Consider the following 47,225-nt stretch of genomic DNA (forward strand, 5'->3'; position numbering starts at 1 on the left):
TGGGCTAGATCGGAGAACCGTAAGTCCCACTCCGGTCACCGTCACACCCGCTGCGTCGGACACAGCGGGAGCCCAATGACCCATCCTTTTTCGTGGTCCGCACCGCCTTCGCCGTAGCTGTAGGCGGTTCTCCCCCCAAAGTCGTTTCCCGTCGCTGTCGGTTGGAGCGGCGAGCCGCGGACCGGGAGGCCAGGCGAACCGGACGCGCGATACATGCGAGCGACGCAGATCGATGCGTCGCGCGTCGGCGTCCGGAAGGCATTTCCCGGCGGACACGGCAACACGCGATTGTCAGGGCTGAGCAATGTCTGCAGAGCCGAGTGGAGAGAGTCTCCGATCCCGCTATCGTCAGGCTCACGCGCGTACCACCCGCGATTTTCGCCGCACATGTCGGGGCGGCCGACGGCGCGCGCAGAAATCCAGCCCCACTTCGGCGGAAACCGGGTCGACAGAGAGGGGTGTCAGTGAGGGGAAGCCGACCGGGACCTAAGGAATCTCCGAAGCGCGAACGGTCAGACTTGTTGCCGGGATCGCACGGAAACGGATGCGCTGCCGATCGGGTGGGGGGCCCCGGTCCCTTGAAACCGGAGCCAAACAGGCCTTTGGCGCGGACCTACCGTCCGAAGATGCCCTTCAGGAATTGGGCGGTGCGGTTGCGCTTCTTCTTGCGCTCGAGTTCGTTGGCGTCCTTGACCCATGCCACCTGCACGACGCGGCGCTCGCCCTCGAAGGGCTCGTGGCCGTGCCAGGAATTGTCGGCGCGCAGGAAGGCGAACATCGTGCCCATGGTGGGCGGCACCTCGACCGCGAAGGGTTCGTAGTTCTTGCCGTCGTAGAGCACCCGCAGGCGGCCGGCGGCCGGAGCGTCCCAGGCATCGTTCATGTAGATCAGCATCGTCATCACTTTCGACGGGCCGTCGGTGTGGATCGAGCCGTATTTCAGCTGGCTGCGCTTCATGATGGTGGTGAGGCGCGGGCAAGAGACTAGGTCGATGCCGAACTTCTCGCCCATGATGCGGGAGAACGCATCACTCTCAAGCTCGTCGATCAGCGCCTTGAAGCGACCCTTGAGGGCGACTTCGTCGACCGTGAGATAGCCGGGCTTGGCGATCGCGGGGAAATCCTGGCGGATCTCGTCGACGGCCTCGGGCTTGAGCACGTCATTGCCGAGAAAGAAACTGTAGGGCTCGCGCGAGACAGGGGCGGCCCGCACGGCATCAAGGTTGAGGATCGACAATCCCGTCATGGCTTCGACGTTCGTCCGTTCGGGCGCACCAGGCCCGGTTTGAGCGGGTGCACGCTGGGTTGGAGCGCCGCTGCGAGGGCGCAATCCCGGTGGATAGAGCGCCCGATTGCGGCAAGCGGACGGCAAGCCCTTTCCGCGCAACACGGAAACTGCCATGCTTGACCGTATCGAAACTGAAAAGTGGCGCCGAGTATCGTGACGAGACGCCTCGCACTCGCCTTCTGCGTCGCCCTGGCGACGCCGGCCAGTGCCCAGAGCCCCCTCTCGACGACCCAGCGCATGATCTGTGCCGATGCAATGGCTCTGGTGAAGACCCGAGGTTCCGTCGCGATCAGTTCCGGCGGAGCGCCCGAGCGCTTCGTACGGGACCGTAGCCAATGCAATCTCACCGAAATCGCCGAACTCCGCTTCGTGCCCACCCGGGACAACCCAGAATGCCCAATCGGCTATCGCTGCCGCGAGCCGGAATTCGGCGACTGGGACTGGTGAGACGGACCGGCGGTACGAGGATAGTCCGCCGCAGCGGTGCGCCACGATCTCGCCACGACCCGCCTGCAATGCCGATGCATGGGCGGTCCCCCCGGGGCACGGCGCCGGACGATGACTAGAACTGAGGGGAGACGCGCGTGGCCGTATTGAGGACAGGCCTCGGCCTGCAAGCCGCCGTCACGGCGCTCTTCGCCCTCGCGCTCCTGATTTCACCCGGCGTATCCGCACCGCTCTACGTCAGTCTCAGCGGCCTTGCCATGGCAGGCATCCTGCTCGCATCGGGGCGCCTCTCGTCATACCTAAAGGTCTTCGTCTCGGTCTACGGCGTCGGCTACCTGTTCCTGGCCGGAGCCAAGCAACTGGCCGTCATGGGTTTCCTGCCCCCGACGCTCGCCGCCCTCCTGCCGCCGAGCTTCGCCGCAACCGGGGCCGTGGTGTTCGCCGGTATCGTCTTGGCGATCTCGTACCTCGAGCCGATCCGGGCGATCACGCTGATCGCGGATCCCTATTTCGCCACCACCGACAAGCCGACACGGGAGATCGGACCCTTCCGCCTGTTCGGCAGCACGGAGGGGAAGGTTGGCCAGCGCCTCGTCGCCCTGTCGATCTTCATTACCTTCGCACAAGTCGCCCTGCAGCTGCGGCTGAACTTCTGGTTCCGCGACCTGTTCAACGCCCTCCAGGAATACAACGCCGACGCCTTCTGGTACCAGTTGGTCTGGGTGTTCACGCCGCTCGCCACCATCTGGGTCGTGGTCGGCATGTTCGACACCTTCGTGGATGCTACGCTTCACATCCGCTGGCGCACCTGGCTGACCCGCAGCTTCTACGGCCGCTGGCTGGATGCCGGGACGCATTACCGTGTCCCCTTCACCGGGGAGAGTGCGGACAACCCGGATCAACGCATCCAAAGCGACATCAATCTCTTCATCTCCCAGACCACCACGCTGTCCATCCGGCTCCTGTCTCAGGCGGCGACCCTGGTGTCCTTCATGGTCATCCTGTGGGGCCTGTCGCGCGACTTCGTGCTGCCCTTCACCGATACGGTAGTGCCGGGCTTCCTCGTCTGGCTGGTGGTCGGTTACGCGGTGGTCGGAACCTGGCTGACGCACGTCATCGGACGCCCCCTCATCGGCCTCGACTTCCGCCAGGAGAAGGTGGAGGCGGATTTCCGCTTTTCCCTGGCCCGGACCCGCATCTACGGCGAGCAGATCGCCCTCCTGCGCGGCGAGCGTGCCGAAACGGTGCGCCTGGGTAGCCTGTTCCACGCGATCGTCGACAACTACCTCGACATCATCGTCCGGCGGATCAAGCTCGGCAGCTTCACGCTGTCCTACAGCCAGATCAGCGTGGTGTTTCCCTACATCCTCGCCGCGCCATCCTACTTCCTGAAGAAGATCACCCTAGGTCAGTTCCAACAGACCGGCGATGCCTTCAGCAGCGTGCAGTCCTCGCTGTCGTTCTTCATCAATTCCTACGTCACCATCGCAGCCTACCGCGCCAACACCAACCGCCTCTCCTCGTTCCGGCAGGCGATGACCAAGGCGGAGGCGATCGGAGGGACCGGCGAAGGCCTGTTCCAAGGCAACGACACCAAGGGCGACGTCACGGCTTCGAAGCTCAGCCTCGGTCTGCCGGACGGACGGGAGATCGTGGCCGCAGACGCTTTGACCATCACAAAGGGCGGCGCCACGCTGCTCACGGGTCCCTCAGGTTCCGGCAAGTCGACCCTGTTCCGTGCCATCGCGGGCATCTGGCCCTTCGCCAAGGGCCGGATCGACCTGCCCAAGGGACAGTCGGCCCTGGTCCTGCCGCAACGACCCTACATCCCTCTGGGGACCCTGCGCGGCGCCGTCGTCTACCCGAACACCACGGACATGTTCCCGGACGAGGCGATCCGCGACGCCCTGGTGGCTGCCCAGTTGCCGGCGCTCGTCGACCGTCTCGACGAGGTCGATGCCTGGGATCAGCGCCTCTCCGGCGGCGAGCAGCAGCGGCTCGCGGTGGCCCGCGCTGTCCTTGCCAAGCCCGACTGGCTGTTTCTCGACGAATCCACCGCCGCCCTGGACGAGCCGAGCGAGGCTGCGATCTACCGGATGCTGCGGGAGCGCCTGCCCGGCACCACCATCGTCTCAATCGGCCATCGGTCGACCCTGCACGCCCTGCACGAACGCCGCCTCGACATGCAGCCTGCCAATGATGGCCGGTTCGTGCCCCGCGACGTGCCGTCGCCCGTCGCCGCCGAGTAAGGTTCAGCGCAGGAACGTCACCGCGATGGGTGCCAGGATCGCGGTGAGGAACGCGTTGAACCCAAGGGCGATGCCCGCGAAGGCGCCCGCCACCTCGTTCACCTGGAAGGCGCGTGCGGTGCCCACGCCGTGGGCGGCGAGACCGGCCGCGAAGCCGCGGGCCCGCATGTCCCGGATGCGTAGGACGTTCATCAGCGGTGTGACGAGGATGCCGCCGGTCATGCCGGTGAGCATGACGATGACGGCGGCGAGCGTCGGGTCTCCGCCCAGTGTCTGAGCGATGCCCATCGCGACGCCGGTTGTCACGGATTTCGGCGCCAGTGAAACGATGACGTCACGGGGAATACCGAAAGCTTGGCCCAACAGCAGGGCCGAGCTCAGCGCGACCACCGAACCAACAACGAGGGCTGCCAGCATCGGCGCGAGAGAGCGCAGCACCGTGGCACGATACTCATAGAGGGGAATCGCCAGTGCCACGGTGGCCGGCCCCAGCAGAAAATGCACGAACTGGGCGCCCTCGAAATAGGTGGCGTAGGGCGTCTTCGTGAGCTCCAAGACGGCAGCGGTGAGCGCGATGGCGATGAGGACTGGGTTCGCGAGCGGATGGCGGCGGGTCGCCAGAGCAATCCGGTCGGCCACCACGTAAGCGAGCAGCGTCACGGTCAGCCATAGAAGCGGCGTCCGCGAGAGATAGACCCAAACGGCGAAGTCGCCGGTCACGGCCGCGCCTTCGGCTTGGCGAGCCAGCGCGAGACTGCGACGAACGTCAAGGCCGTGGCGGCCAGAGTGGTGACTGTCGAGACCACGACCACCACCGCCAACGCGATGCCGTGGACCGCCAGAACGTCGAGGCGGCCGACGATACCGGCTCCGGCCGGCACGAACATCAGCGACAGATTGGCGAGAAGCCCCTTGCCGGTACTTTCCAGGCGGCCGTCCACCAGGGGGGGCGCCAACATTCGGGGGGCCAGGTGGGTGGCTCGATCCCGCATGACCAGGAACAGCAGCAGCAACGCCATGCCGATCAGGGGTCCGGGCACAGGCAGGTGGCTCGACCGCGCCAGCGCCTCGCCGATGAGCTGTGCCAGGAGGATCAGAGTGAGGCTGAGAATCATCGTGGCAGCGCGCTCAACTGAGCGAGACCTGCCCTTCCGCGGCACTGCGCCGGGCCTCACCGATGGCAGCCTCATCGAGGCCGAGAAGGCCGCCGAGACGCCAAACCAGGGCCTCCTCAAACTCGTGAACGCTGCCGTCCGCTCCGGCCACAGACCAGGCCATGGCAAGTAGGCGGGCCCGCCGATCCGGCCCGACCTCGTGCCCGATCATCTCGACGAGTTGTGCCATGTCGCGGGTCTGGGCGTCGAACGCGGCGGCTCGCGCAATCAGCGCCTCAGCCTCCGCCCTGGTCTCTGTGAACCGGCCCTCGACCAGACGGCCGAGGCGCTCGGTCTCTTCGGGGGCGAGAATACCGTCGGCCCGCGCCACATGCACGAGGAGCGCGATCGCTGCCAAGCGCTCATCGGCCTCCTCAGCCGCCGTGGCATGGCTTCCGAGACCGAAGGATTCGGCGGCATAGGCACGGAGTCGGGCAATCAGGGACATGGAGATCCTTGGAACGCCGCGAATCCTTTGAGGTCGACCACCGGGCCGTCAAGCAACCGGCGGCGTCGCCAGCACGATGCCCTGGCACCGTGGCCGTGCTGCATCGCTTTTCCCCGCGCATTCCACCGCCCGCAACGCCGGTCGAAGCTTGCCATTCCACGCCACGACCGATATGACCCTCCCCCGAACGGTCCCGTTGGACATCAGCGTCCGATCCGGAACCGCGCCGCAATAGCTCAGCTGGTAGAGCACCTCATTCGTAATGAGGGGGTCGGGGGTTCGAATCCCTCTTGCGGCACCACTTCCTCCTTTCGCAGCACCACAATCATGCCGGTCGGTCGATCGGCATCGCGAAGTCTCGGCTCTCAGCATGCCTCGAAAAGCGCATCGGCAAGGGAAGGCTCCTCCCGGTCACGACGCGATCGACCCGAAACCGAACCACCGCGCCGAGCGATCCTCGTCCGGAGGTCGACGGGATCGTCTGCGCGGCAGCGGGGCTGTGCTGCGGTCTGGAGGTCCGGTTGGCCCGTCTTCGCAGCACCGGAGCGTTCGCGAACGGCCGCAATTAGACCGATACCCGTGCTGACGTAGCCAATACGGCCGAGTGATCCCAGAACCTCGCGGTCGGACAGACGTCCAGCCAGTCCACCAACCGATCCAACCGCCTTGGACAAGGCACTTCGCGGGATCCCCGACGGTCAGGCATTCTGCGAAGCGGGCGTCCTCACAGGAAGCCGCCAATTCGGGCGGATGAAGTGACACGTATAGCCGTCGGGGCGGCGCTCGAGGTAATCCTGGTGCTCAGGCTCGGCCTCCCAGAAAGGCCCGACGGGAGCCAGTTCGGTGACGACCTTTCCGGGCCAGAGACCCGATGCATCGACATCGGCGATGGTCTCCGCGGCGACCCGGCGTTGAGCGTCATCGGTGTAATAGATCGCCGAGCGATAGCTCAGGCCACGATCGTTTCCCTGCCGATTCGGGGTTGTCGGATCGTGGATCTGAAAGAAAAATTCCAGAACCCGGCGAAAGCTCGTCCGCTCGGGATCGAAGATGATCTCGATCGCCTCTGCATGTGTACCGTGGTTCGGGTAGGTCGCATTCGGAACATCGCCCCCCGTATAGCCGACACGGGTCGACACGACGCCCTCCTGCCGCCGGATCAGGTCCTGCATCCCCCAGAAGCATCCTCCTGCGAGGACTGCGCGTTCATGGCTCATGGTTGCCTCTCTCCCGGATCGACGCCTAACGTCGCTGGCGAATAGATAGGGTGCCGCAGCGCCTTTTGCCGCCGTTCGATGATGTCGCGGGACACCGTCACGATGAGTTTGTGGCCTGCCGCCGCGTCGCGCGGTGCGGCGGGTAGGTGCAGTCAGGGTGTTTCGATATCCCCTACACCGATGTTCGGGGTGACCGAGACGTCCCCCCAGAGGTACGGCCGGACTGCCAGACCGGGAAGCTGTCCTGCTCGGCATTCTCCTCCGGTGCAAAGGGGGTTGGCGGCCATACCCGCTGGAGACGCAAGTGATGTCGCGGCCGGGGGTTTGAAGTCCACAGGGTACCGCGTCGGCAGCGACGCCCGCCAGATGCCTTATCGCACCGCATAAGCGTAGGCGAAGCAACGGCTTCGGCGAGCATAACAAGTGCAGCCAAAAGGAAGCAACACGCGGATCCGTAGTGCCGTCCAACCGGGTTTGCATCGTCTCCATCAAGTGGCGGCTAGCTGCAGCTTGTCGCGCGATGCCGAACCGGCATCTCACAACCGGCAAAACCGTGCCGTTCGGCACGTCGCCAGCGTTTGATCATTGGCATGTCGGATGCAAGAACGGCGTGGAAGCCCGGATCGGTTCGCGACCACAGGAAGAAACCATGCAGCGGACGAGTTCCCGCTCGGTCGGCTGATGGTCTAATCTGCCTGCAGAACCGTCGCAACGAGAGGCGACCGGGGACTGCATGACGTGCCCTTCGTAAGTATCACGCGCCTAAGAATCCGCTCGGTACGGTTCCTGCCGGGCTTTGCCGTCCACGCACTCCGCACGCAGAGACAGGCGCGGAAGGCGGCCGGGTTCCGGGCGGGATCAATCCTGGCCGACCATGCCTGGACCTTCTGGACCATGACGGTGTGGGACGACGAGGCTGCCATGCGCCGTTACATGATGGCCGGCGCGCATCGGCAGGCGATGCCGAAGCTGATCCATTGGTGTGACGAAGCTTCCTTGGTCCACTGGACGCAGCCCGGGGCCGGCCCACCATCCTGGGCCGAAGCGGATCAGCGGATGCGCGCGGACGGACGCCCGTCCCAGGTGCGGCACCCCAGTCCGCATCACGCAACTCTGGACTATCGTCCACCGCGCCTGACGCGGAGCGGGCCGATCAAACCCTCGACACCGTGAGGGACAGGCCCGAAAGCCGCCGTGGATGCAACCGCAACCGGCCACGTCGCACTGGGCGTGTTTAGGCGCACATCCGCGCGGGCGATCCGGGCGCATCACACCTGCGGTCGCCTTCGCCCCCTCGGCGGCCAGAACCAGCGGCGCAGCGGCCTCAAGGCCCTGCGCCGTTTGTGTTTCATCGGCGCCGCGGGGTGGATGGCCCGGCGGGCCGGACCGGTCGAACGTTCTGACGGCAGCGTGCTGGAGTACCCACGATGAGACTGCGCTCGGTCGTCGGATGGATCAGCGTTGGCGCGACGCTCTTGGGCGGCGCGGGGCTCGAGGCACGGGAGCGCCCCTCTCCGGAGGTGACGGGCTGGGTGTCGGCGGTCCTCGCGAAGATCGATATGGTCGAGCGGGGCCCAGCCCCCGCCGGGCGCAAGCGCGGGCGCCGAACGGTGGGGGTGCGGGTCCAGATCGCGGCCGACGGCTTCGTCAATCGGGTGGAGGTCGAGCGGAGTTCCGGCGTGCCGGATCTCGATGAACGGGCACGGAGCCGGGTCCGGGCAGCCGGGCCGTTCGGCCCACCGCCTGCGCCGCTTCTGACCCCGGCCGGCACCACGGAACTCAGCTTCCCGCTCCAGGTGCAGCGGTGAGATTACAGGCGTGCGGCGCGGTCCGGCGCCGGACCGGACAGGACCGCCGCGAGGGAGGCATCGACTTGCCCGACGGGGGCGGTTGGCACCGGATGGACGCCGATCAGCAGGGTCCGTTGCGTCCGCATGATCTTGAGGAGGCGCTCGGTCCGGCGCAATGCGTCCTGCGCGTCGGTCGGGTCCTGTTCCTCGGCGAGGAGAACGGCGATCCGGATCATCTGGTCGACCCGGCGCTCCTCGGCCGTGGCGATGATCCGCTCCAGGGCCGCCAGCCCCTCCTCCAACGCCGCTCTCATGGGACACCCTCGGAGCCTCGGTGAGCGGACAGGGTCCGGCATCGGGCCGGAGCGCGCATTCACGATTGTTGGTCGCCGAGCGATTTCGCGCCGCGGCGCAGGCCGCGGGCGGCTCACGGCGTCCCGAGATGCGGGAGCCAGAGGGCCAGGGCGAGGAGGCTCGCCAGCAGGACCGGCGGCGTGATGAGGAGGCCGACCCGCATGTACTGGCCCCAGGTGATGCGGTGGCCCTTGGCGTCGAGGACGTGCAGCCACAGCAGGGTCGCGAGACTGCCGATCGGCGTGAATTTCGGGCCGAGATCGCAGCCTATGACGTTGGCGTAGATCATCAAATCGCGGGTCAGGGGCGACAGGTCGGGGGCCTGCTGGATCGCCAGCGCCCCCACCAGGACGCTCGGCATGTTGTTCATCACGGAGGACAGCAGGGCGGCGGCGACGCCCGTGCCGAGGGTGGCGACCACCGGGCCCGCCTCGGCGAGCCGGACCAGGCCCTGGGCGAGGAGTTCGGTGAGGCCGGCATTCTTCAGGCCGTAGACCACGAGGTACATGCCGAGGCTGAACAGCACGATCTGCCAGGGGGCCCCGGCGAGGACCTTCCGCAGGGGAATCACGCCGCTGCGATTCGCGAGGGCGAGCAGAAGGAGCGCGCCGGCACCGGTGACGGCGGAGACCGGGACGCCGAACGGGGCGGTGACGAAGTAGGCGCCGAGGAGCACGGCGAGAAGCGGGAAGGCCGCCCGGAACACGCGGGCGTCGCGGATGGCGGAGGCCGGCGGGTCCAGACGGTATACCGCGTAGGTCGTGTCGAGGTCGCGCCGGTAGAACAGCCACAGCACCGCGAGGGTCGCGGCCAGGGACACGAGGTTCACCGGCACCATCACGGCGGCGTAGCGGCCGAAGGAAATGCCGAAGACATTCGCCGAAACGATGTTGACGAGATTCGAGATGACCAGCGGCAGGCTGGTCGAATCCGCGACGAACCCGCAGCCGACGATGAAGGCCATCGCGGCCGCCGGCGGGAAATCCAGCCGGAGCAAGATCGCCAGCACGATCGGGGTGAGCAGCAGGGCGGCCCCGTCATTGGCGAAGACCGCCGCGATGGCGGCGCCGAGCAGGATCACCAGGGGGAACAGCCGGCGACCGCGACCGCCGCCCCAGCGGGCGACGTGCAGGGCGGCCCATTGGAAGAAGCCCGCCGCGTCGAGGAGGAGGGAGATCACGATCAGTGCCACGAAGGTGAAGGTGGCGTCCCAGACGATGTGCCAGACCACCGGGATGTCACCGGGCTGGATCACGCCGGTGGCCAGGGCGACGGCGGCCCCCGCGAGGGCGCTCCATCCGATCCCGAGCCCTCGCGGCTGGACGATGACGAGGACCAGGGTGACGACGAAGATGGCGAGGGCGAGCATCGGCGTTTCTTGTTGGTGTCGCGACGAAATCTTGCGAGTTCTTTCACCCGGGCAAGTTCTTTCACCGGGGCGAGGTCTTGCTCCCCGGCGAGGTCTTGCTCCCGGGCGGGATCAGAGGCTCGTGGCCGGCCGCCCCTGGGCATCGACGACGGGGGCACCATCCTCCTTGGCGAAGGCCCCCTGCTGCGGCGGAAGCAGGGCGAGCACGGTCTCGGAGGGTCGGCACAGGGCGACGCCCAGGGGGCTCACCACCAGGGGCCGGTTGAGGAGGATCGGGTGCGCCGCGATGGCGTCGAGGAGTTGGTCGTCGCTGAGGGCCGGGTCGTCGAGGCCGAGTTCGGCATGGGGCGTCCCCTTCTCGCGCAGGAGATCGCGGAGGGTGAGGCCCGCCCGCTCCGCGAGGCGGCGCAGCAGCGCGCCGGTCGGGGGCGATTTGAGGTACTCGACGACGTGCGGCTCGACGCCGGCGTTGCGGATGAGGCCGAGGGTGTTGCGGGACGTGCCGCAGGCCGGGTTGTGATAGATGACGACGTCCATCAGGCGGGCTCCGGGCAGCAGGTCGAGAGGGCGGCGACGGCGGGGGCGCAGACCTCGGGGCGGCCCTGACAGCAATCGCGCATCAGAAACTGGATCAGCGCCGACAGGTCCGGGTAGGCGGCGCGGTAGCGGATCGAGCGGCCTTCGCGCTGCGCGGTGACGAGGCCGGCGCGGCTCAGTTCCTTGAGGTGGAACGATAGGTTGGTTGCAGAGACCCCGACCGCCTCCGCGAGCAGCCCCGCCGCCAGGCCGTCCGGCCCGGCGGTGACGAGGCGGCGCACGATGCGCAGGCGGTGCTCCTGGCCGAGGGCCGCGAAGGCGGCGACGGCTTGCCCCTCGTCCATCATGATGTCAATGTTTCAAACATCATTGAAACGTAGAGGATGCCGAGCCCTTGGACAAGACCGATCCGAACACGACCGATGGGGACGAGACCGATCGCGCCGGGCCCCCGCGGCCCTTCGCCGATGGCCTGCCGGCCTTGAGCGCGGCGCATTTCGCGGTCCCGACCTCCGCCGACCTCGGGATCCGCCAAGCCTTCACCCACGCGCCGCGCTTCCTCATCCTCTACGGGTCCCTGCGGGAGCGCTCGTTCAGCCGGTTCCTGGCCTACGAGGCGGCGCGCCTCCTGGAGGCCATGGGCGGCGAGGTGCGGATCTACCACGCGCACGGCCTGCCGCTGCCGGACGACGCGACCGCCGACCATCCCAAGGTGCAGGAACTGCGCGCCCTCTCGGTCTGGTCCGAGGGCCAGGTCTGGGTCAGCCCCGAGCGCCACGGGGCCATGACCGGCGTGATGAAGGCCCAGGTCGACTGGCTGCCCCTGTCGGAGGGATCGGTGCGCCCGACCCAGGGGCGGACCCTGGCGGTGATGCAGGTGTCCGGCGGCTCGCAATCCTTCAACGCGGTCAACGGCCTGCGCGTCCTGGGGCGCTGGATGCGGATGATCACCATCCCGAACCAGTCCTCGGTGCCGATGGCCTACCGGGAGTTCGACGCCGCCGGCCGGATGAATCCGGGGCCGCTCTACGACCGGGTGGTCGATGTCTGCGAAGAACTCGTGAAGTTCACGCTCCTCACCCGCGAGCGGGCCGATTACCTCGTCGACCGCTACTCGGAGCGCAAGGAGCGGGAGCCGGAGCGGCTCCGGGCGGTGGCGGCGGATATCGGCTTCACGAAGCGGCCCGCCTGAGGCCCCGTGGCGAAGCGCCCGCGGGGTCGAACCAGGGCGGCGCTTGGCCGTTGTGGCACGAAGGGTCCAAGGCGGAAAGGCGACATGGCAGAGCCATCGGAGATCACGGCGCAGGCGATCGCGGCGCACATGGAGGTGCGATCGTCGGACGGACTGCATGTCGGGACGGTCGACCACATGGAGGGCGATACCCTCATCAAGCTGACGCGGTCCGATCCGGCGGCCCATGGCCGCCACCACCTGCTGCCGCTGTCCTGGGTCGAGCGGGTTGACGAGCAGGTCCACCTCACCGCCACGGCGGCCGATGTCCGGGGCTACTGGGAAGATGCCGGCTGAGCGCCCTCCCGCCGGGCGACCTTTCGCCCGGTCGCCGGCCGCACCATCGACCCTAGCTCCCCGGTGAGCGCGGCAGAACCGCCCCCCCACGATCAGGACGCCCTCGGACATCATGGAACGGCCCAGCGTCATCGTCGGCATCCACGGCTTGGCCAACAAGCCGCCGGTCGATGAGAAGACGCGCTGGTGGCGGGACGCCATCGCCGAGGGCCTGGCGCGCAACGAGGGCGTCGACGGCGCCGCGTTCACCTTCGCCTTCGTCTACTGGGCCGACCTGCGCTACGAGACGCCGCTGGCCAGCGACGACCTCGCCGAGCCCTACCGCCCCCAGGCGACCTCCGACCCCCTCCCCGCCGAGGAGGATGCACCGAGGCTGACGGGTCAGGACGTGCTGGCCACCCTGTATGCCGGGATCGACCGCATCGAGGGGCTGACGGGGGTCACCCTCGTCGACGACGTCATCCTGGAGCACCGCTTCGACGATCTCTGGCACTACCACGGCGAACGCGCCTTCGCGGCGGAGGTCCGGACCCGCCTGAGCGAGCGCCTCGCCGCATTTCGCGACCACCGCATCCTGCTGGTCGCCCATTCCATGGGCTCGGTGATCGCCTACGACGTCCTGCGGCAGCTGGAGCGCGACGCGCCGGACCTGCGCGTCGACCACCTGATCACGGTCGGCTCGCCCCTCGGTCTCGCGAAGGTGAAGATGAAGATCGCGAGCGAATTCGGCGCCACCCGGGTGCCGAACAACCTGAAGCATTGGACCAACCTCGCCGACGGCAACGACATCGCCACCGTCACCGGCACCCTGGCGGAGGATTACGCTCCCAGCGACACCGGGGTCGCCATCGCCGATCACCGGGTGGTGAACGATTACCGGCGGCCCACGGGCGAGGCGAACCACCACAAATCCTACGGCTACCTGCGCACGCCGGAGTTTTCGCGGATCGCGAGCGGGTTTCTGGAGACCGGGGCGGTCGGACGGCGTCGGTGACCGGCCGCCCCTGCGAGACGCAAAGGCGCTCCCTCTCCCAGAAGGAGACGAGACCCGCACAGGACGCCGGACGGGGGTTGGGAGGTCTTGCGACCACCGAAGGGAACCGGTCGTCCGGTCACGGCACTCCGCCCACGAAAAAGGGGACGCCGCGTGGCGTCCCCCAATCCGTCGGTTCTTGGCTGGCACTCAGCGCTGGCCGGCGTGGTCGCCGTCGCGCAGAGCGCCGGTCGGCTCCTGCACGTGGGCCTCGAGGAACCAGAGCTGCTTGTCGACGCCGCGCGACACCTCGGTGAGGAGGTCGGCGGTGCCGGCGTCACCGGCCTCGTCGGTGTCGTCGATGTTCTGACGCACCGCGTTGGCGTAGACGCCGTAGCGGTCGATCAGTGCGGCCAGGTGGTCGGCGATCGCGTAGGCGTCGAGGGGGTAGGCCTTCAGCTGCGAGGCCGATGCGACCGCCTGGGCGGTGCCGCGGGCGGTGCCGCCGAGCTGGGTGATGCGCTCCGCGACCTTGTCGTTGTAGTCGTCGAGCTCGGTCCGGAATCCGTCGAGCATCTCGTGGATGCCGATGAACTGCGGTCCCTTCAGGTTCCAGTGCGCCTGCTTCACGTCGAGGGCGAGGTCGATCCCGTCCGACAGGCGCGCGTTGAGCACCTCGATCGAAACCTTCTTCGCGTTGGACTTCGTACCGTTCTGGGTCTCGTGGAGACGCTGGTTTCCGGCTTGGGTCTTGGAATCGGCCATTCGGTTCGTCCTTCAAGTCTCATGGAAGGCGCGTCGCTCATCCCGCAGCCTGCGCGGTCGCGACGCCGAGCCTCCGATGTCGGCGGAACATGATCTCGGGCAGGCGGGATGCGCCGCCCGTGCGATCAGTCTGCCCCATCAACGACAGGCCCCGGCCCATGTTCCTGGCCCTGTGGTCGCGCATCCCTGATCTGCGGGGATCACACCCCGCGGCATGCGATTCCCGCATGGGCCGGCCGATCCGATCCGGCCCGAATCCCGCACGACCGGGCCGGCGCGGCACGGGCGGGCGGGCGATCGTCAACCATAAATTGGCTTTCGCGCCACCGGCGCGAACGGCCACGCTGAAACGGCGTTGGCCCCGGAGAGGCCGGACTGACAGTCCAAGGCGCTCCCCTGATCTTGAACGACGACTCTTTGTCGCTGGCCCGACCGCGAAACGACTCGCCGAGGGGCCCACAATTCGGGGCGATGCATGGTGGTCGACGGGTTCTGCCGCAACGCAATCAAACTTGGTAAGATCTTGGTGAACGGCAGTTTACAATGCTTGTCGTTCCGCGGTGTGAAATCTTAAAGGACACGCTGTTATTCTTGCAAAACACCGACGATCACGTCACGATCGTCTCGCTCTTCGCCGGCAGCCCCGCTGCCATTCTCCGTGGCTTGGCATCCTGCGATGATGGAACCAGAAGTCGCACAGCGTCGCCCGACCACAGCGCTTCCGGACCGGCGGGATACGCCCGCGGGCCCCGTCACGGCCGCGCCCCTGCGCATCCTCGTGGTTCACAACCGCTATCAGGTGCGCGGTGGCGAGGATTCGGTGGTGGCCCAGGAGGTGGCGAGCCTGCGCCGCGCCGGGCAGGTCGTGGAGACCCTGTTCTTCGACAATGCCGCGATCCGGACGGGCTGGGACCGGCTGCGCACCGCCTACGAAGCGCCGCACGCCCCGCGCGGGATCGCCGCCGTGGTGGAGGCCGTCCGCGCCTTCCGCCCCGACGTGGTGCACGCGCACAACGTCTTCCCGCAGGTGTCGCCGGGCATGCACGCCGCGGTCCGGGCCGAGGGGGTCGCCACCGTCCAGACCCTGCACAACTTCCGCGTGACCTGCGCCAACGGCATCCTCATGCGCGAGTCCCGCCCCTGCGAGGATTGCGTGACCGGCTCGCCCTACCAAGCGGTGCGTCACGCCTGCTATCGCGGGTCCCGCCTGGGGTCCCTGGCCGTGGCGCGGATGATCGACGTGCACCGGCGCGCCGGCACCTGGGAACGGGACGTCGACCGCTTCATCGCGCTGACGCCCTTCGCCCGTACCCGGTTCCTCGCCGCCGGGCTGCCGGAGAGCCGCATCCGCATCAAGCCCAACGGTTTGGCCGATCCGGGCCTCGACGCGCGCGGCCCCCGGGCCGGCATCCTGTTCGTCGGACGGCTCGTGCCCGAGAAGGGCGTCGGCACCCTGAGGGCGGCCGCGCGCCTGACCCGGGCCCCGATCACCGTCATCGGCGAAGGGCCCGAGGCGGACGCCCTCGCCCGCGAGCCCGGCCTGACCCTGCTCGGCCCGCAGGACCCCACGGCCGTGCAGGCCGCGATGGCGCGGGCGGCCGCCCTGGTGGTGCCCTCGCACTGGTACGAGGGCCTGCCGATGGTGATCGCCGAGGCGTTCAGCCTCGGCACCCCGGTGGTCGCCGCGCGCATCGGCGCCCTCGCCGACCTCGTGACGGAGGGCCGCACCGGCCTCCTCGTCCCGCCCCGCGATCCCGACGCCCTCGCCCAGGCTCTAGACCGGATCGTCGACGACCCGGACGCCGCGCGGGCGATGGGGCGCCACGCCCGCCTCGCCTACGAGCGCGACTGGACCGAGGACGCCGTCACCGCGCGCGCCCTCGCGATCTACCGCGAAGCCATCGCCACCCGTTCCGCCGCCATGCCCCGGGCTGCCGCATGACGCGCCCTTTGACTTCGCGCCCCCTGACTTCGCGCCCTCTCACACCGGACCATGACATGCCCGTGCGCGCCTGGGGCCACGACCCGGACGTCCCCCACTTCCTCCTCGGCGGCGTTCCGATCTCAATTACCGACATGGCCGGCCTGGTCGCCGCGCTCCGGCGCCGCCTGAGCCGGCAGGCTCCGGCGCCCGGGACCTTCGTGGTCTTCCGCGACGCCCACGGCATCGTGCGGGCGCAGGACGAGCCGGAGGTGCGCGCCGCCCACGACGCCGCCCTGCTGGTCTGCGCCGACGGGCGGCCCCTCGCCTGGGTCGGGCGCCTGCGCGGCCACACGGCCATCGCGCAGGTGCCGGGCATCGAATCCGTCGAGGCGGTGTGCCGCGCGGGACTCGAGGCGGGTTGGCGCCACTACTTCCTCGGCGGCGGGCCAGGGGTCGCCGAGAAGCTCGCTGCCGAGATGGCCCGGCGCGCGCCGGGTCTCGCCGTGGCGGGGGCCGAGACCCTGCCCTACCGGCCGCTCACGGAGCCCGAGGCCCAGGACCTCTACGCGCGCCTGCGCGCCAACGGCACCCAGATCCTCTGGATCGGCCTGAGCACGCCCAAGCAGGAGCTCTTCATGCAGGCGCACACGCCCGCCCTGCCCGGCGTCATCGCCATGGGGGTCGGGGCCGCCTTCGACGTGAACATCGGCACGATCCCGCGCGCGCCCCGGCTGATGACCTGGTGCGGCCTCGAATGGCTCTACCGGCTGATCCAGGAGCCCCGGCGCCTGCGCGCCCGCTACGCCCAGGTGGTGCCGCGCTTCCTCGCCATCGTGGCCCTCGACCGGGCCCGCTGCGCCAAGCGCGCCCCGCGCCCGGGCGGGGTCCGGCCGGTCTGAGACCGGGCGCCCCTCAGCCGAGTGCGGGGGCCAAAGCCGCGCGATAGGCCCCCGTCGCGGCCTTGAGGGAGAACCGCGCCAGGGCCGGGACGGCCCGGGTGCGATAGGTCGCGCGCCGGGCGGGATCGTCGAGGAGCGCCAGGGCCGCCTCGGCCCAGCCCGCCACCGTCAGGGGGCGGACCTCGCCGCAATCCCAGGCTGCCACGAGCTCGCGCGCCGCGCCCGAATGCGGCGAGGCCAGCACCGCCGCGCCGCTCTGCAGGGCCTCCTGCAGCACGATGCCCCAGACGTCGCCGCGGCTCGGGAACAGGAAGAGGCGCGCCGAGGCGTAGACGGCCCCGAGGTCGGCCTGCTGCACGAAGCCGTCGAACTGGGCCGCGATCCCGGCCGCCGCCAGCCGCGACTCCATCTCCGCCCGCAGGGGGCCGTCGCCCGCGACCCGGACCCGCAGGGTCCGGCCCCGGGCCTGGCAGGCGAGGACGACGTCGGTGAAGAAGCGCGCGCCCTTCACGTCCTCGTTCAGGATGCCGCAGAACAGGAGGTCGTAGGGGCGCTCCGTCTCCGGCGTCGTGGCGGCCGGGCCGGGCTCCCAGGCGGGGAAGAGCGGCGCCAGGGCGAGGCGGTCGGCGGGGAGGCCGTAGCCTTCGAGGAGCGCGAGGCTGCCGGCGCTCGCTCCGAGGCCGAAGCGCGCCCCCGGCACCAGCAGGCGCCGCATCGCCCGGTGCGGCCGCGAGCGCCGGCCCGGATCGGTCTCCGGCACCCCGTCGGTGCGCAGGCCGTAAGGCACCCCGAGCCACCGCGCCGCGGCGGCGGCCATCAGCATGGTGGGGGCGAAGTCGTTGACGACGACGAGGCTGGGCCGCAGGGCCGCGAGACGCGGCACGATGGCGGGGTTGATGTAGAGGTTGCTCACGGCGCTGCGGTACCAGCGCAGCCCCGGCACCACGGCGAAGCGATAGGCCTCGGGCTCGGGCATCTCCCAGTGCCGGGCCGCCTCCCGGGCGCTGCAGGCGAGGACGTGGAGCGGCCGGTCCAGGGTCGCTCCCAGGAACTCGTAGAGGCGGTGCATGTAGGGCGCGCGGGCGCCGATCACGATGACGACGGGTCCGTCGCGGCGCCCGGATGCGCGGCGGCTCATCGCGTGGATCATCGGGCGGCGCGCGTCGGCCCGCCCACGAGGGCATCGATCTGGTAGAGCCCCCAGGCGGGCTCGAGGACGTGGCGGGGCATCAGCAGCAGATCCTCCGGGCCCCGGGCCACGCCCCGGCGGGTGGTGTGGAAGCTGTGGTAGCCGGCGTCGCGGGCAAGGGCCGGGTCGCGGCCCGGGTCGAAGTCGGTGCCGGCCACGCCCCAGGGGCAGGCGAAGTGCCGGACCGGACGGCCGGTCATCGCCTCCAAGTCCCGGCGCGACCGACCCAGTTCCCCGGCGACCTCCGTCGCCGCGAGACGCCCGAGGTTGCGGTGGCTCGCCGAATGCGACCCGACGTCGAGCCCGGCGGCGAGCCAGTCGGCCACGGCGGCGCGGTCCATGTAGCCGGCCCGGTCCCCGCCGGGGGGCGCGTCGACCCAGTCGCTGACCAGGAACACAATCGCGGGGATTGACAGCGCCCGCAGCACGGGGAGCGCCACCCCGTGGGTGTCGGCGTAGCCGTCGTCGAAGCTGACGAGGAAGTGGCGGCCCTGCCCGGCCGTGCCGTTCGCGACGAGGTCGGCGGCCCGGTCCGCCGTGACGAACGTGCCGTGGCGGCCGAGGAAGCGCATCTGCCGGGCGAAGCCCGCCTGCTCGCCCGGCGCGACATGATGGTAGCACAGGGTGTAGAGACCCGCCGGCGCCGCCGCCATCGACCGGGACAGCGCCCGCACCCGCAGGGCCGCCTCGCGCAGGACGGGCGTGTCGCGGATGAAGTGTTCGAGCGTCCTCGGCATCCCGGGACGTTAGCAGCTTCGCGGCCGGGCGGCACGGACGGGACACCGATCCCCGGCAGCATTCGCCAACAGCGTTAAATTAAGGATCTTCGCAGTCTGGGCGGGAGATCTCCGGTCGGCAGGAAGGGATGACAAGCGTTTCGCCGTAGGAAGGCCCGTCCCCGCGAGGGATGCGTCGAGGACACGAGGCATGAAGCTCCAATGAGCGCGGCACTGAGCATCCGTCCCTGCCTGGATCCGGCCGTCTGGGACGAAGCGATCTGGGCTCTGCCGAACGGCAACGTCTTCGCCTCGTGGATGTGGGGCGCGTACAAGTCTCAGGTCGGCTGGGCCGTGACGCGTCTCATCGTGCGCGACGCCAGCGAGGCGCCGGTGGGGCTGATCCAGGTTCAGGTGAAGCGCCGGGGCTTCGTGCGGTTCGTCCTGCTCCAGGGCTGCCCGCTCCTCACCGAGAAGGGCGAGAAGCACGCCGAGGCGGTGGTCGCCCTCCTGCTGGAGCACCTCGCCCTCGGGCGCCTCGATCTCCTGGCGGTGAGCTTCGAGCACTTCCAGTCCGACGCCATCCTCCTCGCCCTGCTGGGCCACGGCTTCGTGCCGGCGCAGTCGGCCAAGTACTTCACCCTGGAACTCGACCTCACGGGGGGCACCGCGCCGCTCCTGCAGGCGATGGACCAGCGCTGGCGCAAGGCCCTGCGCAAGGCCGAGCGCAACCCGGATCTCACCACCCGCTTCCTCACCGACCTCGACGAGCGCCTCGCGGCCTTCGACGCGTTCTGGACGATGTACGGCGCGCTGCAGGCCCAGAAGGGATTCCGCGACAGCCTCGACGGACCGCTCTTCCGCGACCTCGTCGCGCGCGATCCCCATCACCGCATCCTGGAGGTGCGGGAGAAGGGCGAGCGGGTGCTGGTGCGGATCGCCCACGTCTCGGGTCGGCGCTTCACCGATTTCTACACGGCCTCGAACGACCGGGCCCGGGCCTGCGCCGCGCCCACCCTGGCGGTCTGGCGCTTCGTCGAGCAGGCCCATGCGGAGGGCCGCGAGACCTTCGACTTCGGCGGCATCGACCCGGCGGGCAACCGCGGCGTGTTCGAGTTCAAGCACGGCCTGAGCAAGCGGCCGGCCCTGAGCGGCCCGCGCTGGATCTATGGCCGCACCCCCCGCCTGCGGGATGCGGCGGCGGCGTTCCTGTCCTATCGCTGAGCGAGGCATCCCCCGGAGGTCGATGGTCCCGCAAGCTCCCGTGATCCAGCCCCTCGGCGACGAGGCCGGGCTCGTCGCCCGCGCGCGGCGCTTCGCCCGGCGTCCGGCCCTGGCCTCCCTGCTCGACCAGGCCGTCGTCAGCGGCTTCGGCTTCGTCAGCGGCATCGTCACCGCACGCCTCGTCGGCATCGAGGAATTCGGCCTCTTCGTCCTGATCCTGATCGTCACCGCCTTCGCGCAGGGGCTGCACAACGCCCTGGTGACCGCCCCGATGATGACGCTCGCGGCGCAGGGGCGCCGGTCGGCCCCGACCTACGACGCCACCGTCCTGGCCGCGGCCCTCCTGGCCGCCCTCGTCGCCGCCGCCGGGGTGGCCCTCGCCCTCGTGGGCATCTTCGCCCTGCGCCACCACGCTGTGGAGTGGGGCGTGGTCCTCGCCGGTGCCGGGCTCGCGCTGGCGCAGAACCTCCAGCTCACCGTCCGCCGGACGCTGTTCGCCCGGGGGCGCGGCCTCGTCGCCGTGGCGATGGACACCGCCCGCGCCGTCGCCTTCCCCCTGGTGCTCGGGGCGGCCTGGTGGGCGGGCCTGCCCCTCGACGCCGCCCTCGCCACCGCGGCCCTGGCGGGGACCGCCCTCGTCACCGCCGCCCCCCTCGCCTACGGGATCTGGCGCGCCCCCCGGCGCGCCCTGCGCCTCGGGCCGGTGGCGCGCCGGCACTGGGGCATCGGCCGCTGGATGTTCCCCCTGGTCTTCGTCACCTTCGGGCAGGAGCAGATGGCCTGGATCCTCGCCGGGATCATGCTCGGCGACGAGGCGATCGGCGGCCTGCGCGCGGCGCAGTACCTCGTGGGCTTCGTCATCATTTTGCTCACCGCCACGGAGAACATCCTGCCCACGGCGGCGGCGCGGGCCTACGAGACCGGCGGCGAGGGAGCCCTGCGCGCCTATCTCGAGAAGGCGACGCTGACCCTCGGCCCGGTCGTCGCCCTGCTCCTCCTCGCCATCGCGCTTCCGGCGGGGACCTGGCTCACCCTCGTCTTCGGACCGGCCTTCGCGGACTACGCCGCCAGCGTGCGGATCCTGGCGCTGGCGGTCGCCTGCATCTTCCTGCGCGATATGGTGACCCAGTATTTCCGGGCGATCCAGGAGACCGGCCCGGTCTTCCGCGCCTTCGTCGTCAGCCTGATCGTCTCCCTGGCGATCATGGTGCCGCTCATCGCCTATGACGGCATCACCGGCGCGGCCCTCGTCATCACGATCGGACACGCGGTGTCGGCGACCCACCTGATCCTGACCCTGCGCCGACGCTCGGCCCGGGGCGGCTGAGCCCCCGGCCGGACCCGTCGGAGACCCGCATCCGTCGGCGTCAGGCCGCCAGGGTCTTCATCCAGGAGAACAGGGGCGGCTGGGCCTCGCGGCCCATGCCGGACAAGGCCTCGCCCAGGCCCGTCTCCCGCGGCAGGACGCCGAAGCGCCGGCTGAAGGCGCGGCTGAACGCGCTCTGGCTGGAGAACCCGGTGGCGTAGGCCACGGACGAGACGCGCGGCGTCCCGCCGGGGGCGGTGAGCAGGCGCATGGCGCGCAACAGGCGCCGCTCGCGGATGTAGGCGGCGACCCCGCCCTCGGCCTCGAACAGGCGGTAGAGCTTCGAGCGGGAGAGGCCGAACCGGGCGAGGATCGCCTGGGCATCCAGGGCCTCCGAGCCCAATTCCGCCTCGATGAAGCGCCGGATCGCGATGCCGGTGAGCTGGTCCGCGGCACGGGCGGCGCCCTCCTCCGGCTGGAAGCAGGCGCTGCACAGGTGCGCGGCCGAACGGGCGAGGTGGTGGGCCTCGTGGGCGCTCAAACCCCCGGCACAGGCGGCGAGCCCGGACAGGAAGGTGTGGAACAGCCGGCGCACCGGCGTGCCGCCGTAATCGAGGGACTGGCCGTGCAGGCCCTCGATCGTCGCGCCGTGCTCGGCCAGGAGCGCGCGGGGCAGCATGATGTTGGTGGCGCAGACGGCCTCCGCCTCGGTCACCACCGGCTGGGCCATGTCGAAGACGACCAGCTGCCACGGCTTCACCGCGGCGGCCCGGCGCCCATTCGCCACCCTGCTCTGCCCGACCGTGTAGAACTGCAGGAGGATGTGGTCGATGCCCTGCTGCGCGATCATGCGGGCGTTGCGCTCCAGGCGCTGGACCGGCGCCGAGACGCTGCCGAGCAGCACGGACCCGAAATGGTAGGTCGTCAGGCCGAAGCCCGCCGACAGGTCGGCATCGCGGGCGACCGTCACCGCGTAGATCGACGCCAGATGCTCCTCCCAGGCGCGCGCCCACCGGTCCGGATCGGCGGGAAAGCGGAACCGGTCGCACGGGATCGCGGCGGCCTGATCGTCGGACGCGGGATTTTCGGATGCGGGATCTCCCGGAGCGGAATTCTCGGACATCGCATCTCGTTCGAGGGTCGGCGCCGCGTCGAGGGCCGTCGTGGACTGGGGACGCCCGCCGGACTCGCCCAGCCCCGGCCTATGTTGTGTCCGTACTTTCAAAGGGCAGGCTTAGACAAGCACAAGTTCGTCGAGAGGCCCGGCTCGTCGCGTCGCCATTGGAGGACATGGCCTCTTTGCTAGGATTCGCCGGCCGGCCGGGCCCTCCGTGTCGAGGTCGATGCCGGGCAAGCGGGCCGGGGCCGGTCGTCCACAAGCTTTTCCCCGCCTGTGTCTTCTGCGACCGAGAGTCGTCGAGACCGTTCGGCCGGCATTTACGATATTGTCGAAGTCCGGTCGCGTTTCGGGAGCAATTCACATCGATGAAACGCTTCACACCGGAAGTGTCGTCAGCGTCGGACCCGCAGGCCACCAGGGAGGAACACGCGTGCTGAACCTGTTTCTCGTCCTGGCGATCCCCGCCTGGTTCACGATGCTCTATCCCGTGGTCCGGCGCAGGCTCGCGGCGGCGGTTCGCCCGCTGGATGCCCGGCTCGTGCTGCCGATGGTCCTGGTCTGCACCTTCGCGTTCATGCCCCTGGTCTTCACGGTGCCGCGGGAAGACGGAAACGCGGTGCTGGAGGAAGGACTGAGCGCCTCCAACATCATCACCCTGGTGCTCACCGGACTGACCGGCCTCTACCTGTTCGGAAAGATCGCCCTCGACCGGCGGGTGGCGCTGCTGCCCTTCGCGATGCCCTACCTGCCCTTCACCCTGATGATCGGCGTGAACACGCTGAGCGCCGCCTGGTCGATCGTGCCGCCCTACACCCTCTATCGCAGCGCCGAACTGTTCATCTTCTATCACGCCTCGATCGTGATCTTCGACCGGACCGACATCGAGCGGCGCTTTGCCGACCTCCTGGCGATCATCACCGTGGCCTGGCTCGTCGCCGTGCTGCCGATCATCCTGGACAGCCTGGCGCACGGCATCGTGTTCTCGGCCGCCAAGAACAACATGATGCCCTTCGTCTGCGCGATGCTGGGCTTCCTGGTGATCTTCCGGCCGCCCGAGCGCCGGCGCCGGACCTACCTCGCCCTCGCCCTCGCGGGCTTCGTCATCGCGGGCTCGGCGGCCAGCACCGGCGCCCTCGTCGCGGTGGGCCCGGCCCTGCTGATGTCCTCGCGCCACGCCGTCCTGCGCCGCCTCGGCATCGCGGGCGCCCTCCTGGCCATCGTGGGCTTCGTCCTGCTGATGCTCGACCTCGCGGCCTTCCCGGCGCTCCTCGACCTCCTGGCCACGATCCTCCAGAAGCCCGCCATCGAGCTCGCCAACGGCACCGGGCGCTCGACCTTCTGGCCGACCTTCATCGCGGCGACCCAGGACCGGCTGGCCGGATCGGGCTTCTCGGCGGGCGACCGCTTCATCCAGCTCCTGATCCCCACCACCGCCCTGGCCGAGACCCTGGGGCGGGAGGACGTCTTCATCACCAGCTCGCACAACATGTTCCTCAGCGCCTGGGCCGGCACCGGGCTGATCGGCCTCGGCTTCGCCCTCGTGGTCCTGCTCACCACCTTGTCCTGGGGCATGAAGCTCGACCTCGGCGGGCGCCGCTTCGTGGCCGCCTCCGTGCTGATGCTGGTGCTCAACGGCATGACGACGCCGGGGATCTTCCAGGACTGGAACGTCAACGTCCTGGCGCTCGCGGGCCTGCTCGCCTTCATCCGCGTCCAGCTGCCGCCTGACGGGCGCGTGCCGGCCTATCCCCGCGCCCCGGCGCCCGCGCCGGTTGCGCGCCCGCCCGCCCCCGAGGCCGGCCTCCCGAGCACGTGGCGCATTTCATGAAACGCGCCCTCCACCCGGCGGCCTTCGGCGCGCGACGTGCCGAAATCAGCCGGATCGACCGACCGGGACGGGACTCGGCGGACCGCGGTGTCCCAGGGCGGGACACGGGCGGCCCCGGGCCCCAGCCCTCGCCGATTGCGTAACGGAAAGCGTCCATGGCTGTCATCGAACGCGCCCCCCCGGCGATCCTGCAGCACCTCGGTGCCGGCACCGAGCCGTCGCGCGAGTCGCTGCCCTGGTTCCTGGACATGAGCGAGGTCGGCCGCATCCTGCGCCGGCGCTGGCCGACCGTGATCCTGCCGATCCTCGTCCTCCTGGGCCTGGCGGCGGGCTACCTCTCCCTGCCCGCCCAGTACGCCGCGACGGTCCAGCTCCTCATCGACCCGCGCGGCCTCGCCGTGCTGAAGGACGAGGCCAACCCGCAGGGCCAGGCCAACGAATCCACCCTGCTCCTCGTGGACAGCCAGCTCCGGGTGCTGCAGTCGGACGACGTCCTGCGCAAGGTCGTGGCCATGCAGCACCTCGCCACCGACCCGGACTTCGTGGAGCCCGGCGCCCTCGACCGCTTCCGCGCCTGGGTGGGGCAGTTGCTCGGGCGCCCCGCCGAGCCCGAGGCCGACCCCGCCCTGACCGCCCTGCGGGCCCTGCGCGACCGGATGTCGGCCCGGCGCCTGGAGCGCAGCTTCGCGGTCGACGTCTCGGTCTCGTCCAACGACCGCGAGAAATCCGCCCGCCTCGCCCAGAGCATCGCCGAGACCTACCTCGCCACCGAGATCGGCACCCGCTCCGAGGCGATCCGCCGGGCGCGGGAGGGGCTGAACAGCCGCCTCGGCGAATTGCGCGACGGCGTCCAGCAGGCCGAGACCGCGGCCCAGGCCTTCCGCACGAAGAACAACCTCGTGGGCACGCGCACCCAGCTCGTCAGCGAGCAGCAGCTCGGCCAGCTCAGCGACCAGCTCGGCGCCGCCCGTGCCAAGGCCGCCGAGCAGCAGGCGAAGCTGCGCCAGATCGAGGGCGCCGCCGGCGGTGACCCGGCCAAGCTCGACTCGATCCAGGAGGTGCTGCAGTCGCAGACCATCGGGCAGCTGCGGAGCCAGCTCGCCCAGGCCGAGCGCCAGCGCGCCGACGCGGCCCTCAGCCTCGGCGAGCGTCACCCGGCGATGAACGCCTCCGACGTGCAGGTGCGCAGCGCCCGCAACCAGATCGACGCCGAGGTGAAGCGCATCGGCGCGGCCATCCGCAACGAGTACCGCGCCAGCCTCGCCAACGTCACCGAGCTCTCGCAGGCCCTGGAGAAGCGCAAGGCCGAGGCCCTGAAGGTCGGCGACAGCTTCGTGAAGCTGCGCGAGCTGGAGCGCCAGGTCGAGGCCCGGCGCGGGGTCTACGAGGCCTTCCTGGTGCGCACCCGCGAATTGCAGGAGCAGCAGCAGCTCGACACCTCCACCTCGCGCATCATCTCGCCGGCCCTGCCGCCGACCCGGCGCCAGGGGCCGACCGCCGCCCTCGTCCTCGCGGCCGCCCTCGTGGCGGGCCTCGGCCTCGGGATCGGCGGCAGCCTGATGGCCGAGCAGTTCAGCGGGCGCATCCGGTCGCGTACCCGCCTCGAAGCCCGGACCCAGCGCCTCGTCCTCGGGCTCCTGCCGACCCTGCCGCGCGGGGCCCGCAACGGGACGGACCGCCTGGGCAGCGGGCCCTACGAGGTCGCCATCACCCGCCTGCGCAACCGCCTGCGGCGCGACCTGCCGGCCAAGCGCCCGCACGTGATCGTGGTCACCTCCGCCGACGACGTCGCGGGCCGCTCGATGCTCGCCCTCGACTACGCCGCCTCGGCCGCCCAGGAGAACGAGCGCGTGCTCCTGGTCGACGCCTCCGCCGACGGCACCGTGACCCGCGAGGTCGGGCTGCCGCCCCGGCGGGGCGGGGCCCCGGTTCCGGGCCGATCCGACCTCTCCGACGTGCTGGTGCGCCACCGCTCGGGCCTCGCCCTCATCCCGCAGGACGGCCAGACCGCGCGCAGCGACCTGCGCCACTACGTCGACAGCATCCTGGGCACCCAGGACGCCTACGACCTCGTGGTGATCCATGTGGGCCTGATCGGGGCCGACGCCATCGCCGAGCGCCTTGCGGCCGATCCCCGGGTCACGGCGGTGCTCGTCACCGTCCGGCACGGACAGAGCCGCTATTCCACCCTCGACCGGGCGCTCGCGGCCATCGGCCCGTGCCCCTTCGTGGGCCTCGTGCTCACCGGGGCCGAGGCGCTCGACTGAGGCGCCGAAGCCCCCGTCAGGCGGGGGTGTCGGCGCCGAGGTGGCGGTCGAAATAGCCGATCGTGTGCATCAGCCCCTCGCGCAGCGACACGGTCGGCTCCCAATCGAGGAGCGCCTTGGCCTGGGCGATGTCGGGCCGGCGCTGGCGCGGATCGTCGGCGGGCAGCGGGCGGGCGACGATGCGCGACCGCGAGCCCGTCAGCGCGATCACCAGCTCGGCGAGCGCGCGGATCGAGAACTCGCCCGGATTGCCGAGGTTGATCGGGCCCGTCACGGAGGGGCCGGTCGCCATCAGGCGCAGGACGCCGTCGATGAGGTCGTCGACGTAGCAGAAGGCCCGGGTCTGCGAGCCGTCGCCGTAGAGCGTGATATCCTCGTTGCGCAGGGCCTGGACCACGAGGTTCGACACCACCCGCCCGTCGTTCGGGTGCATGCGCGGGCCGTAGGTGTTGAAGATCCGCGCCACCTTGATCGAGAGCTTGTGCTGTCGGTGGTAGTCGAAGAACAGCGTCTCGGCGCAGCGCTTGCCCTCGTCGTAACAGGAGCGATGCCCGATCGGGTTGACCCGGCCCCAATACTCCTCCGGCTGCGGATGCACCTCGGGGTCGCCGTAGACCTCGCTGGTCGAAGCCTGGAAGATCTTGATCTTCAGGCGCTTGGCCAGCCCCAGCATGTTGATCGCCCCGATGACGCTGGTCTTGGCCGTCTGCACCGGATCGAACTGGTAGTGCACAGGCGAGGCGGGACAGGCGAGATTGTAGATCTCGTCCACCTCGACGTAGAGCGGAAAGGTCACGTCGTGGCGCATGAACTCGAAGCGGGGATTGTCGAGCAGCGACGCGATGTTGCGGCGGGACCCGGTGAAGAGGTTGTCGACGCAGAGCACCTCGTGGCCCTGCTCCAGCAGGCGCTCGCAGAGGTGGGAGCCCAGGAAGCCCGCCCCGCCGGTGACCAGCACCGTCTTCGTCTCGCCGTATCGCATGCCGGATCCGAACCGCCTCGCATTGCAGGATGATGCCGTCGTGGTCGCCGGGGTTCGGCGCGCGCGACCCGAAGGCGCAGCGGGGCCGCGATCATGGGGCGTCCGCCACCATATCGACCCGCGCGACCGATGTCTCCGCGGCGAACGCGGCCGCGCAGGACCCGATGCGTCCCGGCCGGAGACCGACCGGGGGCCGCCCGCGGTTCGGGGCTATCGTTCCGCCGGGGACGGAGGAGAGGGGGCGAGCCGCGCGTCGCGGTCCAGCCGCGCGAGATCCGCCTGCCGCACCACCGCGCCCGCCGCGTCGAGCACCGTGCCGAAGCGCGCCGCGCCCTGTGCGGGGGCGTCGGCGGGCAGGCGCAGGCCGTCCGGGCCGCGATTGCCGGACCGGACCTGCTCGTCGGCCCGGGCGCCGTCGCCGAACCGGAACGGGGCGCTGTCCAGGAAGACGTTCCCGGTCAGGCTGTTGCGCGCCGCCGCCGGATCGTCCTGGAGGATCGTGGCGAGGCCGGGATAGCGGGCGCGCCAGAGCTTGGAGCCGACCGGCATCGCCGCGAAGGCCGCCCGCAGCTCCGATTGCGGGTCGGCGATCGCGTCCCGGGCCCAGGTCCGGCCGCGGGCATCGACGTGAATGGCCGGGCTCGAGTCCACGAACAGGTTGTCGACGATGCGGTTATCGCGGCCGCCGCCGAGGAAGACGGGCTGGTCGACCCGGACGAACAGGTTGTCCCGCACGGTGACACCGCTCGCCATGTCGTCGAGATAGACGCCCTTGATCTCGAAGCCCGGCGCGGCGCGGATGTCGTGCAGGTAGTTGTGCTCGATCACCGTGCCGCGGGCGGTCCAGTCCCGGCCGGAATAGATCGCGCCGCTGTCCGTCGAGCCGGACAGGACCCGGGCGATCTCGTTCCAGGCGACCCGGTGGTCGTTGCCGCGCAAGTGGATGGCGTACTCGTCGGTGTCGTGGATGTAGTTGCCCTCCACCACCTGGCCCACGCCGTCGAGGGTGATCGCCGGGCTCTGGGTCCGTGCCACCTGGGCGTAGTCGCGGATCCGGCAATCCCGCACGAAGAGCCCGGCCGGGGTCAGGCTGGCCCGGTCCCCGCCCGACAGGCGCAGGGCGCCGATACCCGTTTCCGCCACGTTGCTGCGCTCGAGGCCGCTGGCGGTCGCGCGCGCGATCGACAGGGCCCGGCCGGGGGTCCGGCGCAGATTCACGCCGGACAGGACGACGTCGGTCGCGTCCGCGACCTGGACGAGGTCGCCGCGCGCCTGTTCGAGGGTCAGCCCTTCGAGACGCAGGTGCGACGCGCCCTCCACCGCCAGCAAGGTGTCGGTCACCGCCACCTCCGGCGCGGCGGCGGGATCGCGCGGCCAGACCAGGAGGACGCCCCAGCCCACGTCCCGCCACCATTCGCCGGGCGCATCGAGTTCGGCGAGCGCGTGGACGATGCGGTAGCGGGCGCCCCGGGCGATGCCCTCATAGGGCCAATCCCCGAGGGTCAGGCGCTTGGCCGCTCCATCGAGGCCGACCACCGGAAAGGCCTCGAGCAGCCAGTCCCAGTGCCAGTAGCCCTCGGCCCACAGGTCGGGCTCGCCGCGCCAGCCGGCCGCGCGGCCGTCCGAGGTGGTGAAGCCGGCCGCGTCGTCGGAGGCGGCCGCCACCTTCGCCCAGCCGGCATTCGGCCAGCGCGCCGGCCAGAGCGCCCCGGCCCCGTCGAAGACGGCGAGGTTCACCCGGGCGTCGCGCTGCGCGAGGGTGCGGGGTTCCTGGATACGGGGTTCGAGGCCGGCCGCCGCCGGCAGCCGATAGGCGCGGACCTGGGTCCGGGCGGATGGGGGCAGGCGCGCGAGGAGATCGGCGGGAATGCCGCCGGGGGCGAACTGCAGGGGAATGGAGCCGACGAGGCGGCTGGTGCCGTCCGGGCTGCCGCGCACCACCAGGGGGGCAGCGGCCGTGCCGCCATCCTGGGGACCGAACCGGACGGGCTCGGCAAGGCGGTGCAGGCCCGGCGCGAGGACGATCTCGACTGCGCGACGCGGATCGGATCGGCGCCAAGCCTTTTGCCAAGTGCGGCGCAGGGCCAGGGCTTCCGGCAGGGTGGCGACGACGGCGTGACCGACGGCGCGCTTCGGAGCGGCTGCTCTGGACTGGGGATCGACCGTGATGACGACGGGCTCGGCCGCGAGGGCCACGCCCGGGGTCGCGGAGAGGAGGATAGCCGCGAGGCCGGCCCGGAGACGGGACGCGACGGCGTTCCGTCGCTTGCCCGCGTTCCGACGGGTCCACGTGCGCTTGGCCGAAGTCCGGTTGCCTCGCTCCAAGCGGCGCCCCTTGATTCACCGGCACCCCAACGACGGGATGTCGGTCGGGACGCCTCGGTGATCTTAGGCGGTCGGGTAGGAGAACACACCCACCGACTTGTGGAACTGCACGGTCTCGCGCACCCGGTGGCGGCGGGCCTTGTCGAGCAGGCGGCTGTCCAGGCGGTCGCCGCCGATATCGGCGAACTGCTGGTCGGTCAGGTCGGCGATCTGGCGCGCCGAGGCGTTCTCCTTCCAAGAGGAACGGATGTGGTTGAGGATCGCGTGTACCATGGGAGTCTGGGTCCGAAACGGTTCGTGCCACGGGGTCTGTCGCCCCGTCGCCATGCCCCTGATGTAGGCGTCGCCGCAGCGCAGCACGAGGGCTGAGGCGGCCGGTCTGCTATGCAGGGTGGACATGAAACGGGCAGGGATTGCCCAAGCCTTGGGCAAACCGATCCTAAATCCCTCTTGACGCTGGGTTTCTTCGGCCTGACGCCAAACCCGCCCAACGCCCCCTGCCCAAGGCTCCGGCAAAGCCAGCACCGCCCGTGTGCGGTGCAGCACGGATGTCCCGGAACTGGACACCGTCTGCCGGCGAGCCCCCCTACTCGGCGGCCGCCTCGTAGGGCTGCGCGGCCAGGCCGTCGGCGAGGAAGCCGCCGGACTGGCGCTGCCACAGGCGCGCATAGAGTCCCCCACCGGCGATCAGCTCGGCATGGGTGCCCTCCTCGATGACCCGTCCGGAATCGAGGACGATGAGGCGGTCGAGGGCCGCGATGGTCGAGAGCCGGTGGGCGATGGCCAGCACCGTCTTGCCCTCCATTAGGGTGTCGAGGCTCTCCTGGATCGCCGCCTCCACCTGCGAATCGAGGGCCGAAGTCGCCTCGTCGAGGATCAGGATCGGCGCATCCTTGAGGATCACCCGCGCGATGGCGATGCGCTGGCGCTGGCCGCCCGAGAGCTTCACGCCGCGCTCGCCCACCTGGGCGTCGTAGCCGGTGCGGCCCTTGTGGTCGACGAGATCGCGGATGAACGTGTCGGCCTGAGCCAGCCGCGCGGCGCGCTCGACCTCGGCCTGGGTGGCGTCGGGGCGGCCATACGCGATGTTGTCGCGGATGGAGCGGTGCAGCAGCGAGGTGTCCTGGGTCACCATGGCGACGGCGCTGCGCAGGGACCCCTGGGTTACGCCGGCGATGTCCTGGCCGTCCACCAGGATACGCCCGCTTTCGAGGTCGTGCAGGCGCAGCAGGAGGGCGGTGATCGTGGTCTTGCCGGCGCCGCTGACGCCGACGAGGCCGACCTTCTCGCCCGGCCGGATGTGCAGGTTCAGGCCCTCGATGATCGCGGCGTCGTCGCGGCCGTAATGGAAGCTGACGTTCTCGAAGCGGATGTCGCCGCCCGTCACCGCCAGGGTCCCGGCATCGGGCCGGTCGGTGATGGCGTGCGGACGGGCGATCGTCTGCATGCTCTCCTGGATGACGCCGACATTCTCGAAGATGCCCCGCACGGTCTGCATCACCCAGCCCGACATCGCCATCAGGCGCAGGACCAGGGCGAGCCCGGCCGAGGCCTCGCCGGTGGTCATGCCGCCGCGCTGCCACAGGATCACGCAGACGCTGGCGGTGGCGAGGATCAGCAGGCTGTTGAGGAGGCCGAGCAGGGTCGTGGTGCTGCTCACCAGGCGGAACTGGTGCAGGTAGGCTTTGGTGTGGACGTCGACGGCGTCGCGCACCGCCGCACGCTCCTCGCGGTCGCGGGCGAAGAGCTTCACCGTCAGGATGTTGGTGTAGCTGTCGACGATGCGCCCGATCAGGGCCGAGCGGGTGTCGGCGGTGAGCAGCGAGCGGGACCGGGCCCGGGGCACGAACCAGCGGGTCAGGGCGGCGTAGGCCGCGATCCAGAGCACCACCGGCAGGGCGAGCCACAGGGAGATCGAGCCGAACAGGCCGACCGCCGTGACCGCGTAGATCGCGACGTAGAGCAGCGTGTCGATGAAGACGACGGCGAGCTCGCGTACCGCCGGGCCCACCTGCACCACCCGGTTGGCGAGGCGCCCGGCGAAATCCGCCTGGAAGTACGAGAGCGAGTGACCGAGGGTGTAGAGGTGCGTGCGCCAGCGGATCTGGTTCGTCGCCTGCGGCACGATGAGCTGGTTCGAGAGGATCTCGTGCAGCCAGATCGTGATGGGGCGCACCACCAGCAGGAGGCCGGCCGCCAGCATCAGGCCGGTGCCGTGCTCCTGCCACAGGGTGGCGCGGTCGGCCTTGTTCAGGAGGTCGATGAACCAGCCCATGAGCAGGTAGAGGGAGGCCTCCACCGACCCGGCCAGCACCGCCACCACGAACAGGATCGCCAGGGCGCCGCGGATCGGCCGGAGGTAGAAGCCCGCGAAGCCGAGGACGGATTTCGGCGGCATGCGGCCGTCGTCGAACGGCGCGAAGGTGTCGATCCGGCGCTCGAGCCAATCGAGAAACATGAGACCATCCGGTTGCTGCAGCGCACGCTTAACTATGCCGCCTTGACCGCCTGCCAACCGGGGGGCGATGCCGCACGGACCCGCCCGCCCCCATCCTGAGACGCCGCCGATGCTCCGCCTCGCCCTCTACCAGCCCGACATCCCGCAGAACACCGGCACCCTCCTGCGTCTCGCCGCCTGCCTCGGAGCCGCCGTCGAGATCATCGAGCCCGCCGGGTTCGATGTCTCCGACCGGCACCTGCGCCGCGCGGGCCTCGACTACCTCGACCGCGTCGCCGTCACCCGCCACCGCTCCTGGGACGCGTTCTCGGAGTGGCGCCGGGCGGAGACCATCCGCCTCGTCCTCGCCACCACGCAGGGCGCCCTGCCCTACACCGACTTCGCCTACCGGGACGGCGACTGCCTGCTGATGGGCCGGGAATCGGCCGGCGTACCCGAGGCCGTCCACGCCGCGGCGGATGCCCGGGTGGTGGTGCCGATCCGGGCCGACCTGCGCTCCCTCAACGTCGCGGTCTGCGCCGCGATGATCCTGGGCGAGGCCCTGCGCCAGACCGGCGGCTTCCCACGGTCGGATTGAACGCTGTGCAATCGCGCACTTGAACAGTGTTCAAACCATGCGACAACCGGGGGGTGAACCGCAACCACCGACCCGGAGCCCGACGATGCTCAGACTGTTTCGCACCCTCGCCCGCGGCGCCGCCGCCCGCGCCGAAGAAGACCTGTTCGACCGCAACGCCCTCCTCATCCTCGACCAGCAGATCCGCGAGACCCGCGCCGCCCTGGAGCGCAGCCGCCAGGCGCTGGCGGCTTCGGTGGCCGGCGACCGGGCCGAGGAGCGCCGCCTCGCCGAGGTCGAGGCCCGCGCCACCGATCTCGAGACCCGCGCCGTGGCGGCACTCCAGTCCGGGCGCGATGACCTGGCGTCGGAGGCCGCCGAGGCGATCGCCGAACTGGAGGCCGAGCGCGACGCCATCCGCGCCGCCCGCGGCCGTTTCGCCGCCGAACTCGTCCGCATCCGCGCGGCGGTCGCCGACGCCACCCGGCGCCAGGCGGACCTCGAACGGGGCCGGCGCCTCGCCGCCGCGGCCGAGACGGCCCGCCGCCTGCGGGTGAGCCCGGCGCCGCAGGACCGGGCGACCCTCAAGGAAGCCGAGGCGACGCTGGCGCGACTGCGCAGCCTCCAGGCCGAGGCCGACGACACCGAGGAGGCCCTGCGCGAGGCCGAGCCCGGCGCCGACCTCGCCGAGCGGATGGCGCGCGCCGGCTTCGGCCCGAGCTCCCGCCCGGCCCCGTCCGCGATCCTCGACCGCCTGCGCGCCCGGGCCGAGGCGCCCCGCCAGCCGGCCGCCTGATTGCCGCGCTGCGGCTGCGCAAGCGGGCCCCTCCCCCCTCTGCGGGGAAGGGTGCCTGCGGAGCAGGCGGGAGAGGGGAGACCTCTCCGAACAGCGCGCTCCCCTCTCGCGGGACATCGTCCCGGCCTGACCCGCTTCACGGGCCACCCTCTCCCGCAAGGGGGAGAGGGAATGCGCGGCGAGCTTCATCGCCAGGCCCACCTTCCGAAATCACCCCAACCCGAGGAGAATCCCCATGACCAACGAGACCACGCAGCATTCCGGCGCCTGGGTCGCCTTCACCTACGCCTCGTTCCTCGGCTCCGCCGCCATGGTGGGCCTCGGTATCCTGTTCATGCCCATCGACATCTGGATCAAGGGCTACCTCGCCATGGGCACGATCATGCTCGTGCAGTCCTGCATCACCGCCACCAAGACCATCCGCGACGTCCACGAGGGCCGGCGCATGGTCAACCGGATCGAGGACGCCAAGACCGAGCGGCTGCTGATGTCCGTTAAGGATTGAGCGCCGCGCCCCGACCGCCGCCCGGCGAATTGACGGCCGGGCGGCGGGATGGGACATCCCCCGGCATGACCATGCCCGAATCCTCCGTCCCCCCGCTGCCCGAGGCCGAGCGCGACGCTGTGAAGGCCGAGGCGACGGCCTGGTTCACCACCCTGCGCGACCGGATCGTCGCCGCCTTCGAGACCCTCGAGGCGGAGGCGACCGGGCCGTTCCATCCCGATGCCCCGGCCGAGCCCGGCACCTTCGTGAAGACGCCCTGGCAGCGCACCGACCACACCGGCGCGCCCGGCGGCGGCGGCACCATGGCGATGATCAAGGGCCGGGTCTTCGAGAAGGCGGGCGTCCACGTCTCGGCCGTGCACGGCGAGTTCGCCCCGGAGTTCCGCGCCCAGATGCCGGGGGCGGCCGAGGACCCGCGCTTCTTCGCCACCGGGATCTCGCTGATCGCGCATCCCTGGAACCCGAACGTGCCGACCGTGCACATGAACACCCGCTTCGTGGTGACCACGAAGACGTGGTTCGGCGGCGGCGCCGACCTGACCCCCGTGCTCGATCGGCGCCGCACCCAGGACGACCCGGATTCCCTGACCTTCCACGCGGCCATGCGGGAGGCCTGCGACGCCCACGCGCCCGCCGCCGACTACGCCCGCTACAAGGCCTGGTGCGAGGAGTACTTCCACCTCAAGCACCGCAACGAGCCGCGCGGCATCGGCGGGATCTTCTACGACTATCACTGGACCGGCGACCCCAAGGCCGACCTCGCCTTCACCCGCGACGTGGGCGGGGCCTTCCTCAAGGCCTACCCGGCCATCGTGCGCGCCAACCTGGCGACACCCTGGACCGAGGCGGACCGGCTGGAGCAGCAGGTCCGGCGCGGGCGCTACGTGGAATTCAACCTGCTCTACGACCGCGGCACGATCTTCGGCCTGAAGACCGGCGGCAACGTCGCCTCGATCCTGTCGTCGCTGCCCCCCACGGTGCGCTGGCCGTGAGCGCTCCGGCCGCCCCTCCGGCGGACATTACCGAGACCAACCGGGCGGTGGCGCGCATGCTGGCGGCGGCCCTGGGCGGCGTGCCCTCCGTCGCCCGGCACGCCGACGAGACGGGTCGCAGCCACGTCGACATCCTGACCTGCCGCGACGCCCCGCGCCCCGGCCTCACCGCCTGCGCCACGGTGACCCTGGCCAACCACCCGCTCTACCAGGACGGCGTCGAATTCCCCGGGCGCTGCGAGATCCTGGGTGTGAGCACCGACCCGGACGTGGCGCGGATGGTGGCGGCCTGCGCCTTCCAGGTCATCGACGGGCGCTGGTTCCTGGCCCCCGGCATCGTCTTTCCCGGCCTGCTCACGGGCCTCTCGGCGAGCCTCGCGCACGTCCTGTTCGTGCCGCCGGCCCTGTTCGAGGCCCGGCTGGAGACACCGGCCACCGCAGACGCGGCGCTGGCCTTCCTCCAGGCGGTGCCGATCTCGGAGGCCGAGTACGCCTTCGCGCAGGAATCCGGGGGCGATGCCCTGGAGGACCTGTTCGCCGCGCGCGGTACCGACCTCTTCGACCTGCAGCGGCCCTCGGTGCTCTGATGGCCGATGCCCCCCTGCCGACCCGCTTCGCCCCGCAGCAGGACGCGGCCCTGAAGGCGATTTCCGACTGGCGCAAGTCCGGCGGCCAGCAGGTCTTCCGCCTCTTCGGCTACGCCGGCACCGGCAAGACCACCCTCGCCCGGCGCATCGCCGACGACGTCGAGGGCACGGTGGTGTTCGGCGCCTTCACGGGTAAGGCCGCCTCGGTGATGCGCCAGAAGGGCTGCCACGACGCCGCGACGATCCACAGCCTGATCTACCGCACCAAGGAGACCGAGGACGGCGGCCCGGCCTTCACCCTGAACCGCACCGGGCCGGTCTCGAAGGCCGAGCTCATCGTCATCGACGAGTGCTCGATGGTCGATTCGGATCTGGGCAACGACCTCCTCTCCTTCGACCGGCCGGTGCTGGTGCTCGGCGACCCGGCGCAGCTGCCGCCGGTGCGCGGGGGCGGCTTCTTCACCGAGGCCGAGCCCGACGTGATGCTCACCGACGTCCACCGGCAGGCGGCCGACGACCCCATCGTCCGCATGGCGATGACGGTACGCGAGGGCGGGCGCCTCACCCTCGGCGACTACGGCGAGAGCCGCATCGTCTCGCGCCGGTCCATCGACCCGGCCGTGGTGCTGCAGGCCGACCAGGTGCTGGTGGGCATGAACAAGACCCGGCGGCTCTACAACAACCGCCTGCGGGAGCTCGCCGGCCACACCGACCCGATGCCGGCGGTGGGCGAGAAGCTCGTCTGCCTGCGCAACGACCGGACCAAGGGCCTCCTCAACGGCTCCACCTGGACGGTGCATGCGCAGCGTTCGTCACCGCGCTCCGACACGGTGCGCCTCGACGTCGTGCCCGAGGACGACCCGGCCCTGCGCCGCCGCCCGGTGGACATCAAGGTCCTCAAGGCCGTGATGTCGGGCTCCGAGGAGGAGATCCCGGCCTTCCTGAAGCGCGAGACCGACGAATTCACCTACGGCTACGCCCTCACGGTCCACAAGGCGCAGGGCTCGCAATGGGACGACGTCGTGCTGTTCGACGAGTCCTTCGCCTTCCGCGAGCATCGGGCGCGCTGGCTCTATACCGGCCTGACCCGGGCGGCGAAGCGGATCACCGTTGTGGTCTAGGGGGGCTTGCATGGCCTCCGGCGGCTTGCGCGTTGCCGGCCCCTCGGGGACAACGGAGGCGTGCGCGGGGGGGGGGGAGATTCGCATGGCCTTGACCGGACGTTGCCGCTGCGGCGCCATCCACGACGTGGCCGCGGGCGAGCCTAGCCACGGCGCCCTGTGCCACTGCACCGATTGCCGGCGGTCCTCGGGCGCACCCGCGGTGGGGTTCGCGCTGTTCCCGGACGAGCGGATCACGATCACCGGCACCCCGACCGCCTACGTATCCTCGCCCGGCGTGCTCCGCGAATTCTGCGGGACCTGCGGCACCAACCTGTTCTACCGCAACGCGGCGGTCTTCCCGGGCCAGGTCGACCTCCAAACCGCGACCCTGGACGATCCCGACGCCCTGCCCCCGTCGATCCGCATCCAGGTCGCGGACGCGCCCGAATGGTTCGGCCGGTTCGACGCGCTGCCGGCCTTTCCGCGCTATCCCGGATAGGCCGAGACCCCGGCGGCGCTTGGAGCGAACCCCGCGAGCACCTACGTGAGCGGTTCTCCCACCCGAACCGGAGCCTGTCTTGTCCCATTCCGAAGCGAGCGGTCCGCCGCAGATGCACGCCACCACGATCCTCATGGTCCGCAAGGGCGGCCGGGTGGTGATCGGCGGCGACGGGCAGGTCAGCCTCGGCCAGACCATCGTCAAGGGCAATGCCCGCAAGGTCCGGCGCCTGGCCAAGGGCACGGTGATCGGCGGCTTCGCGGGAGCCACCGCCGACGCCTTCACGCTGTTCGAGCGGCTGGAGGCCAAGCTCGAACAGTATCCGGGGCAGCTGACCCGGGCCTGCGTCGAGCTGACCAAGGACTGGCGCACCGACCGCTACCTGCGCCGCCTGGAGGCGATGATGCTGGTGGCCGACAAGGAGGTCAGCCTGCTGCTCTCGGGCGCGGGCGACGTGCTGGAGCCGGAAAGCGGCGTGATGGCGATCGGCTCGGGCGGGAACTACGCCCTGTCGGCTGCGCGCGCCCTCGAAGACAGCAGTCATGACGCAGAAGAGATCGTTCGCCGGGCCATGCGGATCGCCGCCGAGATCTGCGTCTACACGAATGACAGCCTCGTGATCGAGACCTTGGAAACGTCTGAAAGCTGACCGAGCTCCGATCCGTTAACCGAAGTTTTCGAGACACTGCTTACGAGCTTGAATGAAAGCTCGTGACGGGATCTCGGACATGACGATCAAGGCGAAGATACTGATGTTCGTCCTGGCCTGCGGGGCGATCGCCCTGGTGGTCGCGGGCGTCGGGATCGGCACCCTTTCGGCCTTCAACGCCGCGATGGTCGAGTCCCGGCAGGCGGCCCGCCGGGCCCTCGACGCGGCCAACGTCAACCGGCTCGTGAGCAACGTCGTCCTCGAATCCCGCGGCGTCTACGCCGCCAAGGACACGGCCGACGCGCAGAAATACGCCGACCGGATGCGGCAGAACCTGACGGCGATGAACGACCTCCTCGCCGCCCTGGGCCGGCGGGTGCCCGAGGCGGAGCGCGCGCAGTTCGAGCGGGTCGTGCAGGGGGCCGCCACCTTCACCAGCCTGCGCCAGGAGATCGCCAGGGCGGGAACCGCGGTCGCCCCGAAGGCGGCGGCGGATCTCGGCTTCAACGAGGCCAACCGCGCCAACCGACAGGCCTTCCAGGATTCCATCGACGCCCTGGTGGCCGGCGGCCAGGCCCAGGTCACCGCCATCGATGCCGCGACCGACGCCCTCTACGACAGCCGCCTGACCCTGCTGATCGCCCTGGCGGCCGGCGGCACCCTGGCGAGCCTCGTGCTCGGCATCCTGATCGGGCACCGGCAGATCGCCGCGCCCCTCGCCCGGGTCGCCGCGGCGATCCGGCGCCTGTCGGAGGGCCAGCTCGACCTGCCGGCCGTCAAGCCGGGGCGCGACGAGATCGGCGCCATCTGGGCCAGCATGCAGGTCTTCGCCCGCTCCATGCGGGAGGCCGAGACCCTGCGGGCGACGCAGGACGAGGCCGCCGGGCTCGCCTCGACCCGCCGCCGCACCGATCGGACAGAGCTGGCCGACCGCTTCCAGGGCAGCGTGGGCGCCCTCGTGGGCGACCTCTCCGATGCCGCCGCCGCCATGGAGGAGACCGCCCGCTCGATGTCGGCCCAGGCCGAGCGCACCAACCGGCAATCGGCCGCGGTGATGCGCGCCGCCCAGGAGACGGCGCAGAACGTCCAGGCCGTGGCCGCCGCCACGGAGGAACTCGCCGCCACCGCCAACGAGATCGGGCAGCAGGTCGGCCAGACCTCGGCGGCGGCCGCCAACGCCGTCGAGAGCAGCCGCCAGACCAACGCCCGCGTCGAGGCCCTCGCCGAGGGCGCCGCCCGCATCGGCGACGTCGTCGCCCTGATCTCGAACATCGCCGGCCAGACCAACCTGCTGGCGCTCAACGCCACGATCGAGGCGGCGCGGGCCGGCGAGGCGGGCCGGGGCTTCGCCGTGGTCGCCACCGAGGTGAAGACCCTCGCGGCCCAGACCGCCAAGGCCACCGACGAGATCACGGCGCAGATCGGCATGATCCAGGCCGCCACCCGCGAGACCGTCGAGGCGATCCGCGAGATCGGCACGACCATCGGCAGCGTGCACAGCATCGCCCTCGGCGTCGCGGCGGCGGTGGAGGAGCAGCAGGTCGCCACGCAGGAGATCGCCCGCAGCGTCAGCGACGCCGCCCGCGGCACCCATGACGTCACCGAGACGATGGCCGAGGTCCAGGGCGCGGCGGTGGAGGTGGGCGCCGGGGCCGCGCAGGTTCTCGCCTCGGCAGCGGAGCTCGCCCGCCGCTCCAGCGCCCTCGACGGCGAGGTCACGCACTTCGTGGGGTCGATCCGCGCCGCCTGAGACACGGGACCGTCTGGAAAGGGCGGGGCGGCGCGCTTAAGTCGGGGACGTGCGTCGCCCAGCCCCCTGTCCCGCCCGACGCGGCATCGCCCTCGCCCTGCGCGGGGCGACCCACCGCGAGGTTCCGTCGTGATCACCGCCGACCACCTCCGCCGCGCCGTGGCCGAGGGCATCATTACCGAGATCCAGGCCGCCTCCCTCGATCGCCTGGCGCGGGCGAACCCGGGGCCGGACACCGGCCTCGACGCGCCGCGCGACGACGAGCGCCTGCGCTTCGTCTCGGGCTTCGCCGACATCTTCGTCACCCTCGGGCTGTTCCTATTCCTCGGCGCCTGCGCGCATTTCGGCCTGTCGGCCCTCGGCCCTGCGCCCGGCTACGCCCTGATCGCCGCCCTCTCCTGGGGGCTCGCCGAATTCTTCACCCGCCGGCGCCGCATGGCCCTGCCCAGCATCGTTCTGCTGGTCCTCTTCGCCCTCGCGGTGCAGTCGTCGGCGGCCTTCGGACTCGCCGGTGCGGGGACGACAGGGGCGAGCTGGCCGACCCTGTTCGACCTGATGGCGACCGACCGCCTGGGCCCAGGCCCGCTGATCGGCAGCGGGCTGGCGACCCTCGGGCTGGTGACCCTGCATTACCGACGCTTCGCCGTGCCGATCACCGTGGCGGCGGGCGCGGCCGCCCTCTGCGCCGTGCTGCTCGGCCTCCTGCTCGTCGTGGCGCCGGACCTGACCCTGGCGGCGCGCAACGCCCTGTTCATCGCCGCCGGCCTCGGCGTCTTCGCCCTGGCGATGCGCTTCGACCTGTCCGACCCGGCCCGCGTCACCCGGCGCACCGACATCGCCTTCTGGCTGCATCTCCTGGCCGCCCCCCTGATCGTGCATCCGATCCTCGGCACCCTGACGGCCGGCGGCGGACAGGCCGCGACCCTCGGCGTGCTGGCGATCGTGCTCGGCCTCGCGGGCATCGCGCTCGCGGTGGACCGGCGCGCGCTGCTGGTCTCGGGCCTCGTCTATGCCGGGATCGCCCTCGGGTCCCTGGTCCGGGAGGCCGGGTTCGCCGGCAGCACGATCCCGCTGAGCCTCCTCACCCTCGGGGCCTTCATCCTGGCGCTCAGCGCCGGGTGGCACCCGTTGCGCGCCGCCCTGCTGCGCGCCATCCCCCGCCCCCTGGCAGCCCGGCTGCCGCATCCGATCGGAGCGTGATGACCACCTTCTCTCCCCGCGAGATCGTCTCGGAACTCGACCGCTTCATCGTCGGGCAGGCCGACGCCAAGCGCGCGGTCGCCATCGCGCTGCGCAACCGCTGGCGCCGGCAGCAGCTCACCGGCCCCTTGCGCGAGGAGGTCGCGCCGAAGAACATCCTCATGATCGGGCCGACGGGCTGCGGGAAGACGGAGATCGCCCGCCGCCTCGCCCGCCTCGCCGGAGCGCCGTTCCTCAAGATCGAGGCCACCAAGTTCACCGAGGTCGGCTATGTCGGCCGCGACGTGGAGCAGATCGTGCGCGACCTCGTGGAGGTCGGCATCGGCCTCAAGCGCGAGGAGAAGCGCCGCTCGGTGAAGGCCAAGGCCGAGGCGGCGGCGGAAGCCCGCATCCTCGACGCCCTGGTGGGCCCGACCGCGGGCCAGGCCACCCGCGACAGCTTCCGCAAGAAGCTGCGGGCGGGCGAGCTCGACGACAAGGAGGTCGAACTCGAGCTCTCCGGCGGGGCGCCGGGCGGCCTGCCGATGTTCGACATCCCCGGCATGCCGGGCGCGTCCATGGGCGCGGTCAATCTCGGCGACATGCTGGGCAAGGCCCTCGGCGGCCAGAAGGGCAAGCCGCGCCGGATGACGGTGACGGACGCCTACGCCCCCCTGCTGGCGGAGGAATCCGACAAGCTGGTCGACGCCGAATCCCTGACGCAGGAGGCGATCCGCGAGGTCGAGGACAACGGCATCGTCTTCCTCGACGAGATCGACAAGATCTGCGCCCGCGAGGGCCGCTCCTCGGCCGACGTCTCGCGCGAGGGCGTGCAGCGCGACCTGCTGCCCCTGATCGAGGGCACCACCGTGGCGACGAAGCACGGGCCGGTGAAGACCGACCACATCCTGTTCATCGCCAGCGGCGCCTTCCACGTCTCGAAGCCCTCCGACCTGCTGCCGGAGCTGCAGGGCCGCCTGCCGATCCGCGTCGAGCTGCAGCCGCTCACCGTCGAGGATTTCCGCCAGATCCTGACCTCGACGGAGGCGAGCTTGCTGAAGCAGACCGTGGCACTGATGCAGACCGAGGGCGTCACCCTCGAATTCAGCGAGGACGCGGTGGACGCCCTGGCCCGCGTCGCCGTGGACGTGAACAACTCGGTGGAGAACATCGGCGCCCGCCGGCTCCAGACCGTGCTGGAGCGCGTCATCGACGAGATCTCCTTCACGGCCACCGACCGGTCGGGCGAGACCGTGCCGATCGACGCCGCCTACGTCCGGTCGCGGGTGGAGAGCCTGGCGGCGAACGCGGATCTGAGCCGGTTCATTCTCTAGGTCGGGTCGCCGCCCGGACCGTAGACGCGGCCCGGCGGCGCCGGAGGGTCCCGGACCTGCCCCGGGGTGCGTTGCGCCTGTGGACCGGGCCGGCTGGTGGGGCGCCCGTCACGGGATGGCCGGCGGCCTTCGTCTCCGCGAGGCGCCGAAGGCGGGCCCCGGATGAATCGCCGTGACGGGGTGCCCAGCCGCGGCGGTGGCCCCGGACCGCGTCAGGCTTCCCAGACCTGGCCCGGCCGCATGGCGAGGAAGCGCTCCGGGGCGAGGCCCTGCGCTGCGCAGGCTTCCGCCAAGGCGTCCACCGGCTGCTCGATGCCCTCGTCGGTGAGCTGGAAGGTCCCCCAGTGGTGGCCGAGCATCTGGTCGGCTCCGAGGAGCAGCCCCGCCTCGACGGCCTCGCCCGGGTCCATGTGCTGGTCCTTCATGAACCAGCGCGGCTCGTAGGCCCCGATCGGCAGGGTGGCGAGGCGCGGCGGCCCGAAGCGCGCGCGGGCTTCCCGGAAGGTCGCCCCGTCGCGGAGGCCCGTGTCGCCCGAGTGGTAGTGCACGCCCGCCGGGGTCGTGAGGACGAAGGAGCACCACAGGGCCATGCGCCGGTCGTTGAGGCCGCGGGCCGACCAGTGATGGGCGGGGGTGACGTGGAAGGTCAGGCCGCCGCCGAGATCCACCGACTCGCCCCAGTCGCGGGTCTCCACGTGCATGGTGTCGTCGTAGGCGCGCAGGATCGCCTCGTTGCCGAGCGGCGCCAGGACCAGCGGCTGATGCGCCTGCCAGATCCGTGCGACCGTCGCCCCGTCGAGATGGTCGTAGTGGTTGTGGGTGATCAGCACCGCGTCGATCGGGGGCAGGTCGGCGAAGGCGATCCCCGGCGGGTTCACCCGCTTGGGGCCGGCGAATGGCACCGGGCTCGCCCGGCGGGCATAGACGGGATCCACCAGGATGTTGCGGCCGGCGACCTGGAACAGGTAGCTCGCATGCCCGATCAGGGTGACGCGCAGGCCCGAGACCCGCTCCGGCGGCACCTCGGCGGCGTAGGGGCTCGGGTGGAAGGCCGGCCAGGCCTGGCGCAGGGGGCTGTCGACCCCGCGCCGGGAGCGCCAGCGGGCGATGTCGCCGAGGGTCTTGTCCGGCGGCTGGTCCGGGCTGTGGAAGCGGACCCCGTCGAAATGGTCGCTGCGCGGCCCGCGATAGTAGGGATTGCGCCCGCGCTTGTGGGCGGCATAGCCGACCCCGCCGAGCGTCATCACCGTGGCGGCGCTCAACGCCTTGATCAGACTGTGCCGTTTCATGGATCCGAGATGGCGGCTGCGGCGCGCCGATCAAGCGCCGCGGCCACGCATCGCAGGTCGATGCGCGGGTGCCGGCCGATCACGAGCGCCAACGCAGCTCCTGCGTGGCCAGGGGATTGGCGAAGGGCCGCCCCTCCCGGGCCGCCTGCAAGGCCTCGCGCTTGAGGCGGAAGTACCATTGCGACGGCAGGTCGCCCTGGCCGAACAGCACCATGGTCGGCTTGCGGTCGAGGCCGGCCTGGGCGTGCTGGAGCACCTGCTGATCCTGGGTGAGGAACTGGCGCATTAGCGGCCGCGCCACGGGCTTGAGGAGATTCAGCGCCGGCATGTTCCAGTAGAGGGCGTTGGTGAGCATCGTCCGGTTCTGGGTCAGGGGCGTGGCGAAGGTGTAGTTCGCCACCCGCTTCGTCCCGGCCTCGATCCGCTCCAGCCGCACCCCCGGCAGGCGGAACTCGATCTCCACCGCGGGCACGCCGCCCAGGAGCCGGTAGACCGGCGAGCTCGTCGTGGTGGCGTGGCTCGTCATGGTGAAGCCGTGCGGGGTCGGCGTGAAGGTCTTCACCTTCTCCCTCAGCTCCTTCGAGGGCCGGAACCACCAGGAATCGTGCACGAAGGCGACGTGGCCGGGATCGACGAGACTGAGCGTCGTCAGGTCGAAGGAGGCCTCGACCACGAGTTCGACCACCAGGGAGCCGGCCGCCGTGAAGCCGAGGTCCGGCAGCGCCGCCGGGGGCGAGCCGGTCTCCGGCCCGAGATACGGATTGACCCAGGCGAAGCCCGCGCTCTCGCTGATGGGAAAGCGCTGCACCGCGATGCGCGTGAAATCGGCCGTGTCCGAGGCCGAGAGGGTCGGCACGTCGCGACAGCGCCCGTCGGTGCCGAAGCGCCAGCCGTGGAACGGACAGGTCAGTTCGCCGCCGTCGAAGCGGCCCTTCGACAGGGCCATGCCGCGATGGGGACAGCGGTCGCGCAGGGCGAAGGGGGCGCCGGAGGCCTCGCGGCCCAGGACGATCTGCTCGCCGTTGAGCTCCACGGCGCGCAGGGCTCCCGCCTTCAGGGACTCGGACCGGCCGACGCAGTACCAGGCGTCGGGCAAGGGCTGGCGCATGGCGTCCGGGTCGAGCGCCGCCTCGTCGGGCGCCGGCATCCGCAGGGCTGTGGACATGGAGGGGAGCGGGTCCGTGGCCGGTGGGCGCGGACACGAGGTCGGTGCCGCGCCGCGCGAGGGGAAGGCCGGAACCTTTAGACCGCCGTCGGGGCCGAGGCCAGCCGCCCCCTGCGGCTTCGGGGACGCTCACCAAGGGAGCGGCGGATGGGCGCGGGCGCAGGCCTTTTCAAACCGAAAGGGGCTGACTAACTTCGGCTCACCCGCAACGAACGAAAGGAGGTGATCCAGTGTCTCATTGTCATCAGCCGCTCACCCCGGCCACCCGGACCTGGACCGTCGCCTCCGGCGCAGCCTTCTAGCGCTCGACGCGAACGTGAGAGTTCCGGCCGGACAAGAGCGGTTCGGCAATGGAAGGGCCGCCCCTCACGGGGCGGCCCTTCGCTGTTTCAGGGTGAGGGCGTCGGGGGCGCAGGCCTCAGAGGCCGTTGCGCTTCTGGAAGATGGGCTGCGCCAGCGCCTCGGCCCGGGCGGCCCAGAGGTCGCGCTCGCTGCGCATCTCTGAGAGCTGCGCGGCCTCGTCCGCGCTCCTGGCCCGGAGGTCGCGGACCTCCTTCTCGAGTTCGCCCTGGGACGCGCTGAGCCGGTCGCGCTCGCGGCGCGCCTCTTCGAACTCCTGCATCTCGGCTTCGACATGGGCGCGCAGGTTGCGCAGCTCGCGGGCGATGACGCCCTGGAGCGCGTCGTAGCGGTCGTTCTCGACCTTGAGCTTGGCCTTCAGCATGATGTTCTCGGCCATGAGGTCCGAGAGGTCGCCCTCGGCGGCCTCCGCCGGGGCGGGGGCCGGCGTCACGACCCGCGGCGTCCAGGTCTTGGTCGGCTCGGCGGCCCGGGCCTCGTCCGCCAGCGGGGCTGGAGCGACGGTCGGCTGCGGCTCGGCGCCCGCCGGATGGGTCGCGGCTTTCATCGCCGCCAGCCAATCGCGCAGCGGACCGGGCTGCGGCCGGGTTGCCGTTTCGTACGGGGCGGGGTGACGGGCTGCTTCGGACATCGGCTGATCCTCGACTCTTGAGACGCATCCGATCAAAACATGCTTAACGAACCGTAAAGAGCCGCGACGTCAGGGTGTCGCCGGGGTCTCTCGAGGCCCCGCACGCAGACCTCGCCGTCGCGCGGGCCGTGCCCACGCAGTCCCTGTCCAGAAACGACGTCCTCCTCAAGGATCGCAGTGCCTATGACGCGCGAACATCCCGAAGCCCTCGAGTCCCCGCATCTCGCCGGCCTCCCGGGCATTCGGCACGCCTTCTTCACCCGGCGCGGCGGCGTCTCGGAGGGCATCTACGCCGCGCTCAACGGCGGCCTCGGCTCGAACGATGCGCCCGACCACGTAGGCGAGAACCGCCGCCGCATGAGCCGTCACCTGGACGTCCCGGCGGACGCCCTCGTCAGCCTGTACCAGGTTCACTCGCCCGACGTGGTGGTGGTGGAGGGTCCGATCGCCCTGGCCGATCGCCCCAAGGCCGACGGGATGGTGACACGGGTCCCCGGCCTCGCCCTCGGGATCGCCACGGCCGATTGCGGGCCGATCCTGTTCGCCGATCCGGAGAACCGCGTCGTGGGGGCCGCGCATGCGGGCTGGAAGGGCGCCCTGGGCGGCGTGATCGACCGGACCCTCGCGGCGATGGAGGGCCTCGGCGCCGCGCGCGACCGCATCGTCGCGGTCCTCGGCCCGACGATCGCGCAGGCCTCCTACGAGGTCGGGCCCGACTTCATCGCACGATTCCGGGCGGACGCCCCCGGCTTCGAGCGCTTCCTCGGTCCCGGAGTACGGGAGGCTCATGCGCAGTTCGACCTGCCGGGCTTTATCCTGGCGCGCCTCGCGCAGGCTGGGGTCACCCGGGCGAGCGATCTCGGGTGCTGCACCTACGCGGATCCCGACCGATTCTACAGCTACCGCCGGACCACCCATCGCGGCGAAGGGGATTATGGCCGCCTGATCTCCGCGATCGCGCTGTCCCCGTAGGCTGCCCAGCCCCTGCGACACTTTGTCAAAGACGGGTGAGGAAAAAAGCGTGGCCGTACGCGAACCTTGGCCATTGATGCGCGTTCGGTGTTCACGGAGTGGGTGAGAATAAGACGAGTACCGCCACAAAGGGGCCGCGTTCGCTGCGGCTGGCGTGATCGTAACGCAACAGCTTCTCGCACGCTGCTGGCTTAAAGACGGGGAACTGCAGCGGACGCCACCCGTAAGAGTGGCGCCGGTGCGTAACGGTTAGAGGACCAGATCATGAAATCCTTCCTTCGCAGCGCCACCGCGCTCGCCGGCATCGCGATCGCCGGCTCCGCCTTCGCCGCCGACCTTCCGCGTCGTCAGGCTCCCCCGCCGGTGTTCGTGCCGGTGCCGGTGTTCACCTGGACCGGCTTCTACGCCGGTTTCAACGCCGGTTACGGCTTCGACGCTTCCAGCAACAACCAGCCGACCGTCATCGGCGTGAACGGCGCCAGCACCCTGGTCCTGCCGGGC

The 47,225-nt window shown here is 70.8% G+C and carries 45 protein-coding genes, 1 tRNA gene and 1 pseudogene; 27 read left to right on the forward strand and 20 right to left on the reverse strand.

Annotation, left to right across the window (positions count from 1 at the left end; all coding sequences use genetic code 11):
• Nucleotides 1–613: 613 nt before the first annotated feature.
• On the reverse strand, nucleotides 614–1,246 hold the full coding sequence (locus ASF20_RS03155; RefSeq protein ID WP_055956504.1) for a 2OG-Fe(II) oxygenase: 633 nt from the start codon (nucleotides 1,244–1,246) through the stop codon (nucleotides 614–616).
• A 195-nt stretch (nucleotides 1,247–1,441) separates the two neighbouring features.
• Between ASF20_RS03155 and ASF20_RS03160 the strand changes: the two genes are divergently transcribed.
• Nucleotides 1,442–1,735: a hypothetical protein gene (locus ASF20_RS03160; RefSeq protein ID WP_156389580.1), complete on the forward strand. Its 294-nt coding sequence runs from the start codon at nucleotides 1,442–1,444 to the stop codon at nucleotides 1,733–1,735.
• Nucleotides 1,736–1,872: 137 nt separating this feature from the next.
• Nucleotides 1,873–3,984, forward strand: a complete 2,112-nt coding sequence (locus tag ASF20_RS03165) for an ABC transporter ATP-binding protein/permease (protein WP_056270709.1) — start codon at nucleotides 1,873–1,875, stop codon at nucleotides 3,982–3,984.
• A gap of 3 nt (nucleotides 3,985–3,987) precedes the next feature.
• Here ASF20_RS03165 and ASF20_RS03170 read toward each other — a convergent pair whose 3' ends face one another.
• Genes ASF20_RS03170 through ASF20_RS03180 form a run of 3 tightly spaced genes read right to left on the reverse strand, consistent with a single transcriptional unit; the run spans nucleotide 3,988 to nucleotide 5,586 of the window.
• Nucleotides 3,988–4,704 carry an LrgB family protein gene (locus ASF20_RS03170; RefSeq protein ID WP_056270712.1) on the reverse strand — a complete coding sequence of 239 codons (717 nt, stop codon included), beginning with the start codon at nucleotides 4,702–4,704 and terminating at the stop codon, nucleotides 3,988–3,990.
• On the reverse strand, nucleotides 4,701–5,099 hold the full coding sequence (locus tag ASF20_RS03175) for a CidA/LrgA family protein (RefSeq protein WP_056270714.1): 399 nt from the start codon (nucleotides 5,097–5,099) through the stop codon (nucleotides 4,701–4,703). Before ASF20_RS03175 ends, ASF20_RS03170 begins: the two co-directional genes overlap by 4 nt.
• A 13-nt stretch (nucleotides 5,100–5,112) precedes the next feature.
• Nucleotides 5,113–5,586, reverse strand: a complete 474-nt coding sequence (locus ASF20_RS03180; protein ID WP_056218101.1) for a TerB family tellurite resistance protein — start codon at nucleotides 5,584–5,586, stop codon at nucleotides 5,113–5,115.
• Nucleotides 5,587–5,811: 225 nt separating this feature from the next.
• Here ASF20_RS03180 and ASF20_RS03185 point away from each other — a divergent pair.
• A tRNA-Thr gene (locus tag ASF20_RS03185) sits at nucleotides 5,812–5,887 on the forward strand.
• Nucleotides 5,888–6,284: 397 nt separating this feature from the next.
• Here the strand turns inward: ASF20_RS03185 and msrA are convergent.
• Nucleotides 6,285–6,803, reverse strand: a complete 519-nt coding sequence (msrA, locus tag ASF20_RS03190; protein ID WP_056270717.1) for a peptide-methionine (S)-S-oxide reductase MsrA — start codon at nucleotides 6,801–6,803, stop codon at nucleotides 6,285–6,287.
• 738 nt (nucleotides 6,804–7,541) lie between these two features.
• Between msrA and ASF20_RS23030 the strand changes: the two genes are divergently transcribed.
• Both ASF20_RS23030 and ASF20_RS03195 read left to right on the forward strand, forming a co-directional pair.
• Nucleotides 7,542–7,976, forward strand: a complete 435-nt coding sequence (locus ASF20_RS23030) for a DUF3291 domain-containing protein (protein ID WP_082501147.1) — start codon at nucleotides 7,542–7,544, stop codon at nucleotides 7,974–7,976.
• Nucleotides 7,977–8,230: 254 nt separating this feature from the next.
• Nucleotides 8,231–8,611: a TonB family protein gene (locus tag ASF20_RS03195; protein WP_056270721.1), complete on the forward strand. Its 381-nt coding sequence runs from the start codon at nucleotides 8,231–8,233 to the stop codon at nucleotides 8,609–8,611.
• Nucleotides 8,612–8,613: 2 nt separating this feature from the next.
• Here ASF20_RS03195 and ASF20_RS03200 read toward each other — a convergent pair whose 3' ends face one another.
• The 4 genes from ASF20_RS03200 to ASF20_RS03215 form a co-directional block, all read right to left on the reverse strand.
• Complete coding sequence (locus tag ASF20_RS03200) at nucleotides 8,614–8,907, reverse strand: hypothetical protein (protein WP_156647937.1); 294 nt, start codon at nucleotides 8,905–8,907, stop codon at nucleotides 8,614–8,616.
• A 113-nt stretch (nucleotides 8,908–9,020) separates the two neighbouring features.
• Nucleotides 9,021–10,316, reverse strand: coding sequence for an arsenic transporter (locus ASF20_RS03205; protein WP_056270727.1), 1,296 nt, complete (start codon nucleotides 10,314–10,316; stop codon nucleotides 9,021–9,023).
• Nucleotides 10,317–10,427: 111 nt separating this feature from the next.
• The gene (gene arsC, locus ASF20_RS03210) at nucleotides 10,428–10,853 is read right to left on the reverse strand and encodes an arsenate reductase (glutaredoxin) (RefSeq protein WP_056270731.1); all 426 of its coding nucleotides are present in this window, start codon (nucleotides 10,851–10,853) and stop codon (nucleotides 10,428–10,430) included.
• Complete coding sequence (locus tag ASF20_RS03215) at nucleotides 10,853–11,200, reverse strand: metalloregulator ArsR/SmtB family transcription factor (RefSeq protein ID WP_056212433.1); 348 nt, start codon at nucleotides 11,198–11,200, stop codon at nucleotides 10,853–10,855. The genes arsC and ASF20_RS03215 overlap by 1 nt, the downstream gene beginning before the upstream one ends.
• A gap of 47 nt (nucleotides 11,201–11,247) precedes the next feature.
• Between ASF20_RS03215 and arsH the strand changes: the two genes are divergently transcribed.
• The 3 genes from arsH (at nucleotide 11,248) to ASF20_RS03230 (ending at nucleotide 13,375) form a co-directional block, all read left to right on the forward strand.
• Nucleotides 11,248–12,045, forward strand: a complete 798-nt coding sequence (gene arsH / locus ASF20_RS03220; RefSeq protein ID WP_056270735.1) for an arsenical resistance protein ArsH — start codon at nucleotides 11,248–11,250, stop codon at nucleotides 12,043–12,045.
• An 84-nt stretch (nucleotides 12,046–12,129) separates the two neighbouring features.
• Entirely contained in the window at nucleotides 12,130–12,381 is a 252-nt protein-coding gene (locus tag ASF20_RS03225) for a DUF2171 domain-containing protein (RefSeq protein WP_056212438.1), read from the forward strand.
• Between the two features lie 112 nt (nucleotides 12,382–12,493).
• On the forward strand, nucleotides 12,494–13,375 hold the full coding sequence (locus ASF20_RS03230; protein WP_056270737.1) for a hypothetical protein: 882 nt from the start codon (nucleotides 12,494–12,496) through the stop codon (nucleotides 13,373–13,375).
• A 189-nt stretch (nucleotides 13,376–13,564) separates the two neighbouring features.
• On the opposite strand, the gene dps is transcribed toward ASF20_RS03230, so the two are convergent.
• The gene (dps, locus tag ASF20_RS03235) at nucleotides 13,565–14,119 is read right to left on the reverse strand and encodes a DNA starvation/stationary phase protection protein Dps (RefSeq protein ID WP_056270740.1); all 555 of its coding nucleotides are present in this window, start codon (nucleotides 14,117–14,119) and stop codon (nucleotides 13,565–13,567) included.
• Nucleotides 14,120–14,795: 676 nt separating this feature from the next.
• Between dps and ASF20_RS03240 the strand changes: the two genes are divergently transcribed.
• Together ASF20_RS03240 and ASF20_RS03245 are read left to right on the forward strand one after the other, a co-directional pair.
• Nucleotides 14,796–16,061, forward strand: coding sequence for a glycosyltransferase family 4 protein (locus tag ASF20_RS03240; protein WP_244472733.1), 1,266 nt, complete (start codon nucleotides 14,796–14,798; stop codon nucleotides 16,059–16,061).
• Nucleotides 16,062–16,117: 56 nt separating this feature from the next.
• Complete coding sequence (locus tag ASF20_RS03245) at nucleotides 16,118–16,942, forward strand: WecB/TagA/CpsF family glycosyltransferase (RefSeq protein ID WP_056212444.1); 825 nt, start codon at nucleotides 16,118–16,120, stop codon at nucleotides 16,940–16,942.
• A 13-nt stretch (nucleotides 16,943–16,955) separates the two neighbouring features.
• Here ASF20_RS03245 and ASF20_RS03250 read toward each other — a convergent pair whose 3' ends face one another.
• Entirely contained in the window at nucleotides 16,956–18,080 is a 1,125-nt protein-coding gene (locus ASF20_RS03250) for a glycosyltransferase family 4 protein (RefSeq protein ID WP_056271043.1), read from the reverse strand.
• 8 nt (nucleotides 18,081–18,088) lie between these two features.
• Nucleotides 18,089–18,868, reverse strand: coding sequence for a polysaccharide deacetylase family protein (locus tag ASF20_RS03255; protein WP_056212446.1), 780 nt, complete (start codon nucleotides 18,866–18,868; stop codon nucleotides 18,089–18,091).
• A 201-nt stretch (nucleotides 18,869–19,069) separates the two neighbouring features.
• On the opposite strand from ASF20_RS03255, the gene ASF20_RS03260 reads away from it, so the two are divergent.
• Together ASF20_RS03260 and ASF20_RS03265 are read left to right on the forward strand one after the other, a co-directional pair.
• The gene (locus ASF20_RS03260) at nucleotides 19,070–20,071 is read left to right on the forward strand and encodes a GNAT family N-acetyltransferase (RefSeq protein WP_056270742.1); all 1,002 of its coding nucleotides are present in this window, start codon (nucleotides 19,070–19,072) and stop codon (nucleotides 20,069–20,071) included.
• 22 nt (nucleotides 20,072–20,093) lie between these two features.
• Nucleotides 20,094–21,398, forward strand: a complete 1,305-nt coding sequence (locus ASF20_RS03265; protein ID WP_056270745.1) for a lipopolysaccharide biosynthesis protein — start codon at nucleotides 20,094–20,096, stop codon at nucleotides 21,396–21,398.
• Between the two features lie 40 nt (nucleotides 21,399–21,438).
• Here ASF20_RS03265 and ASF20_RS03270 read toward each other — a convergent pair whose 3' ends face one another.
• A complete protein-coding gene (locus ASF20_RS03270; protein WP_056270748.1) occupies nucleotides 21,439–22,500 on the reverse strand; it encodes a helix-turn-helix domain-containing protein in 1,062 nt (353 codons plus the stop codon).
• Nucleotides 22,501–22,927: 427 nt separating this feature from the next.
• On the opposite strand from ASF20_RS03270, the gene ASF20_RS03275 reads away from it, so the two are divergent.
• Both ASF20_RS03275 and ASF20_RS03280 read left to right on the forward strand, forming a co-directional pair.
• The gene (locus ASF20_RS03275) at nucleotides 22,928–24,325 is read left to right on the forward strand and encodes an O-antigen ligase family protein (protein ID WP_056270752.1); all 1,398 of its coding nucleotides are present in this window, start codon (nucleotides 22,928–22,930) and stop codon (nucleotides 24,323–24,325) included.
• A 155-nt stretch (nucleotides 24,326–24,480) separates the two neighbouring features.
• On the forward strand, nucleotides 24,481–26,592 hold the full coding sequence (locus tag ASF20_RS03280) for an exopolysaccharide transport family protein (protein ID WP_056270755.1): 2,112 nt from the start codon (nucleotides 24,481–24,483) through the stop codon (nucleotides 26,590–26,592).
• Nucleotides 26,593–26,608: 16 nt separating this feature from the next.
• Here the strand turns inward: ASF20_RS03280 and ASF20_RS03285 are convergent, their stop codons facing one another.
• The 4 genes from ASF20_RS03285 to ASF20_RS03305 form a co-directional block, all read right to left on the reverse strand.
• Nucleotides 26,609–27,574: a UDP-glucuronic acid decarboxylase family protein gene (locus ASF20_RS03285; RefSeq protein WP_056270757.1), complete on the reverse strand. Its 966-nt coding sequence runs from the start codon at nucleotides 27,572–27,574 to the stop codon at nucleotides 26,609–26,611.
• 210 nt (nucleotides 27,575–27,784) lie between these two features.
• Nucleotides 27,785–29,770: a right-handed parallel beta-helix repeat-containing protein gene (locus ASF20_RS03290; protein WP_056270760.1), complete on the reverse strand. Its 1,986-nt coding sequence runs from the start codon at nucleotides 29,768–29,770 to the stop codon at nucleotides 27,785–27,787.
• Nucleotides 29,771–29,962: 192 nt separating this feature from the next.
• The gene (locus ASF20_RS03300) at nucleotides 29,963–30,172 is read right to left on the reverse strand and encodes a hypothetical protein (protein ID WP_056212464.1); all 210 of its coding nucleotides are present in this window, start codon (nucleotides 30,170–30,172) and stop codon (nucleotides 29,963–29,965) included.
• Between the two features lie 313 nt (nucleotides 30,173–30,485).
• A complete protein-coding gene (locus ASF20_RS03305) occupies nucleotides 30,486–32,357 on the reverse strand; it encodes an ABC transporter ATP-binding protein (protein ID WP_056270766.1) in 1,872 nt (623 codons plus the stop codon).
• A gap of 109 nt (nucleotides 32,358–32,466) precedes the next feature.
• On the opposite strand from ASF20_RS03305, the gene ASF20_RS03310 reads away from it, so the two are divergent.
• The 11 genes from ASF20_RS03310 (at nucleotide 32,467) to hslU (ending at nucleotide 42,307) form a co-directional block, all read left to right on the forward strand.
• Nucleotides 32,467–32,934: a tRNA (cytidine(34)-2'-O)-methyltransferase gene (locus ASF20_RS03310; RefSeq protein ID WP_056270768.1), complete on the forward strand. Its 468-nt coding sequence runs from the start codon at nucleotides 32,467–32,469 to the stop codon at nucleotides 32,932–32,934.
• A gap of 85 nt (nucleotides 32,935–33,019) precedes the next feature.
• On the forward strand, nucleotides 33,020–33,709 hold the full coding sequence (locus ASF20_RS03315; RefSeq protein ID WP_056270771.1) for a PspA/IM30 family protein: 690 nt from the start codon (nucleotides 33,020–33,022) through the stop codon (nucleotides 33,707–33,709).
• Between the two features lie 235 nt (nucleotides 33,710–33,944).
• Complete coding sequence (locus ASF20_RS03320; protein ID WP_055948388.1) at nucleotides 33,945–34,214, forward strand: YiaA/YiaB family inner membrane protein; 270 nt, start codon at nucleotides 33,945–33,947, stop codon at nucleotides 34,212–34,214.
• Between the two features lie 71 nt (nucleotides 34,215–34,285).
• Nucleotides 34,286–35,206 (forward strand): oxygen-dependent coproporphyrinogen oxidase, encoded by a 921-nt coding sequence (gene hemF, locus ASF20_RS03325; RefSeq protein ID WP_200927184.1) that lies wholly within the window; start codon nucleotides 34,286–34,288, stop codon nucleotides 35,204–35,206.
• Nucleotides 35,203–35,793 carry a suppressor of fused domain protein gene (locus tag ASF20_RS03330; RefSeq protein ID WP_056270778.1) on the forward strand — a complete coding sequence of 197 codons (591 nt, stop codon included), beginning with the start codon at nucleotides 35,203–35,205 and terminating at the stop codon, nucleotides 35,791–35,793. Before hemF ends, ASF20_RS03330 begins: the two co-directional genes overlap by 4 nt.
• Nucleotides 35,793–36,914, forward strand: a complete 1,122-nt coding sequence (locus ASF20_RS03335) for an AAA family ATPase (RefSeq protein WP_056270781.1) — start codon at nucleotides 35,793–35,795, stop codon at nucleotides 36,912–36,914. The genes ASF20_RS03330 and ASF20_RS03335 overlap by 1 nt, the downstream gene beginning before the upstream one ends.
• 91 nt (nucleotides 36,915–37,005) lie before the next feature.
• The gene (locus tag ASF20_RS03340; protein ID WP_244476313.1) at nucleotides 37,006–37,395 is read left to right on the forward strand and encodes a GFA family protein; all 390 of its coding nucleotides are present in this window, start codon (nucleotides 37,006–37,008) and stop codon (nucleotides 37,393–37,395) included.
• Nucleotides 37,396–37,507: 112 nt separating this feature from the next.
• On the forward strand, nucleotides 37,508–38,044 hold the full coding sequence (gene hslV, locus ASF20_RS03345) for an ATP-dependent protease subunit HslV (RefSeq protein WP_156389583.1): 537 nt from the start codon (nucleotides 37,508–37,510) through the stop codon (nucleotides 38,042–38,044).
• Between the two features lie 79 nt (nucleotides 38,045–38,123).
• Nucleotides 38,124–39,794, forward strand: coding sequence for a methyl-accepting chemotaxis protein (locus ASF20_RS03350; RefSeq protein ID WP_056212483.1), 1,671 nt, complete (start codon nucleotides 38,124–38,126; stop codon nucleotides 39,792–39,794).
• Between the two features lie 129 nt (nucleotides 39,795–39,923).
• Entirely contained in the window at nucleotides 39,924–40,994 is a 1,071-nt protein-coding gene (locus ASF20_RS03355) for a hypothetical protein (protein ID WP_056270788.1), read from the forward strand.
• Nucleotides 40,994–42,307, forward strand: coding sequence for an ATP-dependent protease ATPase subunit HslU (gene hslU / locus ASF20_RS03360; RefSeq protein ID WP_056212486.1), 1,314 nt, complete (start codon nucleotides 40,994–40,996; stop codon nucleotides 42,305–42,307). The genes ASF20_RS03355 and hslU overlap by 1 nt, the downstream gene beginning before the upstream one ends.
• Before the next feature lie 212 nt (nucleotides 42,308–42,519).
• Here hslU and ASF20_RS03365 read toward each other — a convergent pair whose 3' ends face one another.
• The 3 genes from ASF20_RS03365 to ASF20_RS03375 form a co-directional block, all read right to left on the reverse strand.
• Complete coding sequence (locus ASF20_RS03365) at nucleotides 42,520–43,596, reverse strand: MBL fold metallo-hydrolase (RefSeq protein ID WP_056270792.1); 1,077 nt, start codon at nucleotides 43,594–43,596, stop codon at nucleotides 42,520–42,522.
• A 79-nt stretch (nucleotides 43,597–43,675) separates the two neighbouring features.
• The gene (locus ASF20_RS03370) at nucleotides 43,676–44,761 is read right to left on the reverse strand and encodes an aromatic ring-hydroxylating dioxygenase subunit alpha (protein ID WP_056270796.1); all 1,086 of its coding nucleotides are present in this window, start codon (nucleotides 44,759–44,761) and stop codon (nucleotides 43,676–43,678) included.
• A gap of 418 nt (nucleotides 44,762–45,179) precedes the next feature.
• The gene (locus ASF20_RS03375; RefSeq protein WP_082487640.1) at nucleotides 45,180–45,752 is read right to left on the reverse strand and encodes a hypothetical protein; all 573 of its coding nucleotides are present in this window, start codon (nucleotides 45,750–45,752) and stop codon (nucleotides 45,180–45,182) included.
• A gap of 183 nt (nucleotides 45,753–45,935) precedes the next feature.
• On the opposite strand from ASF20_RS03375, the gene pgeF reads away from it, so the two are divergent.
• Together pgeF and ASF20_RS24810 are read left to right on the forward strand one after the other, a co-directional pair.
• Nucleotides 45,936–46,724: a peptidoglycan editing factor PgeF gene (pgeF, locus tag ASF20_RS03380; protein WP_056270800.1), complete on the forward strand. Its 789-nt coding sequence runs from the start codon at nucleotides 45,936–45,938 to the stop codon at nucleotides 46,722–46,724.
• A gap of 264 nt (nucleotides 46,725–46,988) precedes the next feature.
• A pseudogene (locus ASF20_RS24810) lies at nucleotides 46,989–47,225 on the forward strand (porin family protein); the annotation flags it as partial.

It is taken from the genome of Methylobacterium sp. Leaf88 (genome assembly GCF_001422795.1).
Taxonomy (GTDB): domain Bacteria; phylum Pseudomonadota; class Alphaproteobacteria; order Rhizobiales; family Beijerinckiaceae; genus Methylobacterium.

Bases quoted from the DNA above. Each gene is read 5' to 3' on its own strand.
- ASF20_RS03155 (WP_055956504.1), bottom strand. From the start codon at position 1,246: ATGACGGGATTGTCGATCCTCAACCTTGATGCCGTGCGGGCCGCCCCT.
- ASF20_RS03175 (WP_056270714.1), bottom strand. From the start codon at position 5,099: ATGATTCTCAGCCTCACTCTGATCCTCCTGGCACAGCTCATCGGCGAG.
- ASF20_RS03180 (WP_056218101.1), bottom strand. From the start codon at position 5,586: ATGTCCCTGATTGCCCGACTCCGTGCCTATGCCGCCGAATCCTTCGGT.
- msrA (WP_056270717.1), bottom strand. From the start codon at position 6,803: ATGAGCCATGAACGCGCAGTCCTCGCAGGAGGATGCTTCTGGGGGATG.
- ASF20_RS03195 (WP_056270721.1), top strand. From the start codon at position 8,231: ATGAGACTGCGCTCGGTCGTCGGATGGATCAGCGTTGGCGCGACGCTC.
- ASF20_RS03200 (WP_156647937.1), bottom strand. From the start codon at position 8,907: ATGAGAGCGGCGTTGGAGGAGGGGCTGGCGGCCCTGGAGCGGATCATC.
- ASF20_RS03205 (WP_056270727.1), bottom strand. From the start codon at position 10,316: ATGCTCGCCCTCGCCATCTTCGTCGTCACCCTGGTCCTCGTCATCGTC.
- arsC (WP_056270731.1), bottom strand. From the start codon at position 10,853: ATGGACGTCGTCATCTATCACAACCCGGCCTGCGGCACGTCCCGCAAC.
- ASF20_RS03215 (WP_056212433.1), bottom strand. From the start codon at position 11,200: ATGATGGACGAGGGGCAAGCCGTCGCCGCCTTCGCGGCCCTCGGCCAG.
- ASF20_RS03225 (WP_056212438.1), top strand. From the start codon at position 12,130: ATGGCAGAGCCATCGGAGATCACGGCGCAGGCGATCGCGGCGCACATG.
- ASF20_RS03230 (WP_056270737.1), top strand. From the start codon at position 12,494: ATGGAACGGCCCAGCGTCATCGTCGGCATCCACGGCTTGGCCAACAAG.
- dps (WP_056270740.1), bottom strand. From the start codon at position 14,119: ATGGCCGATTCCAAGACCCAAGCCGGAAACCAGCGTCTCCACGAGACC.
- ASF20_RS03240 (WP_244472733.1), top strand. From the start codon at position 14,796: ATGATGGAACCAGAAGTCGCACAGCGTCGCCCGACCACAGCGCTTCCG.
- ASF20_RS03245 (WP_056212444.1), top strand. From the start codon at position 16,118: ATGCCCGTGCGCGCCTGGGGCCACGACCCGGACGTCCCCCACTTCCTC.
- ASF20_RS03250 (WP_056271043.1), bottom strand. From the start codon at position 18,080: ATGAGCCGCCGCGCATCCGGGCGCCGCGACGGACCCGTCGTCATCGTG.
- ASF20_RS03255 (WP_056212446.1), bottom strand. From the start codon at position 18,868: ATGCCGAGGACGCTCGAACACTTCATCCGCGACACGCCCGTCCTGCGC.
- ASF20_RS03260 (WP_056270742.1), top strand. From the start codon at position 19,070: ATGAGCGCGGCACTGAGCATCCGTCCCTGCCTGGATCCGGCCGTCTGG.
- ASF20_RS03265 (WP_056270745.1), top strand. From the start codon at position 20,094: ATGGTCCCGCAAGCTCCCGTGATCCAGCCCCTCGGCGACGAGGCCGGG.
- ASF20_RS03270 (WP_056270748.1), bottom strand. From the start codon at position 22,500: ATGTCCGAGAATTCCGCTCCGGGAGATCCCGCATCCGAAAATCCCGCG.
- ASF20_RS03280 (WP_056270755.1), top strand. From the start codon at position 24,481: ATGGCTGTCATCGAACGCGCCCCCCCGGCGATCCTGCAGCACCTCGGT.
- ASF20_RS03285 (WP_056270757.1), bottom strand. From the start codon at position 27,574: ATGCGATACGGCGAGACGAAGACGGTGCTGGTCACCGGCGGGGCGGGC.
- ASF20_RS03300 (WP_056212464.1), bottom strand. From the start codon at position 30,172: ATGGTACACGCGATCCTCAACCACATCCGTTCCTCTTGGAAGGAGAAC.
- ASF20_RS03305 (WP_056270766.1), bottom strand. From the start codon at position 32,357: ATGTTTCTCGATTGGCTCGAGCGCCGGATCGACACCTTCGCGCCGTTC.
- ASF20_RS03310 (WP_056270768.1), top strand. From the start codon at position 32,467: ATGCTCCGCCTCGCCCTCTACCAGCCCGACATCCCGCAGAACACCGGC.
- ASF20_RS03315 (WP_056270771.1), top strand. From the start codon at position 33,020: ATGCTCAGACTGTTTCGCACCCTCGCCCGCGGCGCCGCCGCCCGCGCC.
- ASF20_RS03320 (WP_055948388.1), top strand. From the start codon at position 33,945: ATGACCAACGAGACCACGCAGCATTCCGGCGCCTGGGTCGCCTTCACC.
- hemF (WP_200927184.1), top strand. From the start codon at position 34,286: ATGCCCGAATCCTCCGTCCCCCCGCTGCCCGAGGCCGAGCGCGACGCT.
- ASF20_RS03335 (WP_056270781.1), top strand. From the start codon at position 35,793: ATGGCCGATGCCCCCCTGCCGACCCGCTTCGCCCCGCAGCAGGACGCG.
- hslV (WP_156389583.1), top strand. From the start codon at position 37,508: ATGCACGCCACCACGATCCTCATGGTCCGCAAGGGCGGCCGGGTGGTG.
- ASF20_RS03350 (WP_056212483.1), top strand. From the start codon at position 38,124: ATGACGATCAAGGCGAAGATACTGATGTTCGTCCTGGCCTGCGGGGCG.
- hslU (WP_056212486.1), top strand. From the start codon at position 40,994: ATGACCACCTTCTCTCCCCGCGAGATCGTCTCGGAACTCGACCGCTTC.
- ASF20_RS03365 (WP_056270792.1), bottom strand. From the start codon at position 43,596: ATGAAACGGCACAGTCTGATCAAGGCGTTGAGCGCCGCCACGGTGATG.
- ASF20_RS03370 (WP_056270796.1), bottom strand. From the start codon at position 44,761: ATGTCCACAGCCCTGCGGATGCCGGCGCCCGACGAGGCGGCGCTCGAC.
- ASF20_RS03375 (WP_082487640.1), bottom strand. From the start codon at position 45,752: ATGTCCGAAGCAGCCCGTCACCCCGCCCCGTACGAAACGGCAACCCGG.
- pgeF (WP_056270800.1), top strand. From the start codon at position 45,936: ATGACGCGCGAACATCCCGAAGCCCTCGAGTCCCCGCATCTCGCCGGC.